General features: G+C 44.0%; 52 protein-coding genes, 16 tRNA genes and 2 rRNA genes. 47 read left to right on the top strand and 23 right to left on the bottom strand.

Translation table 11 applies throughout. The features are described from left to right. The 19 genes from MHZ95_RS20105 to MHZ95_RS20015 form a co-directional block, all read left to right on the top strand. Nucleotides 1-111 (top strand): 23S ribosomal RNA (locus MHZ95_RS20105); the annotation flags it as partial. A 168-nt stretch (nucleotides 112-279) separates the two neighbouring features. Then, a 5S ribosomal RNA gene (gene rrf / locus MHZ95_RS20100) occupies nucleotides 280-394 on the top strand. 40 nt (nucleotides 395-434) lie between these two features. After that, nucleotides 435-509 (top strand) — tRNA-Asn (locus MHZ95_RS20095). A 3-nt stretch (nucleotides 510-512) separates the two neighbouring features. Then, nucleotides 513-604 (top strand) — tRNA-Ser (locus MHZ95_RS20090). A 17-nt stretch (nucleotides 605-621) separates the two neighbouring features. Next, a tRNA-Glu gene (locus tag MHZ95_RS20085) sits at nucleotides 622-696 on the top strand. A gap of 140 nt (nucleotides 697-836) precedes the next feature. Further along, nucleotides 837-912: transfer RNA gene (locus tag MHZ95_RS20080), tRNA-Val, on the top strand. 30 nt (nucleotides 913-942) lie between these two features. Continuing rightward, nucleotides 943-1,017: transfer RNA gene (locus tag MHZ95_RS20075), tRNA-Met, on the top strand. A gap of 3 nt (nucleotides 1,018-1,020) precedes the next feature. After that, nucleotides 1,021-1,096: transfer RNA gene (locus tag MHZ95_RS20070), tRNA-Asp, on the top strand. A 21-nt stretch (nucleotides 1,097-1,117) separates the two neighbouring features. Then, nucleotides 1,118-1,193, top strand: a tRNA-Phe gene (locus tag MHZ95_RS20065). A gap of 13 nt (nucleotides 1,194-1,206) precedes the next feature. Beyond that, nucleotides 1,207-1,282, top strand: a tRNA-Thr gene (locus tag MHZ95_RS20060). Nucleotides 1,283-1,290: 8 nt separating this feature from the next. Further along, nucleotides 1,291-1,375, top strand: a tRNA-Tyr gene (locus tag MHZ95_RS20055). A 7-nt stretch (nucleotides 1,376-1,382) separates the two neighbouring features. Next, nucleotides 1,383-1,456: transfer RNA gene (locus MHZ95_RS20050), tRNA-Trp, on the top strand. 24 nt (nucleotides 1,457-1,480) lie between these two features. Then, a tRNA-His gene (locus MHZ95_RS20045) sits at nucleotides 1,481-1,556 on the top strand. Between the two features lie 37 nt (nucleotides 1,557-1,593). Then, nucleotides 1,594-1,669 (top strand) — tRNA-His (locus MHZ95_RS20040). A 10-nt stretch (nucleotides 1,670-1,679) separates the two neighbouring features. Beyond that, nucleotides 1,680-1,751 (top strand) — tRNA-Gln (locus tag MHZ95_RS20035). A gap of 4 nt (nucleotides 1,752-1,755) precedes the next feature. Continuing rightward, nucleotides 1,756-1,830 (top strand) — tRNA-Gly (locus MHZ95_RS20030). Nucleotides 1,831-1,840: 10 nt separating this feature from the next. After that, a tRNA-Cys gene (locus tag MHZ95_RS20025) sits at nucleotides 1,841-1,914 on the top strand. A gap of 40 nt (nucleotides 1,915-1,954) precedes the next feature. Then, nucleotides 1,955-2,035: transfer RNA gene (locus MHZ95_RS20020), tRNA-Leu, on the top strand. 286 nt (nucleotides 2,036-2,321) lie between these two features. Next, the gene (locus MHZ95_RS20015) at nucleotides 2,322-2,789 is read left to right on the top strand and encodes an SRPBCC family protein (protein WP_239392574.1); all 468 of its coding nucleotides are present in this window, start codon (nucleotides 2,322-2,324) and stop codon (nucleotides 2,787-2,789) included. Between the two features lie 348 nt (nucleotides 2,790-3,137). Here the strand turns inward: MHZ95_RS20015 and MHZ95_RS20010 are convergent, their stop codons facing one another. Further along, on the bottom strand, nucleotides 3,138-3,653 hold the full coding sequence (locus tag MHZ95_RS20010; protein ID WP_239392573.1) for a DIP1984 family protein: 516 nt from the start codon (nucleotides 3,651-3,653) through the stop codon (nucleotides 3,138-3,140). Nucleotides 3,654-3,682: 29 nt separating this feature from the next. Next, complete coding sequence (locus MHZ95_RS20005; protein ID WP_370643127.1) at nucleotides 3,683-4,375, bottom strand: B3/B4 domain-containing protein; 693 nt, start codon at nucleotides 4,373-4,375, stop codon at nucleotides 3,683-3,685. A gap of 61 nt (nucleotides 4,376-4,436) precedes the next feature. On the opposite strand from MHZ95_RS20005, the gene queG reads away from it, so the two are divergent. The 3 genes from queG (at nucleotide 4,437) to MHZ95_RS19990 (ending at nucleotide 6,703) form a co-directional block, all read left to right on the top strand. Further along, a complete protein-coding gene (gene queG, locus MHZ95_RS20000; RefSeq protein ID WP_239392572.1) occupies nucleotides 4,437-5,576 on the top strand; it encodes a tRNA epoxyqueuosine(34) reductase QueG in 1,140 nt (379 codons plus the stop codon). A gap of 16 nt (nucleotides 5,577-5,592) precedes the next feature. Beyond that, nucleotides 5,593-6,066, top strand: coding sequence for a tRNA (uridine(34)/cytosine(34)/5-carboxymethylaminomethyluridine(34)-2'-O)-methyltransferase TrmL (gene trmL / locus MHZ95_RS19995; protein WP_239392571.1), 474 nt, complete (start codon nucleotides 5,593-5,595; stop codon nucleotides 6,064-6,066). Between the two features lie 331 nt (nucleotides 6,067-6,397). Next, entirely contained in the window at nucleotides 6,398-6,703 is a 306-nt protein-coding gene (locus tag MHZ95_RS19990; RefSeq protein ID WP_239392570.1) for a hypothetical protein, read from the top strand. A 41-nt stretch (nucleotides 6,704-6,744) separates the two neighbouring features. Here MHZ95_RS19990 and MHZ95_RS19985 read toward each other — a convergent pair whose 3' ends face one another. Then, on the bottom strand, nucleotides 6,745-8,046 hold the full coding sequence (locus MHZ95_RS19985; protein WP_239392569.1) for an NCS2 family permease: 1,302 nt from the start codon (nucleotides 8,044-8,046) through the stop codon (nucleotides 6,745-6,747). A 186-nt stretch (nucleotides 8,047-8,232) separates the two neighbouring features. On the opposite strand from MHZ95_RS19985, the gene MHZ95_RS19980 reads away from it, so the two are divergent. After that, nucleotides 8,233-9,165 carry a methyl-accepting chemotaxis protein gene (locus MHZ95_RS19980; RefSeq protein ID WP_239392568.1) on the top strand — a complete coding sequence of 311 codons (933 nt, stop codon included), beginning with the start codon at nucleotides 8,233-8,235 and terminating at the stop codon, nucleotides 9,163-9,165. A gap of 43 nt (nucleotides 9,166-9,208) precedes the next feature. On the opposite strand, the gene MHZ95_RS19975 is transcribed toward MHZ95_RS19980, so the two are convergent. From MHZ95_RS19975 to MHZ95_RS19965, 3 genes are read right to left on the bottom strand one after another with little or no spacing between them, the layout of a single operon-like run. Further along, nucleotides 9,209-10,051 carry an RluA family pseudouridine synthase gene (locus MHZ95_RS19975; protein WP_239392567.1) on the bottom strand — a complete coding sequence of 281 codons (843 nt, stop codon included), beginning with the start codon at nucleotides 10,049-10,051 and terminating at the stop codon, nucleotides 9,209-9,211. Between the two features lie 29 nt (nucleotides 10,052-10,080). Beyond that, nucleotides 10,081-10,554, bottom strand: coding sequence for a thioredoxin family protein (locus tag MHZ95_RS19970; protein WP_239392566.1), 474 nt, complete (start codon nucleotides 10,552-10,554; stop codon nucleotides 10,081-10,083). 1 nt (nucleotide 10,555) lies between these two features. Then, entirely contained in the window at nucleotides 10,556-10,981 is a 426-nt protein-coding gene (locus MHZ95_RS19965) for a disulfide oxidoreductase (protein WP_239392565.1), read from the bottom strand. A gap of 128 nt (nucleotides 10,982-11,109) precedes the next feature. Here MHZ95_RS19965 and MHZ95_RS19960 point away from each other — a divergent pair, with 128 nt between their 5' ends. Continuing rightward, nucleotides 11,110-12,654, top strand: a complete 1,545-nt coding sequence (locus MHZ95_RS19960; protein WP_239392564.1) for a carbon-nitrogen hydrolase family protein — start codon at nucleotides 11,110-11,112, stop codon at nucleotides 12,652-12,654. Between the two features lie 174 nt (nucleotides 12,655-12,828). On the opposite strand, the gene MHZ95_RS19955 is transcribed toward MHZ95_RS19960, so the two are convergent. The 3 genes from MHZ95_RS19955 to MHZ95_RS19945 form a co-directional block, all read right to left on the bottom strand. Continuing rightward, nucleotides 12,829-13,056, bottom strand: coding sequence for a hypothetical protein (locus MHZ95_RS19955; RefSeq protein WP_239392563.1), 228 nt, complete (start codon nucleotides 13,054-13,056; stop codon nucleotides 12,829-12,831). A 111-nt stretch (nucleotides 13,057-13,167) separates the two neighbouring features. Further along, nucleotides 13,168-14,247, bottom strand: coding sequence for a ribosome small subunit-dependent GTPase A (gene rsgA, locus MHZ95_RS19950; RefSeq protein WP_370643129.1), 1,080 nt, complete (start codon nucleotides 14,245-14,247; stop codon nucleotides 13,168-13,170). A gap of 364 nt (nucleotides 14,248-14,611) precedes the next feature. Further along, complete coding sequence (locus tag MHZ95_RS19945) at nucleotides 14,612-15,952, bottom strand: hemolysin family protein (RefSeq protein ID WP_239392562.1); 1,341 nt, start codon at nucleotides 15,950-15,952, stop codon at nucleotides 14,612-14,614. 227 nt (nucleotides 15,953-16,179) lie between these two features. Here MHZ95_RS19945 and MHZ95_RS19940 point away from each other — a divergent pair, with 227 nt between their 5' ends. Continuing rightward, nucleotides 16,180-16,398, top strand: coding sequence for a hypothetical protein (locus tag MHZ95_RS19940; protein ID WP_239392561.1), 219 nt, complete (start codon nucleotides 16,180-16,182; stop codon nucleotides 16,396-16,398). 35 nt (nucleotides 16,399-16,433) lie between these two features. Here MHZ95_RS19940 and MHZ95_RS19935 read toward each other — a convergent pair whose 3' ends face one another. Further along, nucleotides 16,434-16,586 carry a hypothetical protein gene (locus tag MHZ95_RS19935; protein WP_239392560.1) on the bottom strand — a complete coding sequence of 51 codons (153 nt, stop codon included), beginning with the start codon at nucleotides 16,584-16,586 and terminating at the stop codon, nucleotides 16,434-16,436. Between the two features lie 51 nt (nucleotides 16,587-16,637). Next, the gene (locus MHZ95_RS19930; RefSeq protein WP_239392559.1) at nucleotides 16,638-16,841 is read right to left on the bottom strand and encodes a YheE family protein; all 204 of its coding nucleotides are present in this window, start codon (nucleotides 16,839-16,841) and stop codon (nucleotides 16,638-16,640) included. Between the two features lie 72 nt (nucleotides 16,842-16,913). Here MHZ95_RS19930 and MHZ95_RS19925 point away from each other — a divergent pair, with 72 nt between their 5' ends. The 5 genes from MHZ95_RS19925 to MHZ95_RS19905 all read left to right on the top strand — a co-directional run bounded on the left by MHZ95_RS19925 (nucleotide 16,914) and on the right by MHZ95_RS19905 (nucleotide 21,575). Continuing rightward, nucleotides 16,914-17,303, top strand: coding sequence for a ferritin family protein (locus MHZ95_RS19925; RefSeq protein ID WP_239392558.1), 390 nt, complete (start codon nucleotides 16,914-16,916; stop codon nucleotides 17,301-17,303). Nucleotides 17,304-17,370: 67 nt separating this feature from the next. Continuing rightward, nucleotides 17,371-18,528 carry a DUF445 domain-containing protein gene (locus MHZ95_RS19920; RefSeq protein ID WP_370643125.1) on the top strand — a complete coding sequence of 386 codons (1,158 nt, stop codon included), beginning with the start codon at nucleotides 17,371-17,373 and terminating at the stop codon, nucleotides 18,526-18,528. A 14-nt stretch (nucleotides 18,529-18,542) separates the two neighbouring features. Continuing rightward, on the top strand, nucleotides 18,543-18,890 hold the full coding sequence (locus tag MHZ95_RS19915; protein WP_239392556.1) for a YlbF/YmcA family competence regulator: 348 nt from the start codon (nucleotides 18,543-18,545) through the stop codon (nucleotides 18,888-18,890). 615 nt (nucleotides 18,891-19,505) lie between these two features. Then, entirely contained in the window at nucleotides 19,506-21,014 is a 1,509-nt protein-coding gene (locus tag MHZ95_RS19910; RefSeq protein WP_239392555.1) for a coproporphyrinogen III oxidase, read from the top strand. Between the two features lie 156 nt (nucleotides 21,015-21,170). After that, nucleotides 21,171-21,575 carry a hypothetical protein gene (locus MHZ95_RS19905; protein WP_239392554.1) on the top strand — a complete coding sequence of 135 codons (405 nt, stop codon included), beginning with the start codon at nucleotides 21,171-21,173 and terminating at the stop codon, nucleotides 21,573-21,575. A gap of 108 nt (nucleotides 21,576-21,683) precedes the next feature. Here the strand turns inward: MHZ95_RS19905 and mgsA are convergent, their stop codons facing one another. Together mgsA and MHZ95_RS19895 are read right to left on the bottom strand one after the other, a co-directional pair. Continuing rightward, nucleotides 21,684-22,118, bottom strand: a complete 435-nt coding sequence (gene mgsA / locus MHZ95_RS19900; RefSeq protein WP_239392553.1) for a methylglyoxal synthase — start codon at nucleotides 22,116-22,118, stop codon at nucleotides 21,684-21,686. Between the two features lie 124 nt (nucleotides 22,119-22,242). Continuing rightward, the gene (locus tag MHZ95_RS19895; protein WP_239392552.1) at nucleotides 22,243-22,428 is read right to left on the bottom strand and encodes a YhzD family protein; all 186 of its coding nucleotides are present in this window, start codon (nucleotides 22,426-22,428) and stop codon (nucleotides 22,243-22,245) included. A 223-nt stretch (nucleotides 22,429-22,651) separates the two neighbouring features. Here MHZ95_RS19895 and MHZ95_RS19890 point away from each other — a divergent pair, with 223 nt between their 5' ends. The 5 genes from MHZ95_RS19890 (at nucleotide 22,652) to MHZ95_RS19870 (ending at nucleotide 26,176) form a co-directional block, all read left to right on the top strand. Beyond that, entirely contained in the window at nucleotides 22,652-22,849 is a 198-nt protein-coding gene (locus tag MHZ95_RS19890) for a helix-turn-helix transcriptional regulator (protein WP_304649543.1), read from the top strand. Nucleotides 22,850-22,851: 2 nt separating this feature from the next. Further along, nucleotides 22,852-23,163, top strand: coding sequence for a DUF2178 domain-containing protein (locus MHZ95_RS19885; protein ID WP_239392550.1), 312 nt, complete (start codon nucleotides 22,852-22,854; stop codon nucleotides 23,161-23,163). 67 nt (nucleotides 23,164-23,230) lie between these two features. Beyond that, complete coding sequence (locus tag MHZ95_RS19880; protein WP_239392549.1) at nucleotides 23,231-24,130, top strand: ABC transporter ATP-binding protein; 900 nt, start codon at nucleotides 23,231-23,233, stop codon at nucleotides 24,128-24,130. Beyond that, nucleotides 24,123-25,391: an ABC transporter permease gene (locus MHZ95_RS19875; RefSeq protein WP_239392548.1), complete on the top strand. Its 1,269-nt coding sequence runs from the start codon at nucleotides 24,123-24,125 to the stop codon at nucleotides 25,389-25,391. The genes MHZ95_RS19880 and MHZ95_RS19875 overlap by 8 nt, the downstream gene beginning before the upstream one ends. Before the next feature lie 152 nt (nucleotides 25,392-25,543). Continuing rightward, the gene (locus MHZ95_RS19870) at nucleotides 25,544-26,176 is read left to right on the top strand and encodes an FMN-dependent NADH-azoreductase (RefSeq protein WP_239392547.1); all 633 of its coding nucleotides are present in this window, start codon (nucleotides 25,544-25,546) and stop codon (nucleotides 26,174-26,176) included. A 51-nt stretch (nucleotides 26,177-26,227) separates the two neighbouring features. On the opposite strand, the gene MHZ95_RS19865 is transcribed toward MHZ95_RS19870, so the two are convergent. Continuing rightward, nucleotides 26,228-26,467, bottom strand: a complete 240-nt coding sequence (locus tag MHZ95_RS19865; RefSeq protein WP_239392546.1) for a hypothetical protein — start codon at nucleotides 26,465-26,467, stop codon at nucleotides 26,228-26,230. 221 nt (nucleotides 26,468-26,688) lie between these two features. Here MHZ95_RS19865 and MHZ95_RS19860 point away from each other — a divergent pair, with 221 nt between their 5' ends. From MHZ95_RS19860 to yhaM, 5 genes are all read left to right on the top strand, one after another. Beyond that, the gene (locus tag MHZ95_RS19860) at nucleotides 26,689-27,279 is read left to right on the top strand and encodes a hypothetical protein (protein ID WP_239392545.1); all 591 of its coding nucleotides are present in this window, start codon (nucleotides 26,689-26,691) and stop codon (nucleotides 27,277-27,279) included. 402 nt (nucleotides 27,280-27,681) lie between these two features. Beyond that, nucleotides 27,682-28,137, top strand: coding sequence for a hypothetical protein (locus tag MHZ95_RS19855; protein WP_239392544.1), 456 nt, complete (start codon nucleotides 27,682-27,684; stop codon nucleotides 28,135-28,137). Nucleotides 28,138-28,323: 186 nt separating this feature from the next. Then, a complete protein-coding gene (locus MHZ95_RS19850; protein ID WP_239392543.1) occupies nucleotides 28,324-29,544 on the top strand; it encodes a metallophosphoesterase family protein in 1,221 nt (406 codons plus the stop codon). Between the two features lie 9 nt (nucleotides 29,545-29,553). After that, the gene (locus MHZ95_RS19845; RefSeq protein WP_239392542.1) at nucleotides 29,554-32,451 is read left to right on the top strand and encodes an ATP-binding protein; all 2,898 of its coding nucleotides are present in this window, start codon (nucleotides 29,554-29,556) and stop codon (nucleotides 32,449-32,451) included. Beyond that, nucleotides 32,448-33,386 carry a 3'-5' exoribonuclease YhaM gene (gene yhaM, locus MHZ95_RS19840; RefSeq protein WP_239392541.1) on the top strand — a complete coding sequence of 313 codons (939 nt, stop codon included), beginning with the start codon at nucleotides 32,448-32,450 and terminating at the stop codon, nucleotides 33,384-33,386. Before MHZ95_RS19845 ends, yhaM begins: the two co-directional genes overlap by 4 nt. Before the next feature lie 43 nt (nucleotides 33,387-33,429). Here the strand turns inward: yhaM and MHZ95_RS19835 are convergent, their stop codons facing one another. Beyond that, a complete protein-coding gene (locus tag MHZ95_RS19835) occupies nucleotides 33,430-34,308 on the bottom strand; it encodes a peptidylprolyl isomerase (protein ID WP_239392540.1) in 879 nt (292 codons plus the stop codon). Between the two features lie 223 nt (nucleotides 34,309-34,531). Here MHZ95_RS19835 and MHZ95_RS19830 point away from each other — a divergent pair, with 223 nt between their 5' ends. Continuing rightward, nucleotides 34,532-34,624 carry a YjcZ family sporulation protein gene (locus tag MHZ95_RS19830; protein WP_192598653.1) on the top strand — a complete coding sequence of 31 codons (93 nt, stop codon included), beginning with the start codon at nucleotides 34,532-34,534 and terminating at the stop codon, nucleotides 34,622-34,624. A 71-nt stretch (nucleotides 34,625-34,695) separates the two neighbouring features. Here MHZ95_RS19830 and MHZ95_RS19825 read toward each other — a convergent pair whose 3' ends face one another. From MHZ95_RS19825 to MHZ95_RS19805, 5 genes are all read right to left on the bottom strand, one after another. Beyond that, the gene (locus MHZ95_RS19825) at nucleotides 34,696-34,881 is read right to left on the bottom strand and encodes a hypothetical protein (protein ID WP_239392539.1); all 186 of its coding nucleotides are present in this window, start codon (nucleotides 34,879-34,881) and stop codon (nucleotides 34,696-34,698) included. A gap of 83 nt (nucleotides 34,882-34,964) precedes the next feature. After that, a complete protein-coding gene (locus MHZ95_RS19820) occupies nucleotides 34,965-35,549 on the bottom strand; it encodes an HTH-type transcriptional regulator Hpr (RefSeq protein WP_239392538.1) in 585 nt (194 codons plus the stop codon). Nucleotides 35,550-35,732: 183 nt separating this feature from the next. Continuing rightward, nucleotides 35,733-36,098: a YtxH domain-containing protein gene (locus tag MHZ95_RS19815; protein ID WP_239392537.1), complete on the bottom strand. Its 366-nt coding sequence runs from the start codon at nucleotides 36,096-36,098 to the stop codon at nucleotides 35,733-35,735. Between the two features lie 438 nt (nucleotides 36,099-36,536). Further along, the gene (locus MHZ95_RS19810; protein ID WP_239392536.1) at nucleotides 36,537-37,085 is read right to left on the bottom strand and encodes a tryptophan transporter; all 549 of its coding nucleotides are present in this window, start codon (nucleotides 37,083-37,085) and stop codon (nucleotides 36,537-36,539) included. A gap of 104 nt (nucleotides 37,086-37,189) precedes the next feature. Continuing rightward, nucleotides 37,190-37,615, bottom strand: coding sequence for an HIT family protein (locus MHZ95_RS19805; RefSeq protein ID WP_239392535.1), 426 nt, complete (start codon nucleotides 37,613-37,615; stop codon nucleotides 37,190-37,192). Between the two features lie 186 nt (nucleotides 37,616-37,801). Between MHZ95_RS19805 and MHZ95_RS19800 the strand changes: the two genes are divergently transcribed. The 6 genes from MHZ95_RS19800 to MHZ95_RS19775 all read left to right on the top strand — a co-directional run bounded on the left by MHZ95_RS19800 (nucleotide 37,802) and on the right by MHZ95_RS19775 (nucleotide 46,383). Continuing rightward, complete coding sequence (locus MHZ95_RS19800) at nucleotides 37,802-38,551, top strand: ABC transporter ATP-binding protein (protein WP_239392534.1); 750 nt, start codon at nucleotides 37,802-37,804, stop codon at nucleotides 38,549-38,551. Beyond that, the gene (locus MHZ95_RS19795; RefSeq protein ID WP_239392533.1) at nucleotides 38,535-39,746 is read left to right on the top strand and encodes an ABC transporter permease; all 1,212 of its coding nucleotides are present in this window, start codon (nucleotides 38,535-38,537) and stop codon (nucleotides 39,744-39,746) included. The genes MHZ95_RS19800 and MHZ95_RS19795 overlap by 17 nt, the downstream gene beginning before the upstream one ends. A 113-nt stretch (nucleotides 39,747-39,859) precedes the next feature. Then, nucleotides 39,860-40,096 (top strand): IDEAL domain-containing protein, encoded by a 237-nt coding sequence (locus MHZ95_RS19790; protein WP_239392532.1) that lies wholly within the window; start codon nucleotides 39,860-39,862, stop codon nucleotides 40,094-40,096. A gap of 154 nt (nucleotides 40,097-40,250) precedes the next feature. Continuing rightward, nucleotides 40,251-42,233, top strand: coding sequence for an excinuclease ABC subunit UvrB (gene uvrB / locus MHZ95_RS19785; protein ID WP_239392531.1), 1,983 nt, complete (start codon nucleotides 40,251-40,253; stop codon nucleotides 42,231-42,233). Between the two features lie 6 nt (nucleotides 42,234-42,239). Beyond that, on the top strand, nucleotides 42,240-45,113 hold the full coding sequence (gene uvrA, locus MHZ95_RS19780; RefSeq protein WP_239392530.1) for an excinuclease ABC subunit UvrA: 2,874 nt from the start codon (nucleotides 42,240-42,242) through the stop codon (nucleotides 45,111-45,113). A gap of 79 nt (nucleotides 45,114-45,192) precedes the next feature. Then, complete coding sequence (locus MHZ95_RS19775) at nucleotides 45,193-46,383, top strand: DUF4097 family beta strand repeat-containing protein (RefSeq protein ID WP_239392529.1); 1,191 nt, start codon at nucleotides 45,193-45,195, stop codon at nucleotides 46,381-46,383. A gap of 114 nt (nucleotides 46,384-46,497) precedes the next feature. Here MHZ95_RS19775 and MHZ95_RS19770 read toward each other — a convergent pair whose 3' ends face one another. The 3 genes from MHZ95_RS19770 to MHZ95_RS19760 all read right to left on the bottom strand — a co-directional run bounded on the left by MHZ95_RS19770 (nucleotide 46,498) and on the right by MHZ95_RS19760 (nucleotide 51,503). Beyond that, a complete protein-coding gene (locus MHZ95_RS19770) occupies nucleotides 46,498-49,515 on the bottom strand; it encodes an ATP-binding response regulator (protein WP_239392528.1) in 3,018 nt (1,005 codons plus the stop codon). Nucleotides 49,516-49,681: 166 nt separating this feature from the next. Further along, entirely contained in the window at nucleotides 49,682-50,995 is a 1,314-nt protein-coding gene (locus MHZ95_RS19765) for a DUF4179 domain-containing protein (protein ID WP_239392527.1), read from the bottom strand. After that, nucleotides 50,985-51,503 (bottom strand): sigma-70 family RNA polymerase sigma factor, encoded by a 519-nt coding sequence (locus MHZ95_RS19760; RefSeq protein ID WP_370643128.1) that lies wholly within the window; start codon nucleotides 51,501-51,503, stop codon nucleotides 50,985-50,987. Before MHZ95_RS19760 ends, MHZ95_RS19765 begins: the two co-directional genes overlap by 11 nt. Between the last annotated feature and the right edge of the window lie 520 nt (nucleotides 51,504-52,023).

Here is a 52,023-nt window from a genome sequence, read left to right as displayed (position 1 = left end):
CATTACGCAAGTAAGTAAGATCCCTCAAAGAAGATGAGGTTGATAGGTCTGGGGTGGAAGCGCGGCGACGTGTGGAGCTGACAGATACTAATCGATCGAGGACTTAACCTTGATTAAAAAGGGCATGGTTGTCCCTGATTTTGTACAAACCAATGTTGATTTTATCCGGTTTTGAGCGAATAAAAAATACTTCTTAAAAAATATTTAAGAAAAATATTTAAAAGACGCTTGCAAATATCCAGTAAGTTTGATATAATAATTATTGTCTTGTTGGAAAGGTCCAGTGATGATGGCGAAGAGGTCACACCCGTTCCCATACCGAACACGGAAGTTAAGCTCTTCAGCGCCGATGGTAGTCGGGGGTTTCCCCTGCGAGAGTAGGACATCGCTGGGCTGTCATTCCAAAAGAATGTGAGTAACTTATTCATTATTATTCCGCAGTAGCTCAGTGGTAGAGCAATCGGCTGTTAACCGATCGGTCGTAGGTTCGAATCCTACCTGCGGAGCCAATTGGAGAGCTGTCCGAGTGGCCGAAGGAGCACGATTGGAAATCGTGTAGGCGGCTAACGCTGTCTCAAGGGTTCAAATCCCTTGCTCTCCGCCAGTTAACTACATAAAAATGGCCCCTTGGTCAAGCGGTTAAGACACCGCCCTTTCACGGCGGTAACACGGGTTCGAATCCCGTAGGGGTCACCATTTTATTTAAAAGCATCAAATGTAGTAATATAAAAATCATCGCGACTCCCGTTAAAATTGGGAGAAGCAAGCAGAACAAGGAAGAGACTGAACGATTGAAGCTGATGCAGTAATGCGCCGCTTATCGCAATTTTAACCCAGGAGGATTAGCTCAGCTGGGAGAGCACCTGCCTTACAAGCAGGGGGTCGGCGGTTCGAGCCCGTCATCCTCCACCATTATAACTTAAATGTATTAAATAGTATTATCGCGGGGTGGAGCAGTGGTAGCTCGTCGGGCTCATAACCCGAAGGTCGCAGGTTCAAATCCTGCCCCCGCAACCAAATGGTCCCGTGGTGTAGCGGTTAACATGCCTGCCTGTCACGCAGGAGATCGCCGGTTCGATCCCGGTCGGGACCGCCATTTTTTTAAAAAATATCTTGTGGCTCAGTAGCTCAGTCGGTAGAGCAAAGGACTGAAAATCCTTGTGTCGGCGGTTCGATTCCGTCCTGAGCCACCATTTAATTCACCATGCCGGTGTAGCTCAATTGGTAGAGCAACTGACTTGTAATCAGTAGGTTGAGGGTTCAAGTCCTTTCGCCGGCACCATGGATTTTGGTGGGGTAGCGAAGTGGCTAAACGCGGCGGACTGTAAATCCGCTCCCTCCGGGTTCGGCGGTTCGAATCCGTCCCCCACCACCATCTTTACAGGGGCATAGTTTAACGGTAGAATAGAGGTCTCCAAAACCTTTGGTGTGGGTTCGATTCCTACTGCCCCTGCCATTACTATTGCGATTCAATATGATGGCGGTTGTGGCGAAGTGGTTAACGCATCGGATTGTGGTTCCGACATTCGAGGGTTCGATTCCCTTCAGCCGCCCCATGTGTTTACATCATAATTAAAACAAATAGATATCATGGCGATTGTGGCGAAGTGGTTAACGCATCGGATTGTGGTTCCGACACTCGAGGGTTCGATTCCCTTCAGTCGCCCCATTTATCTTTTTGGGGTATAGCCAAGCGGTAAGGCAACGGACTTTGACTCCGTCATTCGTTGGTTCGAATCCAGCTACCCCAGTTTCGCGGAAGTAGTTCAGTGGTAGAATACGACCTTGCCAAGGTCGGGGTCGCGGGTTCGAATCCCGTCTTCCGCTCCACTTTATCTAAGGCGGCATAGCCAAGCGGTAAGGCACGGGTCTGCAACACCCTTATCACCGGTTCGATTCCGGTTGCCGCCTCCAATTAGCTTAAGATTTACGCTGTGGAAAATTATTTTAATATGCCCGAGTGGTGGAATGGCAGACACGTCGCACTCAAAATGCGATGCCGCGAGGCGTGCCGGTTCAAGTCCGGCCTCGGGTATCACCTAAAAAAGACACAACTTCGGTTGTGTCTTTTTTATTGCTTAGGAATTCGGTATTTTTTTCACGACATTCAATATCCCCAACAATGAGTGATATCCCTGAATAGTTTGGTACCCTCGCATATTTCTTGCCGGGCGCTTTTGTTCTGTCCATTTTCATTTTATACCAGAATTTCTCCGGTGTCGTACATCCCATACAATTTAACCTCCATTGCGATTATCATTTTAAACTCCGGCAATTGTATGATACATTTACCTGTAAGCACAATGAATGGAGGAATTCGTATGCCTTTAATCATTCATTCGGAATTCATACATGCGCCTATTGAACGTTGTTTCGATCTTGCACGGGATGTGGATATTCATATTCGTACAACAACGAATACGAGAGAGCGGGCTGTCGGCGGTGTTACGACAGGTCTATTGAGTGTTGGGGATACTGTTACATGGGAAGCTGTCCATTTCGGCATTAGACAGCGGCTGACTGCAAAAGTGACGACAATGGATAGACCCTATAAGTTTGAAGATGTAATGGCGAAAGGTGCTTTCCATTCCTTTACACATATCCACGAATTTGTTGAGAAGGATAATGGAACCCTGATGGTTGACCGTTTTCAATATAAATCACCTTTTGGTCTAATTGGTAGGATTGCAGATAAGTTATTTTTAAAAATCTATATGAGAAAATTTATTATACATCGTGCCAATGCTCTCAAGCAGATTGCAGAAAACGAGCTGCACGTTTCGGATTAAAGGCTCTTGTTGTGAAGGCTAAGGAGTTTTTTCTTTTTCACTATTCTCTGAAGAAAAAGAGCCATTGTGACTGTCTGTAATATTCTCCATGATGACACGTTAATGAATCATCCAATGGAAGAAAACTAGAAGATAAACAAAACCGCTCCTAGCCACCGAGGTGACAGGAGCGGTTTTCATAGTGGGGGAGCCGATGACACACGATTAAGGATTGTCCATTGGCATTGCCTTAGTTGGTCATGGGTGATAGGTCACAAAGTAAATGGGAACAGGTCATTGGTTTGCCTTCATTTAAATTGGAGTGGTCCCCGCACTATGCCTTGGAAAGGAGTCTCACCTTTCCAAGGGTCAGAAATATTTCGAGTCATCAAACGCTAACGTGATGGAGTAGTTTTTTGCATTAATGAGATTGGATAACTTATGGGCATCCTTTTCAGTTTGCAATGCTTTAAGACGGTAATCTTCCGGTTCGAATAAGGCAACCCGATAGACAGTTGTGCTTTCAGAGAAACCGTATTGGAGTTCTTCTTTTTCAGCAGAGGCAAGTTCTTTGTAAAAACGAGATTTGGCACGTAATTGCGTAGCGAGTTCAATCGCTTCGACAATTGCGAGCTGTTGGCCTTGAAATTCGATTTCATTGTCAATATTCGCGCGGTACATGAGACGATCGAGTGTCCGGCTGTCCAAGCGCACTTCATCCATTTCATTTTCAACGTCCTGAAGGGTGCGTGGACCTTTTTCAGGCGTGTTGCCTTTTTCGACAGTCGTGAAAGCGACGCGTCTTATTTCATTCTCCAACTCGTGGATTCGCTTTACCAAAATGCTTTTCAATTTCACTGCTTCAGCAAGTGTAATAGTGGCCATCTGTGCATTCCTCCGATTCTTGTACAAGATTACTTCATTGTAGTGGAAGTTTGTCCGGCATGTAAAACAGATGACTGTACGTCACCGCCGCTTATGCTTGAGAACATGTTACCACATGCTGTTGTCAGTTCCAATGCTTCTTCGGCATCTAAGGAAGGACGCAGGTAGAAGAAGTGTAAAGCCTCTGTCGTCTCTTCCGTTACGGCGGTGCGGATCGAGTCGACAAACGGACTTCCGAAAGAGCTATAATCATCCTTTAATAAAAGCATATTGGCGAGTGAATTAAAGCGGCCGTTTAATCCGTCATAGCCGTCCTCTTCGTTACCGCATGTAACTGTGACATCGCCGACGATCTTTTCACAGTCGTAGATACCTGCAGGGATTTCGTGTTGTAGGGAAAAGAAGTTATTGAGATCGACGGCGGTGTGGAAGGGTTGGATATAGTTCTGTTTTTTGATCCGTCTCATCAGGGCTTCCGTGGAATGCCGGTAACGGTTAGGATCTGCACCAAAAGATTTCCATACGGCTCGCCATTCCTGTATACCGGGGAAATCGGTCAACTTTTTTTCTGCAAGTTCAAAGAAAAGTTGTTCTTGAAATAATTGCAAGCGACCTTTTAGCATTTGAGGCGATTCTGATACTGTAATTTTGGTATAATGGTTAATGCCCAATTTTAGACCGGGAATGGTTTCGAATAGTTTTGCATCCATTTCAATTTTCAATGACAACACCCTTTTTTTATAAAATGATAAATCAAGTTTAACATAGAGGAGATGATACAGTGTGAATGCTGTTCGATTGCAGCAGGCGGTCAGGGAATATGCACAGTCCATCGGCATCGATAAGATCGGTTTTACAACAGCTGCCCCTTTCAGGGAACTGAAAAATCGCTTGAAGCGACAGCAGGAGCTTGGATACCAATCCGGTTTCGAGGAAAAAGACTTGGATAAGCGGACTCAACCAGCATTATTGCTAGATCAAGCGGAGAGCATCATTGCGATTGCGGTTGCTTATCCGTCTAAAATGTCCAATTCACCTAAAGGGAAGAAAGGCGAACGTCGCGGGATTTTTTGCCGGGCTTCATGGGGGATCGATTATCATGTCGTCCTTCGTGAAAAGCTTGCCCTGCTTGAGGAATTTATTTTGAAACAGGTGCCGGATGCTAAAGTCCGCTCCATGGTCGATACAGGGGAACTGGTCGATCGGGCTGTTGCGGAACGGGCGGGCATCGGCTGGTCGGCTAAAAACTGTGCGATCATCACACCGGAATTCGGTTCATACGTCTATCTCGGGGAAATGATTACGAACATCCCCTTTGCGCCGGACGTCCCGATGGAGGATGAATGCGGGGATTGTACGCTTTGTCTCGACGCGTGTCCGACAGGTGCTTTGGTACAAGGAGGGCAATTGAATGCCCAGCGTTGCATCGCCTTTTTGACACAGACGAAAAAGCCGATCCCAGAAGAATTCCGGGCGAAAATCGGCAATCGATTATACGGATGCGATACATGCCAGACCATTTGTCCGAAAAATAAAGGAAAGCATAATTTACATCAGCAGGCGTTCCAGCCTGATCCTGAACTTGCAAAGCCGTTACTTCAACCGATGCTCCGATTATCGAATCGTGAATTCAAAGAGCGATTCGGAGAAGTGTCGGGGTCATGGCGGGGGAAAAATCCGATACAACGGAATGCAATTATTGCGTTGGCTCATTTTAAAGATGAAACAGCGGTACCGGAATTGATTGCCATGTTAGGAACAGACCCACGCCCCGTTATTCGGGGAACGATTGCATGGGCGTTGGGGGAAATCGGCACAGAGGAAGGCTATCAAGCGTTAGAGGCAGCCTTATTGAAAGAGGAAAATCCTGAAGTGCGTGCGGAGTTACAACAGGCAATGAAGACATATAAAGAGAAAATTTGATGGGAGAAATAGTAAAATGGCTATACATGTTGCATTATTTGAACCGCTCATCCCTGCAAATACGGGGAATATTGCGCGGACATGCGCGGGAACCGGAACAAAATTGCATCTGATCAAACCGCTTGGATTTTCAACGGATGATAAGATGTTAAAGCGGGCGGGGCTCGATTATTGGGAGCATGTCGATATTACGTATCATGACGGGATTCATGAGCTGTTTTCGGCTTTTCCGGAAGCGGACTTCTATTTTTTGACGAAGCATGGGAACAAGCCCCATACGGCATATGATTATTCCGATTCGGCGAAGGATCTATTCTTTGTATTCGGTAAAGAGACGACAGGGCTGCCTGCTGATGTCTTGCAAGCACATCAAGAGCGCTGTCTTCGAATTCCGATGAATGACCATATCCGATCGTTGAATCTGTCGAATACAGCTGCCATCTTGATATACGAAGCATTAAGGCAACAAGCCTATCCAGGACTGGAATAAATAAAAGTCTAGACGAAAAAAACGGGACAGCCGAAAGCTTGTCCCGTTTACTCGTATGTAGTGCTTATTTTTTCACTTTACCCGGCTTATCTTCATAACCGCCCGTGAAAATTGCAGATAGGAATGCGAAGCAAACGCCCATAATAAGAAGAACTGTCATGGTCTATACCTCCCGTAAAATCAATCGTCTCTATTTTAAAGTATACCCTATATTGCAAAGAATTGAAATGTCTGTTGCAAAGTATTGTGACAAAGCCGGGAAAGTTGAAACTTTTCGTTCGCCTATCCGTAAAGAAGATATAAGATTAGATGTATATGGAGGAAAAGATAGATGAACAACTATTCAACAGGTATGAAATGGATTACCGGAATTGCAGAGGGATTTCTTGCTATCCCAATCATCGGAGGAGCATTTGTCGTAGGGACAGGTTATTCCGCATTAGGTGTGATGTTCTTGCTCCATGCGATTACATTGATCCTTTCCATCCGCGAGGGGCAGGGCAAAGGCGCCTCCATTTTAGGTCTTATTACAAGTGTGGTAAGCATTATTCCAGTCATCGGTTGGATTATGCATCTCCTGACAGCCGCGGCCCTTTTATTGTCAGCCCTTACGTCGAATCGAACAAGAAATTGGTAAACAAAAACCCTTCCGTTTTAATTTCGGAAGGGTTTTTGCGCTTAGTGCGGTAAAAAGAGCAGTTGATACGTGAACAACACCGCAAAGACGTATAAAAGGACCGGAACTTGTTTCGCCTTTCCTTTAACGATTTTTAAGAGCGGATATGTGATAAAGCCAAGTGCAATCCCCGTCGCAATGCTGGAAGTGAGAGGCATTGTCAAAATGACGAGAAATGCGGGAAAGGCTTCATCGAATGAATCCCAATCGATCTGTTTGACGGAGCCGATCATCAGGCTTCCGACAATGATGAGTGCGGGCGCGGTAATGGCCGCTACACCTGACAAAGCGCTGACAAACGGACCGAAAAAGGCAGCGACGATGAATAGGATGGCAACGGTCAACGTCGTTAAACCGGTACGTCCGCCGACAGCGACACCTGAAGAGGATTCAACATAAGCGGAGGTAGGGCTCGTCCCGAACATGGCACCGGCTGTAGCAGCGACAGAGTCGGCCAGCAAAGCATGCCGTGCACGAGGTAACGTATTCCCTTTCATCAGCCCCGCTTGCTTGGCAACACCAATCATCGTCCCGGTCGTATCGAACAGGGTCACGATAAGAAATGCCAAGACGACACCGTACAAGCCATGCGAAATGACATCGCCAGCCGCTTGGATCGGATTCCATACGAGAATACCTTCCGGCAAATGGGGTAGCTGCCATAGCGCTCCTTCAAATTTAAGTTGGCCAGTCAATAATGCGACAATCCCGGTCAGGATCATGCCGATGAAAATCGATCCATAGACATTCAATGTCATGAGGATAATGGTCACGAGCAAGCCGAATAGCGTAAGCAGGACCGGCGCGGAAGTAAGGTCCCCAAGTTTCACAAGATTCGTTTCATGAGGTGCGACAAGGCCGGATAACCGTAACCCGATAAAAGCGATAAACAAACCGATTCCCGCTGTAATCCCGAGCTTCAAACTTTCCGGAATTGATTGGATCAATTTTTCACGGAATGGTGTCAAAGACAATAGGATGAATAAGAGTCCGGCGATAAACACCGCAGAAAAAGCGGCCATATAATCCAGTTGTCCATCCGATGCCAACACAGTGGATGTGAAGTAGGCGTTCAATCCCATTCCGGGAGCGATGGCAATTGGATAATTGGCGAAAAGAGCCATCCATAACGTCCCGATAACAGCTGCAACAATGGTGGCAAGAAATACTTGCTCGAAAGGTACACCTGCATCTGCCAAGATGATCGGATTGACGATAACGATATAGGCCATTGTTAAAAAGGTCGTAAAACCAGCAATGATTTCAGTTTTAACAGTTGTATTCTGTTCTTTTAGATGAAACACAAGGATTCCCCTTTCAAAATACGAACGAAATGAATTACATTTACAATAATATTCGTTTTCAGGATAAAATTCAACTTAAAAGGCTAATTTTCTTTATTGAATACACTGTGACTTTTGACACAATTTTTACAATTTCCGTGTGACTTTTTATGGTATGATGAACAAAAGAACACGGGGGGAATCAGTTTGTTCAAGAGGAAAAAAGAGACACAGGATCAAAATCTACAAGTGGAATTAGAACAGTTAAAAGCTTCCTATACAGAAAAAGAACAACAGGATCGCAATCGGCTGAGCGATTTGAAAAATGAACTGGACGCGGCAGTCGATCAGCATGAAAAAGTGAACGCACAACATCATATTTTGAGAGAAGCGGTCAGCCAAATTGAAACGAGATTTGAAAACGTCGGGGAATTGAGTGAAAGAACGTCGGAGAAATCACAGGAGCTGTATGAAAAAGGACTGTCGCTTGAACAGCAATCCGACAGCATGGTAGTGGAAGCATCGGAAGGGACAACCGAAGTCCATGCGACCGCTGAGGTGATCAAAGATCTCGGTATACAAATTCAAGCGTCCGAACAGAATATGACGAACTTAAGTGCCCGTTCTGTCGAAATTCAATCGATTGTCGGTGTCATTGAAGATATTGCGGCGCAGACGAACCTTTTGGCGCTCAATGCATCTATTGAAGCGGCGCGAGCCGGAGAATATGGGAAAGGTTTCGCGGTCGTTGCACAAGAAGTACGGAAACTTGCAGAGAGTACGTCGGATAGTACGGCGAATATCCAAACATTGACCTCTTCACTGCGGGAAGAAATTGAAGAAGCGCTTGAATCGACAAGGAAAAGTGCCGAGCTTGTGGAGAAGGGTGTGGCGGTCAGTTTAGACACAGCCTCCAAGATTGAAAGCATCCTGAAGACGGTTGAACAAAGTCAAGGGGATATTGGTGCCATTCAAGCGATGATTGAAGAGCAGAAAAAGTTATCTGAAGAAGTGAAGCATGAACTGCTTGGAGCGAAGGCACTTTTCGCACAGGCACAGGATTTGTTCATCGAACATATCGAAGATGCGAAAGAAGTGGATGAGCGTCTTGAAAACGGCATTCGTCAGTTGACGTATTGAAAACAGCCATGGAGCATTGGACTCCATGGCTGTTTCATGTCGTTTACCATTCAATTGTTGTCTGTTTTTCCGTAAACGGATGGATAAAAGAGACTGTCGTGGCGGTTAGGCGGTACTGACCGTCTTCTGTTTCACTCCCGCCGTATAACGTATCCCCTTTGACGGGATGGCCGATATGGGACAGGTGGACACGGATCTGATGGGTGCGCCCCGTTTCGAGTCGGGCTTCGACCAATGTCGTGTCTTCTTTGCGTTCGATGACTTTGAAGTGTGTCACCGCATGCTGTCCCGACGCGGAAACGATTCTTTTTGCCGGATGATGTCGGTCACGCCCGATCGGGAATTTGATGGTGCCGCGTGGCCGTTTCACATAACCGTCCACTTCCGCCATATAGTTCCTTGTGAGTTCATTCTGCTCAATCATCCGGTCGAATAGGGATTTGGCAATCGGATGTTTGGCGATAAGAACGACGCCGGACGTCCCTTTATCGAGCCGGTGAATATGCTCTGCATATTTGCCATCATGCTGTTGGATATAAGCGATGACGCGGTTCATCAGCGTCCCGGTTTCGTCGGGGCCATCTGGGTGGACCGCAATGCCTGCCGGTTTGGCGACCGCCAAAATATGATCGTCTTCATAAAGAACGGTCAATTCACCTTGTGCTTCTGGAACGTATGTGGAGATCGCCTCCGGAAAGGTGAAAATCAATTCCGTCCCCTCGGCAAGGGGAGCGCGCCAGTCCTCGATCGGCGTGCGATTTGCATCGAGCACACTTTTCGCCATACGCATCAAATGGACGGTCTTTTTACCGCCTTGCCATTGTTCCTTTAGTAATTGCTCCACCGTCTGTTCCGGACGTTGAGTTTGATAATGAAAGTACGTCATTCCATTCAATCCTTCCAACACGTATTTCATCATTTACTTTCAAATTCATTGAAAAAGGCGCGGATGTTTTCTTCTGGCTGCTGGCCACTCATACGTCCGACTTCTTTACCATCTTTATAATGGACTAGTGTCGGCCAAGACTGGATATTATACTTCTCAAGTGCCAGTTGTCCAAATTCAAGCATATTGTACTGCAGTACGTCGACATTCATCTCTTTGGCGATCGGCATCATGACCGGTGTCATCGCCATACAGAATTGACAATCTGGAGAGAAATAGTAAACTGTCACGGATTCACCGGATTCGATTTTTTCAAAAAGTGCATCCGGCAGGACAATGTTGTTGTAGTTTTTATTGCCGATCAAATCGATTGTGGATTTTGCGAGATTATTTGTGCCGTATGGATTATCCTTCAGCTTAGCTTCGTCCGATTTATTGGACAAGAAAACGATAAGTGCGAAGAAAGCGATGATGACAACTCCGATAATAAGTAGTTTTTTCAAGTTAGTTCGACTCCTTTTGCCATTTCAACATGAAAAGGCTTGTGATGAAAATGAGTAAAAATGCGACCAATGCCATGAATGGAATGGTGATGAATCCTAGATAATTGACATATTGGCCCGTACAGGAAACATTTCCGCAAGACGGCGCACTATCACGCAGGAAACTGAGTTTCTGAATCCCATAATGATAGAGTGAAATACTGCCGCCGACTACGGAGAAAACAGCCGTTGTTAAGGCGATTTTTGCGTTTTTTTGGAATAAAGCAATTCCGGAAATAAGTACGATCGGATACATGAGAATCCGCTGATACCAACAAAGCGTACAAGGTTCAAATTCCCGCACTTCGGAAAAGTATAAGGAACCCATCGTTGCAATGAATGCGGTTGTCCAAATAAAAATTAGAACATTTTCCAGCCGCTTTTGCATACTCACCAACTCCTACGTAATTGACTACATACTGATTATAGGGTGTACGAAGTGGCATGTAAAATATTATTAACTATCCGGAAGGTAAGATATAATAGAGAATAAAGGAATTGAAAGGGGTGCGTCCGATGAGTAAAGAAGTGGATTTATCATCGTTTGAAGTCAGTATGGTCATCCGGCAGATGGAAGAGCAAGATATTAAGCGTATTTTGAATATGCAAGAGCTTTGTTTTCCGGGCATGGAGCCATGGAAGGAAAGCCATCTGAAAAGCCATTTGGCGATTTTCCCGGAAGGACAGCTTATAGCGGAACTGGACGGCGAAATCATCGGTTCCTGCTCCAGTCTTATCATCAATTTCGATGAATACGATGACCGTCATTCGTGGGATGACGTGACGGATGAGGGGTATATTACCAATCATAATCCGGACGGCTACAATCTATACGGCATCGAAGTGATGGTGCATCCCGATTATCGACGCATGAAAGTTGGACAGCGCCTGTATGAAGCGCGAAAAGAGCTTGCACGGCAGCTCAATCTGAAGTCGATTATCATTGGCGGTCGCATTCCGAACTATCATAAGCATGCGGCGGAATTGTCTCCGCGGGAATATGTCGATTCGGTATCACGCCATAAAATCTATGATCCCGTACTGACTTTCCAGCTCATGAATGACTTTACTTTGATGCGCGTCAATCCGAACTATTTGCCGGATGATAAAGCATCGAAAAAATATGCTACATTGATGGAATGGAATAACGTCGATTATAAGCCACTGACAAAGCGCCATTTCAAAACGAGTTATCCCGTACGGATTTGTGTCGTCCAATATTTGATGCGTAAAATTTCATCGTTTGAAGAGATGGCCCATCAATGTGAGTACTTTGTGGACGTCGCAGCGGATGCGAATTCGGATTTTGTTGTCTTCCCGGAAATATTCACAACACAGCTTATGTCTTTTCTGGACGAACCGTCCCCAAGCCAAGCAGTGCGGAAAATGACGGAATACACACCGCAATACATTGAGCTGTTCACCAACTTGGCGGTGCGTTACAACATCAACATCATTGGCGGCTCGCATTTTGTGCAGGAAGAAGATGAAGAGATCTACAATATCGCGTATTTATTCAGACGTGATGGGTCAATCGAGAAACAATATAAGATTCACATTACACCGAACGAACGGAAATGGTGGGGCATCAGTGCAGGAGATGCCGTACGAGTCTTTGACACGGACTGCGGGAAGATTGCTATCCAAATTTGCTATGACATCGAGTTTCCAGAATTGGCGCGGATTGCGACGGATATGGGAGCGAATATCATCTTTACGCCATTTTGTACAGAAGACCGCCAAGGGTATTTACGCGTCCGTTATTGCGCCCAAGCCCGTGCGGTGGAAAATCAAATTTACACTGTCATATCCGGGACAGTCGGCAATTTGCCGCAAACGGAAAATATGGATATCCAATACGCCCAATCAGCGATATTCGCCCCATCCGATTTTGAGTTTGCCCGTGACGGCATCGTCGGTGAAACGAACGCCAACTTGGAAATGGTTTTGATCGGTGACGTCGACCTTGAGATTTTGCGCCGTCAGCGCCAGGATGGAACGGTGAAACAATTGAAAGACCGTCGTCATGATGTGTATCATATCGAATATAAAAAAGGCTAAAGAAAGCTGCCCCGTATACCGGAAAACCGGTCGTATGGGGCAGCTTTTTATCTTCATTCAGCAAAGCCTGCTGAATGAAGATAAAGCCTCCGGCGGATGTCACAGATTTTGAAAGGAGAGAATCGAGCAAGCTCGATTCAAAATCTGGACGCAATTACGCCAAGGCGTAATTGATTACTTATCATCCAGCTCTTTCAAATATCGATCAAACTCTTCTTGGACAGATTCCTTTTTGGGCTTTTCAATGGAAAAATGTTTATGCAACTCATTTAACATGTGAATGATTTTGAACAAACAACCGGCAATAATTGCAAAGCCGACAATCCCTGCGAGAAGTGGGTCTACCGATACCAATGTAAATCCTAAAAGAGAAAACAAAATGATGACGAATAAAAGATACATGATCTCCCTCCCATTTCATTCAGGTTATATTGACTGTACCATATTTTGGATGGTATTTGGAGGGGAGATATCTTCTACGTTCGTATGTCACGCAAACCAAGAGACTCCGTTTTATTTCTTTTTCGAAGGGTGCTTGCGCATGCTTTTTGTAATCTGTTTCCATTTATTGCGCTCTTCCGCTTGGGCGGCGCGATCCATTTTTCGATCGAGATAGGCTAGTTCTTTTTGCAATTTCAAATAGCTGGCGTAGCGATCGGCAGGTAGTTCGCCTGTGATAAGTGCTTCTTGTACTGCACAGCCCGGTTCATTGTTATGCTGGCAGTCATTGAACTTGCAGGCTTCCGCATATGCCTCTATATCTTTGAATCCGGAGTCGAGACTTTCATGGGTATCCCACAGTTGGAATTCCCGCATTCCAGGCGTATCAATGAGAATGCCGCCGCTCGGAATTTGAACAAGTTCCCGATGCGTCGTCGTATGCCGACCTTTATCATCATCTTCCCGGATACCTTGGACTGCCATCGTCTCACCGCCACAAATCGCATTGGTGAGGGAGGATTTCCCAACGCCTGATGAACCTAACAGCGCTGCCGTCTTTCCATCTTTCAGCAAGGCAGTCAGCTCCGCAATCCCTTCGCCCGTTACGTTGCTCACTGCAACTACTTGGGCACCCAGTGCAATATTTTGTGCTTCTTTGATATAGAAAGTAGGGTCATCACATACATCTTTTTTCGTCAGAACGACGACAGGGTTTGCACCCGAGTCGTAGGCCGCAACAAGATATCGTTCAAGTCGTCTTGCATTGAAATCCTTGTTCATGGACATGACGAGGAAAACGATATCGATATTGGTGGCGATGATCTGTTCCACAATAGTCGAGCCTGCCGCTTTCCGTGAGAAGAGGGAATGACGTGGCAAAATGGCGTGGATGATGCCGCGTTCTTCCCCCGGCATCTTTTCCACCGCAACCCAATCGCCGACAGCGGGAAAATCCCGCCGTTCTAACGCATCATGCTGCATCGCGCCGGAACAGACGGATAACCACTCACCTTCTGCAGTGATGACGCGGTACATCCGCTTATGTTCAAGCGTGACACGCCCAGGGATGCATTTCTTTATTTTAGGATCTTCGTTCATTTCATTCCAATTTGTTTCATATGTTCTATTCCAACCGTAATCGCTTAGTTTTATCAATTTGAAATCCTCCTGTTAATTGCATATAAAAAAGCCGTGGGCCCCTGATCGGACTCCACGGCTTTCACGCGCATAACAGAATAAGCATACCTCTTTACAGAAGTATGGCAGGTGAAAGTATGGGTCCGATCGATTGGTCAATAGGTAATATAAAAATAGCCATAACACTTCACCTGCTTTCTGATAAGTTAGGTTAACAATAACAAAATACCTTAATTCTGTCAATGATGAATTTGGTGGACAGACATGAGCGAGAGGTGAGAAGAAGGCAACGTAATTGAAAAAATAAACAATACTTCTAGGTAAGTTCTACATACAAAGAAAAAAGCACGACTCTCATTAGATAGAGAGTCGCGCTTTGTTAAGATTCAATAGATAGGTCCGTGATGGCATTTGTTTCCGCTTCTTCGTATTTCATCACTTCCAAGTATAGGATGTGATGGCCTTCGACGTCCTTGACCATGAATTCATAGCCTTGTTCGATGATTTTTTCACCTTGGATCGCTTCGAAGCGCTGGGTCATGAACCATCCACCGATCGTATCGATATCTTCTTCATCGATGGAAATGCCAAGAATGTCATTGACGTTTTCAATTAACATTTTAGCATCCAAAATATAATGGTCTTCACCGATTTTTTGAACTTCTGGTACTTCGTCCATGTCGAATTCGTCTTGAATATCACCGACGATTTCTTCCAAAATGTCTTCAATGGTCACTAGCCCAGATGTGCCGCCATATTCGTCCATCAGAACGGCCATATGAATCCGTTCGCGCTGGATTTTAAGCAGCAATTCACCGATTGGAATCGTCTCGATGACGCGGATGATCGGCTGCATATATTCGATAACGGGCTGATCTCCCGTTGAAGGGTCTTTGATGAACGCGGTCAATAGATTCTTCATATTGACGAGCCCGATGACGTGGTCTTTATCTCCGTCGGTCACGGGGTAACGGGTATATTGTTCGACACCCATTACTTCGAATACTTCGCGTAATGTCATTTCTTTATCGATGCTCATCATCTCAGTCCGGGGAGCCATGATTTCCTTGGCGATCCGATCGTCGAATTCGAAAATTTTATTGACATATTTATATTCTGCTTGGTTAATTTCGCCGCCTTTTAAACTATCAGATAAAATCATCCGAAGTTCTTCCTCCGAATGGGCCACTTCCGATTCGGAAATCGAGTGGAAGCCAAACGGTTTGATGATAAGGCGAGCGGATCCATTCATCCCTTTGATGAGGGGATAAGTGAGGCGATAAAATAAGGTGAGCGGTCCTGCGAAACTCAATGTAATTTCTTCCGCTCTTTGAATGGCGATCGTTTTAGGAGCCAGTTCCCCTACAACAACATGTAAAAATGTCACGACTGTGAACGCGATGATGAATGAAAGGATAGTTGAAACATTTGGCGCCAAATCCAAATGGGCAAATATCGGTTGTAACATCAATTTGACGGTAGGTTCCCCGAGCATCCCGAGTCCGAGTGCGGTGATGGTGATTCCGAGTTGGCAAGCGGATAAGTATTCATCCAAGTTGCCAATCACCTTTCTTGCCCTGATGGCACGGCGGTTCCCTTCTGCGACAAGTTGATCAATCCGTGTTGTTCTTACTTTCACTATTGCAAATTCACTCGCAACAAAAAATGCGGTGAGGGCGATCAAGACAGCAAATGCTGTCAATCGTATGGCAATTTCCAAATAGTTACTTTGTTCATAACCCAAATGAGGGGGAGAACAAAGTGTACACCTCCTGTGATGGTAAAATAGTTAGTTAAGATAATAATAATTTATTTACGAGAAAAAAACAAATGGTTTTGCTTGGAGGACAGTAAATTTTGTCAAGTGAATGTAACATGATCCAGCACTCACACAAGAGTTATCAAAACACTCTGGAAATGATATACTAGTTGAAAAGGGGTGTTTCCGTGGGTACTTCCATTGTAGCAATCGGTTTGGGATCGGGCGGATTGCTATTAATTGGCTATGCTTTTTACAAGTCACTTGTGAAAAAGAAGAAGTTTGCGAATATGTATACGCCTTACGATGACATGACGAGAGGAACAAACGACACGAATCACCATATGCAGTTGGAAGAAGATACACGACATCAGATCCCCATAGAGGAAAGTAAAACGGTGGATTAACGAAATACCCTGCACACGAATATGCAGGGCATTTGTCATTCACCATATTTGAATTGTGTTTCTTTCCAAGCATTCTGTTCGTTAGGCACCCGACTTTTGTCTTCGAAAACGTTTTCGGTTTTCTGATTTTCCATTTTCAGCTTTTCTTTTTCAATACGGAGCTCTTCAGGTGATTTTTCTTGGCTCATATTATGCCTCCTTCATCATCATGAAGCATAGTATCCCCAAATTGCATTCACTCATTCATAAACGTGGAACGTCATTAGTTCGTGGACCATTTTTTTTACATTTTCTTCTTCTGGCGGTTCGGCACCGGTCCAAACAATGGTCCCATCTGGCAAGTATTCACCGGTATATCTGGCGTTGCGAAAGAAAAAAGAAAAAGTCCAACCAGGCAATTGTGTATGGGCATACATCGGTTTGTAGCTAAAATGTTGCAGCATAGATCCTTGCTCCTTTCATAAGATGAGACCCGTCCGCATAAAATTGGGAAAAGAGTGCGAAAGGGTGCTATCTTGTTTGCAAATAAATTAAAGCAGGCTATCGAAGATGAGTACAGAGATTATTATTTTTATAAATCGATGTACGAATTAACGGATAATCCGCTTTGGAAAGATTTTCTCAGCCATATGTATGAAGACGAGAAAAGTCATTACGAAATGTTCCAACAACTCTATTATATGATGACGGGGACATTTGTACAAAACCCGAAGAAGCCGTTGCCTTGCTATAATTTGAAAGAGTGTGTGCAACGGGCATTGGTGGATGAGTTAGAGTCTGTTGAAATGTATAAGGAAATGCTGTTGACGATTCCGTTTCAAGAGGCTTATAATCCACTGTTCATCGCCATGCATGATGAAATGGAGCATGCGATTCGAATGTCGACGATGTTCAATGGGCTTTGAAAAGTCTTCCCATTTTTCCGTTCAGTTTCGTTCTGCTATAATGGGGCGAAACGAATAGGGAAAAAAGGTGAAGCGATTGGATTTTATATGGACTTTGTTATTCATGGCTTTCATCGGCGCGCTGATCGGGGGATTGACCAATCATCTTGCGATCAAAATGTTGTTCAGGCCGCATGAAGCGAAATATATTGGAAAATGGCGTTTACCCTTTACGCCGGGATTGATTCCGAGACGTAGAGATGAATTGGCTGTACAGCTTGGTAAAACGGTGACGAACTATTTATTGACACCAGAAACGTTCCGTAAGAAATTATTAACTCCCTCGATGGAAAAGAAAGCGGAACAGTTCATCCAGAAAAAGTTGGAAGAACAGATTTTACATTCAGAGAAAACGTTGAACGATTGGCTGAAGACTGCAGGTGCCTCAAATGTTGCCGGGAAGGCAGAGCAGAAAGTATTGGAATTGCTTGATGCTCAGCTGAGCGCTGTACGCATGAAACTGACGTCGGGATCGGTGGAAGAGGTGCTACCGGAAAAATGGCGCAGTGAAGCGGAAAGGCGACTTCCATCTATTACAACATATATCCTTGGGAAGTCGGAAGCCTATTTTGCATCTGATGAAGGAAAAGCGATGTTTCGAAAAATGATTGATGAATTTCTAGCATCCAAAGGGACATTGGGCAGTATGGTGAACATGTTGTTTGGAGAATCGGAATCGCTCGTCGGCAAAGTACAAAAGGAAGCTTTGAAATTTGTAGGAGCACCCGGCACGTATGATTTACTGAACGCCATCATTCAAAAGGAATGGGAGAAACTTCAACAACGCCCTGTTGGTGAATTATTAAACGGCTTTGACTGGGATGGGCTATTCAATTCGATCCGGGCGTATGCCGAGAAAGAAATGGACTTGGAAAGCAGATTGAACAAAACAATTCGGGATTATTGGCCGGATGGAGCGGAGTGGACAGCTGTTCACATCACACCGCAATTGGTTCAATTTGCATTTGAACAAGCTGAAAAACAAATGGAACAATCACTTGGAAAATTGAAATTAGATGATATGGTTAAGGAGCAAGTGGATGCATTTCCAGTTTCGGTATTGGAAGATCTGATGCTTGGCATTTCAAGACGTGAGTTTAAAATGATTACCGTACTGGGGGCATTTCTCGGCGGTCTCATCGGAATTGTTCAAGGCTTGATCGTCTATGTAACAAATTTATCCTAGGGGGAAAACGACTGATGACAGTGAATATTTATGATGATTTGAACAGATTGGAAGCAACATTCCGGAAAACGGCGGAATTCGCGGAGGTGGAACAAGCAGTAGCTGCAGTGAAAGCGGATAGCGAATCACTCACATTGTTCAAGAACTTCCGTAAGATCCAGCTTACCTTGCAAGAAAAACAGGCGAGAGGTGAAGAGTTAGTCGCTGAAGAGCTGGAGTACGCTCAAAAAACAGCACAACTTGCCCAACAAAACCCGAAAATTATGCAAATGCTCGAAGCGGAAATGAAGTTGAGCGGAGTCATTGAAGAAGTGAACCGCGTTCTCATGAAACCCGTACAAGATTTATACGAAAGCATTTAACTTGAATAAAATAGCCCCTTATTCAGTAAAATAACTGCTGAATAAGGGGTTTTTCATGTTTTCTTTAGCGCTTATAGGGGGACTTCGTGGGCTCAAAGTTCTTCACTCGCGCTCAAAGCAGTGCATCGTGAGCTCAAAGTTCCTCGCCAGCGCTCAAAACAGTAATTGAGAGCTCAAAGTCTTTCGCCAGCGCTCAAAGCAGTGCATCATGAGCTCAAAGTCCATCGCCAGCGCTCAAAGCAGTCATTGAGAGCTCAAAGTCCATCGCCAGCGCTCAAAGCAGTCATTGAGAGCTCAAAGTCCATCGCCAGCGCTCAAAGCAGTCGTTGAGAGCTCAAAGTTCCTCGCCAGCGCTCAAAGCAGTCATTGAGTGATCAAAGTCTTTCGCAGGCGCTCAAAGCGGCCATCAAGAGCTCAAAGTTTCTCCCTCCGCGCACAAAGTCTTCCTCTCACGCTCAAAACTCCCACTCACCAATTTTCCCTTAAAAATTATTTTCCAAAATCCATTTCCACCAACTTTTATTAATCATGTTTAGCGTAAGTTTGGTACAATGAATTTTATATTCAAATGTCGTAGCAATCATGGGATTCATAAATAGAAAGTTGGGTATCACGATGCAAAAAATTATATTAAAAGAACAATTTGAACAAGATTGGATCCGGATGTTCACGCATCTTGCGAATTTGTTTTTTGAGCAGTCCGAGATTTGTACACATACAGAAGAAGATGCAATCACCGTTGATTTTTCATTAAAAAAAGATGCGGAAGGATTGTTGATTGGCGAGGCATTCCTTACTTGGAATGGGAAAGAGTATGCCGCGACGTTTACGGAGCAGGAAGAAACGGGCGATGCGAAAATGATCAACCGCCAGTTGAAACGGGTATATTCCCATATCTTCCTCGAGGTATTGGAACAAGCGATGGAAATGCAACAATCATGGGGGATATTGACAGGGATCCGCCCGACGAAGTTATACCATAAGTATCGTCAACAAGGATATACGAGTGAAGAAGCGCAACGTTTATTGATAGAGCGCCATCGAATTTCGAGTGAGAAAAGCGAACTGCTTGCTAAAATCGCAGATGTGCAATTGCGCGCGATACCGGATTTATATGATTTGAAAAAAGAAGTGAGCATTTATATCGGCATTCCGTTCTGCCCGACGAAATGTGCGTATTGCACGTTTCCGGCATATGCAATTCATCGGAAAAACGGGCGTGTGGAGTCATTCCTTGATGGTTTGCATGAAGAAATCCGCGAGATGGGGAAATGGCTGAAGGAACGCGATATGACGATTACGACGATTTATTTTGGTGGCGGAACGCCGACGTCCATCGAAGCGGAAGAAATGGATGCATTATACGAAACGATGTATGCTTCATTCCCGAACATGGAAAAAGTCCGGGAAGTGACCGTAGAAGCCGGACGTCCCGATACCATTACGCCTGCCAAAATCGATGTGTTGAAGAAATGGGGCATCGATCGGATCAGCGTCAATCCACAAACCTATACGGATGAAACGTTAAAAGCGATCGGACGCCATCATACAGTGCAGGAAACGATTGATAAATTTTGGCTTTCGCGCAATATGGGCATGAAAAATATCAATATGGATCTGATTATCGGCTTGCCGAATGAAGGCATTGAGGAATTCCAACATTCGCTCGATGAAACGGAAAAAATGCAACCGGAATCGTTGACAGTTCATACTTTGTCGTTTAAACGTGCGTCCGAAATGACACGTAATAAGGATAAATACAAAGTGGCGGACCGCGGTACAGTCGAGCAAATGATGAAGCTTGGAGAGCAGTGGAATGCCGCAAATGGTTATGAGCCATATTATTTGTATCGTCAGAAAAATATTTTGGGCAATTTGGAAAACGTCGGGTATGCAAAACCGGGTGAAGAGAGCATTTACAATATCGTCATTATGGAAGAAGTGCAGACCATTATCGGTATCGGATGCGGGGCATCGAGTAAGTTCATCGAACCTGAAACTGGGAAGATCACGCAATATTACAATCCGAAAGATCCAGCTGCTTACATTTTGACGTACGAAGATTCCATTGAGAAAAAACTTGCGCATTTGGATACGGTTTTCCCGAAAACTGTGAACAAGTAAAGAACGGATAAAAAGGGACTGACGAAGGTACCGGGTGCTAATCTGATTGGGATGTGCCCGTTGCTTTTTTGTCAACATTGGTTTCATCTTGTATAATAAAAGGACAAGTAATCAGTAGATGAGTCCAATGAACATTAGGGTATAAAATATAGCGTGATGAGAGTATGTATTGCATTATTCGGAGAGTGGGGTGGGGAAGTGGAAGTATTATTCAAACAGTTTATGGAACAGATGGATCAGCGATTTCAGCAAATCGAAAAACGATTTGATCAAATGGACGAACGTTTCGAACAAATCGAAACACGATTTGAAAAAATGGACAATCGTTTCGACAAAGTTGAAAACGATATTAGGAGTTTGACAGAAGAAGTACGTAATAGCCAAATTGAAAATAGAAGCCACTTTAAGCATCTGGAATCCCGAATGGAACAGCACCACCAAACGTTTCAAGTTGTAGCCGAAGAAATCAAAGGTGTTAAGATTGATATTGATTATTTGAATCAAAAAGTAGGCAAACATGATATGGAAATTAATAATTTAAATCAACGCTTCCAGCTTTGAATGGGGTTGGAATTTGAAAACGCGTCACTTGTTCAATTTGAGATTGGACGAGTGACGCGTATTTTTTGTGTGATTGATGGGCGTTGAGAATTCCGCTACCAACGTTTCTTATTTATATTTATCGACCATGTCGCGCCATGTGAAATAGCCTTTTTCGACGGCACGGATTAAAAGTTCCGCTGTTGCAATATTGGTGGCGAGCGGGATGCCGTAAACATCGCACAAGCGCAATAATGCACTGACATCAGGTTCATGTGGTTGAGCTGTTAGTGGGTCACGGAAAAAAATGACCAAATCCAATTTACCTGTTGCAATCATTGCACCGATTTGTTGGTCACCGCCTAAAGGACCTGACATGAGTCGTTCGATGGAAAGGTTTGTTTCCTCCATGATTCTTGATCCGGTTGTGCCCGTTGCGTATAGCGTCTGTTGGGAGAAAATTTTTTCATAAGCGATCGTGAAATTCACCATCTCGTTTTTCTTCTGATCATGGGCAATTAATGCGATTTTCAAATTGAACACCCCTTCTATTTCACAGTCCATCTATACATAAGTTTAACACAATACTGAGCAGCTAGTATTTATAAATAAGGGTGATCACGATGGGAATCTTACCTTTGTGGCGCCAGTTATTCAATAGTTGGATAACTGGCGACCTGCAAATTTCTTATGAATGGAACAACAATAATTTACCAGCTGGCGATGCGAGGCGATGCGTGCGCTCAAGAAGATTCTTTTCTACGAGCAAGGCATGTCCTTTTTCTTTTGCTGCATCATCTGTTTCTGCTGTGAACGTTTCTTCTACGATCAGTTTTCCTGTTGGTTCGTATGCTGTCAATTTGTAAGTTTTCATAATATTCACCCTTCCCATTCCCTTTGATTTATTCTACTACAAAAAAAATCACGGTGCCAGCGCCTGTCAAAATTCGAGCGTATCGTTAATCAAATTGTTTTTTGTCAAGTTTGCTTGACATCGCACATATGGTAAAGTAACCTTTACGTAAAGCAAACTTTACTATTAGTGGTGTCTGGTCTCCTGATACCTTGTGTTGTTAGAAGAAAGGGGGAGCATGAGACTGAAAAACTTGATTAAGGAAAAGCGAACGGAGATGGGATTGACGCAAGATGATCTTTCGGAATTGTTGGAAGTATCGAGGCAGACGATCATCTCACTTGAAAAAGGGAGATATAATCCATCACTTGTTTTGGCTTTCAAACTTGCGAAGCTTTTCAAATGCTGCATTGAAGATATTTTTATACCGGAGGAGGAGTAAGTATGTACGAAGGATTTGATATTTGGATATTTTTAGCCGGATTGCCACTTGGTCTTGCCATTGCTTCGATTATCCTCTTCATCAGTTGGAGGAAAGGGAAGAAAGTGCGCCGGTTCGACGAGCGATACACGCGAATTCATCAGCATGCAAGATCGATTTCGTGGGGAGTGACGACAGCTGCCCTTTTAATTGCATGGACAATTGTCATTTTAATGGAAGGACCCCGACTTGCTTTTTTCATCCTCTCAGGGATTTGGGTGGTGCATATGTTGTCGTACGCGATAGGAGCGGCAATCGCTAGTAGTAAAAACTAGCTTTCTTGAAACTTCTAGGCGCTCGCTACGTATAGTTAACAAGTTGATAGACGAAAGGAGTCACATAATGACTTTACTACTTGAAAATGTAACGAAGCGGTTCGGTGATTTTACTGCTGTCGATGATTTGTCACTGTCCGTCGGGGAAGGCACGATGTACGGCTTTCTTGGCGCGAACGGAGCGGGAAAAACGACGACGTTTCGTATGATACTCGGTCTTTTGAATGCCAACGAGGGGCATATTTCATGGAAAGGGAAAAGGATTTCGTATGCGACCAGCTCTAAAATCGGCTATTTGCCGGAGGAGCGTGGACTGTATCCGAAGATGAAAGTGGAAGACCAGCTCATTTTCCTCGCCCAACTGCGGGGGATGAACAAAGCGGACGCGAAAAAAGAGCTCAAACATTGGCTGGAGCGTTTTGAAGTGCCGCATTACATTCATAAAAGAGTCGAGGAATTATCAAAAGGGAATCAGCAAAAAATCCAAGTGATTGCGTCCCTTCTGCATAAGCCGCAACTGCTCATTCTTGACGAGCCGTTTTCCGGACTTGACCCGGTGAATGTGGAAATGTTGAAATCGGCAATTTTGGATTTCCGCAATGAAGGGGCAACGATCATTTTCTCCAGTCATCGGATGGATCATGTTGAGGAGCTTTGTGAGCAATTGAGCATTGTCCATAAAGGTAAGCAGGTTGTGCAAGGTTCATTGCGTGATGTCAAACGGTCGTCGAGCAAACAGTATGTCCGTATCCATTCTGACCATGATTTGACGCAACTGGCATCTATTCAAGGTGTTGCTTCCATCCATCAAACGGTCGAAGGAGCTGTTTACCAAATTGAAGCGGAACAGGTTGCCCATGAGTTGCTGACAGTTGCATTAAAATCCGGTCCGATCCGTCACTTTGAAATCGAAGAGCCTTCATTGCAAGACATATTCATTGAAAAGGTGGGAAAGGAACATGCGTGAATTCATGATTATCTTCAAGCAGGCCTTTATGACAAAAGCGAAAACAAAATCCTTTATCATTACAACGGCATTGATGATGGTGGCGATTTTCTTGTTCGCGAATATGGGAAAAATTATCGACAGCGTACAAGACATGACGGGTGGTGATGATGCGTCGGAAACTGTGCTGTTTGTTCGTGATGAAAGCGGCGCTCTAATTGAAAGACTGAAAACGCAATTCGAGGCCAATGAATCCGGCACGACTGTGGAATCATCCGATCAATCGGAACAAAAGTTGACGGAGCAAGTCAAAGAAGGGGAAATTGATTCTTTCCTGACGCTTTCGCTGGATGATACGAACACAATCCATGCGAAATATACGACAATGAGTGCAATGGAATTTACGCTGCCGATGATGTTGCAGGATGCCCTGCAATCCATTCAAACGGAAATGCAGGCAGACCAACTATCTTTGTCAGCTGAACAAGTGGAAACATTGTTCGCACCGATTACATTTGAACAACAATCCGTTTCCCCATCCTCGAAAACGGAAGAAGAGCTTAGCCAGGCGCGAGGGCTCGTCTATGTACTGATGTTCCTAATCTATTTTGCGGTGATCATCTATTCGAGTATGATTGCAACCGAAGTGGCGACGGAAAAATCATCACGTGTGATGGAAATTCTCATTTCCAGCGTTTCCCCGGTTAAACATATGTTCGCCAAAGTTTTAGGGATCGGATCTCTTGGGCTCGTTCAAATGGTGCTTTTGGGAGGGGCGGGCTACATCGCTTTGAAGTCGACTTCATCTGCGGAATCGGCAGATGGATTCTTCTCCGTCTTCGGCTTTTCCAATCTGAATGTCGGCACGATCGTTTACGCTATCCTGTTCTTTTTGCTTGGCTATTTTCTTTATGCCACGCTGGCGGCGCTTCTCGGTTCGCTCGTAAGCCGGACGGAAGATGTCCAGCAAATGATCCTGCCGATGTCATTGCTCATTGTTGCTGCATTTATCATTGCGGTCACAGGATTAAGCAATCCGGAAATGGCTTATCTTCAATATGCATCATTCTTCCCGTTCTTCACGCCGCTCGTCATGTTTCTACGCGTCGGGATGCTCGATTTGCCGTTCTGGGAGCCGGTGCTCTCCATCGTCATTATGCTTGTGACAATATTCGTCCTTGGATGGTTTGGTGCTCGTGTTTATCGTGGAGGCGTTCTGATGTACGGCCCTTCTCGTTCATTAAAAGACATTAAAAAAGCGATTCAATTAGGAAAAGAATGATCCTTGGATAGTAAGGAACTCCAAATTGAAATATTGACTTATTTGAATAAAACAACAAATATAATTATAAGCGAACCAGTTGACGTTTAGCTGAAACTCATATAGTATGAATTCAAGATAAAAATTATATGGAAAAAGAGGAGATCTACGAAATGAACGTATTAGTAGTAAAAGCGAATAACCGTCCAGCTTCAGAAGCTGTTTCTAGTAAAATGTATGAAACTTTCATGGAAAATGTTGAAGGTGTAAATGTCACAACATACGATGTGTTTGAAGAGGATATGCCTTACTTCGGTCAGGAATTATTCAACGCATTTGGTAAAGTGCAATCAGGCGAAGAAATGACGGATATCGAACAACGTCTTCTTGCTGCAAAACAAAAAGCGATGGATGCGCTAACAGCGGCTGACGTTGTCGTATTTGCATTCCCACTCTGGAACTTGACAATTCCAGCTAAATTACAAACATTCATCGATTATACGTACCAAGCTGGTTACACATTCAAATACGATGAAAACGGGCAAATGGTCCAACTGATGACTGATAAAAAATTCGTTGTCCTCAATGCACGTGGCGGCATTTATTCAACACCAGAAGCGGCACCGATGGAAATGTCTGCAAACTACATTAAAAACGTTGTAGGTGGCGTATATGGTATGCAACTGATCAACGAAGTTATCATCGAAGGCCACGCAGCAGCTCCTGACCAAGCTGAAGCAATCATCGCTGAAGGTTTGGAAAAAGTAAAAGCTGTAGCAAAAGGATTATCTGCAGTAACGGCTTAACTTGAATATCAAAAATAAAAGAACGCAATCCTAATGAGGGATTGCGTTCTTTTATTTTTCTTCCTGAAAATCAACTGTACTACATGCGTTTTCCTCTTCTATCACTATACTGCAAGAAATATTAAGTTTATCCCACACCCAAGCTTCAAAAAATTTTTCCATTGCTATTTCCAATGCTTTATCATCATTCATATCTTCGTCAATACCTAATTGTTCCAAAGAGAAGGACTCTGTCGCTTCTGTACCATCATAATTTGAACTACTAAAGGAAAAAGTAACAGTTTTACCCATTGGTTTAACCTCCCATTACTTATAATATTATCACATTCAATTTCCCTCGACTTGTTAAAATAACCTGTCTATGAAAGACGATAGTTTGGAGGAAATGTTATACTTGTTGTACAATTTCGACTGATTTTCAACAAGATCCGTCTTCCACAAACTAGCCATTTTTGAGGGATAAAATTTTCTTTTTATCGTAAATCGTGTCATAGCGAAAGGTTGTTTTATTTATGTTTTCCAATGAACAGTTACAAGACTTGATTAGGGGGAGAATCGTAGGGAATAGGTTCCCCTATGTAGCAAATAACGAACAAGAAATTGAAGCACATATCCAACGATTGTTTTATCGAATAAACCGTATTCCTAATTTAGTATGTGAAGCAGAGTGGAATCATTTTGGAAGCGGATATGCATCTTTTGTCGAGTTTTTCTGTTACCGAAAAGAAGATGCCAAAGTTATTGAAGAAAAGTACGGTCACCAAGAGATAAAGACAGAAGGGGTGATCATTGATGTTAGTCGTTTAGCACCTGTTGCTATCATGGGCGAAGATAATAGATGTAAAACAATTCGAATTGAAACAAATGAAGTTGTAAAAGGTGGATATTGTTCTTTACCAGGCCATTCAAAACTGTTGGCTTTAAGTGAAAAAAACCACCCAATTGAATATCAATTACAGCAAGCTATAAAAGAATTTGGTTATGAACGATTACCAGCGGAGCAAATGAATCAACCTCTGCCTTTTAAAGCGAAGATCCCAACAATTTACCGTGAACCAAAAGAGTACTTAATTATGGATGCTATTTTTTATTGGGAGGATTAGTTGAAGGATTTTAAAACCGGTTGAGTTGGACATATATAAGTTTTACTAACAGGAGATATCCGTTATTTATTTTTGAAAAAAGAAGCAATTTTTTTATACGTATTCAACAATGAACGCGATAATTTAATATAGCTACGCCAGAATTGGACTAATTTGTTAAATGGAAAATCAATTACGCCTCGGCGTAATTGCGTCCAGATTTTGAATTGAGCAAAGCTCAATTAACTCCTTTCAAAATCTGTGACATCCGCCGGAGGCTTAACTTGAATCAGCAGGGAGTTTGGACTCCCTCTGATTAAAATACATTCTGGCATTCATCCCGCCACTTATGGAACTGGGGGACTTCTGCTGAATCAAGTTAAAATATACTGTAATAAAATATTTTGGTAGAGGAGGGTAATTTTGAAAGATAATTTCTTCAAAACGAGTTCATTGATATTGTGCATTTTACTGTTAAGCGCATGCGTTAATGTGGAAAAAGTTCAGCATATCGAAGCATTTGTAACTGAAGTATTGGAGGAAAACGATGAGGGTTTTTTTGTGAGAACCGGCTATCAGAAAGTAAATGCAATTACCAGTATAGAAGAAAGTAAAAATCATATAAAAACTGATGTTAAATCTATCAATGACTTTTATGATACAGAATGGAATTATATAAGAACAGAAATCATACATTCCAATTTTAAAAAATCTCATATTACGCAAGCCGGGGGTGGTGAAAAACGTAAGGAGGAAATTAATGAACCTTCAACGATTCTAATTCCTGATGGAGATGTAGAATATCATAATTCGATTAATATGACAGAGGAAGAGCGGGAAAGAGTGAAAGAACATGTACTATCTTTTATGGATGTTTGAAGGAAAACAATTCCGCTCCTAAAGCTGATGTGATTTTCAGTTTGGACAGTCTTAGGCTTTAACAAAAAGAAAGAACGCGAATCCATCATACGAATCGCATTCTTTTTTTTGTATAGGATTATTTCGTAGAACCCCCTGCTTATGGTAAAATTAGAACAAATATTCGTTGATGAAGGGGGAGGTTCTATGTCGACGATCAAATTCATTCACACGGCAGATTTGCATTTGGATAGTCCTTTTAAAGGGATGTCGGGAATGCCCGTTGAACAGCTTAATCGTTTGCGTGAGAGTACGTTTGCCGCGTTCGCTAATCTGATTGATTATGCGCTTGAGGCGAAGCCGGATTTCGTTTTGATCGTGGGGGATATTTACGATGGAGAGAATCGGAGCTTGCGGGCGCAGATGAAGTTTAAGGAAGGGATGGATCGATTGGATTCGGCGGACATTCCGGTCTTCATTTCGCATGGGAATCACGATCATCTTAGCGGAACATGGACGCGTTTTGAGCTGCCTGCGAATGTCCACGTCTTTAAAGATGAGGTGGAAACGGTACAATTCCAAGTGGGGGGACAGCCGGTTTCCATTTATGGTTTCAGTTATAAAGAACGGCATATCCGCGAAAAGATGATTGACGGTTATCCGCCAGCGCACAATCTGGATGCATACCATATCGGCATGTTGCATGGCAGTTTAGCAGGAGATGACACGCATGCGGTCTATGCACCTTTCACCAAAAGTGAATTGTTGGCCAAGCAGTATGACTATTGGGCGCTGGGGCATATCCATCTGCGTCAGCATATCCACGAAGAACCGCCGATCGTCTATCCGGGAAATATCCAAGGACGGCATCGCAACGAACGGGGAGAAAAAGGGTTTTACGATGTGGAATTATCGAAAACGGGCGCCACATTTCAGTTCATCTCGACATCGACCATCCTGTTTGACAAGGTGGACGTCTCTTGTAAAGGGATCAGCCATGCCAATGAATGGCTCGCCGCTTGTATGGAAGAACTGGAAACCTTCCGCTCACGGAACGGTGCGGGCATTGTAGAACTGACGATGGTCGATGTCGATCAGGAGGCAGCTGAGTTGTTTAGTCAATCGCCGGAGGAAGAATGGTTGGATGTCCTAAGAGATGCGAGTAGTGATAGCGAACCATTCATCTGGATACAGCGCATCCTTTTTTCCGAAGAGACAGCCCCTTCCGTATTAGCTGGCACGCTTCCAAGATCGGTGTTAGGTCTGATGGATAGTTGGACAGCTGATGATTGGAAAGACGTCGTGAAAGATGTGTATCAGCATACGCGGGGCGTAAAGTATTTGGATGTTTTGACGGATGATGATCTTACAGACATCCAAGCGGGAGCCGCTGCATTATTGGCGGCAGAAATGGCGAAAACGGAATGAGGTGGCATCGTGAGAATTGAAAAATTGGTCATTTACGGATTTGGGAAGCACGAAAATGTCACCATCGATATAGGACCGAGTATCAATGTATTGTATGGACAGAACGAAGCGGGAAAGACGACGATCCAGCAGTTCATCCTCCATATCCTCTTCGGATTCCCGCAGAAAAATAGCGCATTGCTGCGCTATGAACCGAAATCTGGTGGCAAGTATGGCGGACAAGTGCATCTCCACGATGAGGAATTCGGAAAATGTATCGTCGAACGGGTGCGTGGTAAGTCGGCGGGAGATGTGATCGTTCATTTCGAAGATGGAAAGCAGGGCGGCGAGGCGGATTTGAAACGTTTACTACGCCAGTATGACCGTGCCTCCTTCGAATCAATCTTTTCATTTTCCCTCTTGCAACTACAAGGGTTTGAAAAAATGGATGAGGAAGAGCTGAGCCGCACCTTGCTCGCTTCCGGAACGACCGGTGTCGATACACTATTACAATTGGAAAAAAAGCTGGAGAAAGAACTCGGTGACCTCTTCAAAAAGTCCGGTAAAAATCCGCAGATGAACGTCAAAATGGCAGAACTTCGTGAATTGGAACTGGGATTGAAAAAGGAGCAGGAAAAAATCGCTGACTATGCACCTGCTGTAAAGCGAATCCGTCAAATCGATGAACGGCTTCACCAATTGCGGGAACAGCAAAAAGAGATGGAACAACAAGCGCAGCAATTCCAGCTGATGCGTCAGCTTCTACCTCTACATGAAAAGCGCCACGCTATCAAGTCACGCCTAACGGAAATTTCCGTAGACACCTTTCCGACAGACGGCATCCGCAGATACGAGACACTTGTGGGAAGGAAAATCGAGGCGGAAACAGCGCTACATCGAACAGAAGAAGAGTTGTCGAGATTGCTTGCGGACCTGCCTGAACAGCCAGTGGATGATCGGCTTACGGAAATCGATCTGTTATTAGCGAAAGAGTCGGAGTGGCATCGATGGCAAACGGCAGCCATTTCGGCAGAAGAGGATGTGCGCAAGCAGACGGATTTGAAAAGGCGGTTATCAGAAGGGCTTGGCATGCAGGAGGATGAAGAAAATGTCCTGTTGCAGGCAGATGTCTCCCTACAGAAAGAAGAACAATTGTATGAGCTGATGAATCGACTCGCGGGAAGCGATGCGCAACTCGGCTATGTGAACCGGCAACTTGTACAACTGGAAAACGAAAAAGCGGATCAGGAACAAGGATGTCTTGTACTTGAGCGATCTGCTCCTTCCCAGGAAGAGGTGCAACGTACGCGGCAGTGGCCGGCACGTCGCCAACAATTGGCGGAAGCGAAAGCATATGTAGCCATCGGAACTGGGAGGCAGGAGACATCTTCCCGTACATTTTTGTTGATAGGGGTATTGCTTGGTATCTTGTTCGGCACGCTCGGTTTCGTTTTGAAAGAGTGGCTATTTGTAGTCGCGGCCGTCTTGTTTGCTGGCATGGCTTTCTTCATGCGACAAAAAAATGGGCGACCATCGGCAGATGAAACGAAGCTACGGGAGATGGAGAAGATCATTGCTGCGTACGATGGCCATGAAGAACAAATGGAGGAACTGGCTGAACGAGTGGCACATTATGATCGAGAAATGGAAGTTTTACAACAGGGATTGCTCGCGTTGGAACGGAAGCAACACCGATTGGAAGCGGAACGGGATCATGCCTATTTCGACCGCCAACAAATCGAAAGCGAATTGTCGGCGTTTCTTCGACAATATGGATTTAAAGAATTGCCATCGACCGGCATCATCCCTGAATTATTCCGGATGATCCGGGAAGTGCAAGGCGTCGAAAGGGATCGGAAGACCGCTATTGAGCAATTGGCAACGATGAGAAAAAATATGGCAGGGCGGGTGAAAGACGTCGAAAACGTCTTGCACAAGTCAATTCCGGAAGAGGCATTGTATGAGCTATTGCGAAGGGAATTCATCGACCTGAAAGAGCAAGTGGAAGCTGTCAGGACAATCAACCGTACCATTACCAACAAGAAAGCGTCGCTGAACGAGTTGACAGGGCTTGTAGCGGGCTTGACGGATAAAATGCAGACATTATTCAAAGAGGTTGGCGCAGAGACAGAAGAGGCCTTTTATAGCGCTCACGCCGAGTACCAGGAAAGCGTACGATTGAACGATCAACTACGGGATCTGGAAGCCCAGTTGGCTGCACATCTTCCCCTTGAATTGCCGGTCGGCGTGACGGATGCCTCCTTGCAAATGCAAGTGGAGGCGATTGGAGAAACGCTCACGTCAATCGATGCGGAACAGCATACGCTAATTCAAGAGAAGGCGACGCTCGTCAGCAGAACCGAACAATTACTGTCGGACGAATCCTATGCCAGCAAGTTGCAACTGTTTGAGATGAAAAAAACAGAACTAGCGGGACTTGCTAAAAAATGGGCTGAACGCAAGGCATTGAATGAAGCGATCAGACAAACCATGCGTGAGTTGAAAGAGAAAAAGTTGCCGGCAGTGCTGGCGGAGGCTGAAAAACTGTTCAATGAGTTGACGGGTGGCCGCTACACATCACTCATCGTGACGGAACAAGGACGTTTCGAAGTGCACTCGACAAATGGGGTGCGTTACCCCATTATGGAGTTAAGCCAAGCGACGAAAGAACAAGCCTATATTTCATTGCGATTGGCGCTTGCGGCATCCGTTCACAACTCAGCGCCGTTCCCGATTTTGATGGATGACCCATTTGTCCACTTTGACGGAGCGCGACTTTCGCGTATGATTGAATTACTGGAACGATATCAAAGCAAGCATCAGTTCATGTACTTCACCTGCCATGAAGAGATGACAGAGAAGTGGCAGCAAGCAACAATACTTCAAGTTTCCGAACTCGGAAGCAGACAGGGGGCTAACGTAGTATGAAAAGAATTGCAGACCATAAAGTGGGCGAGCCGGTCGATCTTTATCTACTGATCAAACAATCGACCAAAGGCGTGACGACGCAAGGCAGCCCGTTTATGACACTTATTTTGCAAGATAAGAGCGGGGATATTGAAGCGAAACTATGGGATACGAAAGACGAGCATGAAAAGACCTATGCAGCGGCTACCATTGTAAAAGTGGGTGGAGAAGTCCATGACTACCGCGGGAAAAACCAGCTTCGCATCAAAAGTATACGGCCGATCAAGGCGGATGAAGGGGTGACCATTGCAGATTTGGTCCCATCTTCCGCGAAAAGTAAGGAAGTCTTATACGAGGAATTAATGCAATATTTCTTTGAAATGCAAAATCCGCATATTCAGCGCATTACCCGTCATCTTTTGAAAAAACATCAGACGGCTTTCATGACGTATCCAGCCGCCACAAAAAACCATCATGATTATGTGTCCGGATTAATCGATCATGTCGTCTCGATGTTGAAATTGGGCAAAGCGTTGGCGGAACTGTACCCATCTTTGAACAAGGATCTGTTATATGCGGGAATCATCTTGCATGACATTGGAAAAGTGGTGGAACTGTCCGGTCCGATCGGCACACAATACACGGTGGAAGGCAATTTGCTCGGTCATATCACCATCATGGTGAATGAAATTTCAAAAGCCGCAGACGAACTTGAAATTACGGGCGAAGAAGTTATGTTGCTAAAACATATGGTTTTATCCCACCACGGGAAAGAGGAATGGGGAAGCCCGAAACGTCCGATGGTGAAAGAAGCTGAAATCCTTCATTACATCGACAATATCGACGCGAAGATGAATATGTTGGATCGGGCTCTCGGCAAAACCGCACCTGGCGAGTTCACAGAACGGATCTTCCCACTCGACAACCGCTCATTTTACAAACCGACATTTGAATAAGTAAAAGCTGTCCCACGAAAAAAGGGACAGCTTTTTTTATAGCTTATTCTTTATCAGCTTTTTTATCGGCTTTTGGTAAATAGTCTTCAAGAGCGCTTTTGAATTCATCCGCTTTGATGTCGATATTGGAATCTTTCAGTAAGCTGATTAGTTTCTCTTCGAATTTTGCACGTTTCAAGTTATCTTCCACTGTTGCTTTCAATTCTTCATCTGTCGCTTCCACTTCTGCTTCACGCGTGTCGAGCAATTCGATTACATGGTAGCCGAAGCTTGACTTGACAGGTTCACTGATTTCGCCTTTTTTCAGTGCGAAAGCGGCCTTTTCAAATTCAGGTACCATTCTGCCTGTACCGAACCAACCGAGGTCTCCGCCTGTATCTTGTGCAGCAGGTTCAGTGGAGTATTCTTTCGCTAATTTCTCAAAATCGCCGCCTTCTTCCAATTTCTTGCGGACTTCTTTTGCAGTTTTTTCATCTTCGACTAAGATATGGCGCGCATGGATCTCTTTTTTAGCATTGGCAAGTCCAGCTTTGATTTCCTCATCCGTGACTTCCAAAGAATCGAGCATTTTAGTCTGGATCATTTGTGATTTCACGTTTTTCTCGAAAAATTTCTCTGTCATGCCGCTTTGTGCAAGATACATCTCAAAGCTATCGCCATATTGTTCTTTTTGTTTTTTAATCTCTTCTTCGACTTCTTTATCGGAGACACTGAACTCGCTTTCGATTGCTTGTTGAAGGATGAGATTTTCTACGACTTGTAAACCGATCGCATCTTTCATCTCATCATACAAATCCGCTTTTGTAATGTCACCTGCTTTGGAAGTTACAAGGACCTCATCATCAGCGCTATTTTTATCGCTACATGCTGAAAGTGCAAGGACAGATGCTGCCATCGTCAGTGCTAAAACCGTTTTTTTCATATTGAATTCTCCCCTAATTTAAAATTGACTTAGCAAATATTTTTGTACTGAAAGTGAAGCGTCACAAACAGAAGTCATCTCACTTTTCTAAACAGTGGGATGAATTGTGCGACAGTAGACACTATAACATAAAAACGCTTCTAAAACAAAAAGGTTCCCCGGAAGTTAGCCTATAATCCGTCAAAACGCTTGCATAGGATACAGATAGAGAGGGGGTGCTCCTATGAGCGGATATAACCAAGGTTCTTCGGGATTCGCGTTGATTGTTGTATTGTTCATCTTATTGATCATTGTTGGTGCAGCCTTTTTATACTAATGAATGAAAAAGGCTTGATGCCTTCAATCGAAACAAAAAGTCCATTCCCTGAATAAGGGGATGGACTTTTCTTATACTTGGAGAAAAACTTCCACGTAAAAAGATAAAATCAAGATCGTGACAAGTATGTTAACCGTTTTATATATTTTCGGCTGCTTTTCTTCCGGAATTTCCCGGGATTCGCAAAGCGCATATGTCATTTTATTGATTTGATACAAATAAAATAATGAGAACAGAATTGTAATAAGTAAAATCAAATCTATTCCTCCTCTTCAGCTTAGCAATGTAATCATAGCAGAATTTAGCGTGAAATGGAATGGTTAAACTTCTGCTAACAGGTTCAGCGTGCAGGTTCCTCTTCCTTCTGAATCATTGCCGTCTCTTTTTTGTCGCCGGTGGAATCCCCGAAACCGTCCTTGAGATTTTCAAATCCACGCTCAAAGATTTCCATAAAATCTTGACCGTAAATATTGCGGAGGACGGACATGACTTCAAGGAATTCCGGAAATTTCCCATATAAATCTTTAATCGGCAGAGAGCCTTCAAGGATGCCGTGATGCGTATTATGATAGTTATCATTCATGAGGAGTAGAAGGTCATTCCCTTTTTCTGTTACAGCTACATATGTATTTCGGCGATCATCTTCTTTTTTATAAAATTCGAGATAGCCTCGTTCCTCAAGTTTTTTTGAAAAGTTGAAAGCGGTCGATACATGCATCACACCGAATTTGGCGATGTCAGAAATTGTGGCACCCCCAAGATGGAAAGCAATCCATAAAATATGATGCTCATTAATATTCAGATCATAAGGTTTGATCCATTGTTGCCAATCTTTTTCCACTGCTTTCCAGAGCGCTTTGGACATCTGTGCAACACGCTGACTGAAAATCATCGCCTCAAGCGGGGAAAACCTTTGTTCCGACATAGGGAACACCTTCTTTCTTTTATAGTTCATACTTTTTATTATAGCAGGAAAGCAAAGAAGTGAAAAGTAAGAATTGCAGAAAAACTTTTCTAATAATAATAATTAAGAAAAGCGTAAGGCGCCTGAAGCTAGATAATGAGAAAAGCGGATGCATATTGATTTCTTTGCATCCGCTTCGAACCGTCATGATTTTTGTTGTGCAGCAATGGTTTGTTCCAATTCTTCGAGAGCCTTCTGAATGGCGGCGATTTCACTTTCCAACCGATCCTTATTGGGCTCGGTGGACTGTTGCCATTTCTCGACCGAATGTTTGATGCCTTCAATTGCGGAAGGGACTGTTTCTTTTGCTTCTTTCGTCAAATGCGAAACCGATTCTTTCAAACTGTCGATTTTCACTTTTACATCTTTAAATTTCTCTTTCATATCAACCGATGCATTTTTGACAGACGAACGTAGCTCATTCCCCGATTGAGGAGTCGAAAATAAGACAGTTACGGCTGCCGCAATCGAACCGGTGGCAAGTCCGAGTAAAAATGTGGATGTTTTCATGATTGGTTGAGCTCCTTTCTATACTGACTAGTATTCCTGTTCTCACTCAATTAAAACATGGCGTGACAAGTTGAGCAAACAATAATCAATTACGACTTGGCGTAATTGCGTCCAGATTTTGAATTGAGCAAAGCTCAATTAACTCCTTCCAAAATCTGTGACATCCGCGGGCCTACAGGATGTAGGTCATGCAGTCGTTGCGAATCGAACAGCGGAGGGTTCGATTTGCCGTATTTCTGCGATCTTTGCAGAAATTAAGGCATTTTCCTTTTAGGACGTCGCGCACTTAGACTGCCTTCCATTATTCCTTCAGTGGACGTTTGGTCCCCGCTAAATAGGAAAACAAAACTGTAACGTGACTTATATAGGTAAGAGTTTTCTACTGAACGAAGATAAAAAAGCTTTCCGCACATAGGACGGAAAGCTTTTATAGATCAGTTAATTAGATAATACAGATTTAAACGATGAGCGTTTCATCAAATTGGTCACAATCGGGTAGATGATGAAAAACGCGATACAGTTCATCAAAATGGCAGGAAGAACAACTAGCACGAATAGAGTTGTAAATGCTACTGCAGGCGAATCAAAACCTGGAATCGTTACGCCAAGTAGAAATAGTGCGACTGATAAGAAAATACTTCCTGACAAAACCGTTCCGATACCTGTAACAACAGTTGTAGCAATTAAATTACGTGATAATTTCTTTAGTAGAATAATAATACCGTAAACAACAAAAGCCGTTACGAACTTATCGATAATATTCGGGATGAATCCCCCCGGGAAACTGGAGAAAATACCAGAAATAACACCGGTCGTTAAAGCCAATAAAAATACGTTTCTTGTTGTCGGAAACAAAATGATCCCGATGAACATCATCGTTAGCATGAAATCAGGTTTCATACCTTCACCATAACCCGGTATGATCAAATACAGTGCAGCACCGACAGCGACTAACAACGCCATTAATACAAGTTCTTTCGTTTTCAATTCTCATCTCTCCTCGACTCGTCTATGGTTTTCCTGCCGTATCCTCGTGATCGACAGCGAAAAACTTATAATGATTTTACACTTTTTTCAAACTATCTGCAAGCTTATTTTTCAAGCCTTGCCCGCAAACCCGCAGCGATTTCTTGGATACGCTCAGGTGTAAATTCTGCGGATTTCGGTTGGAATGTTGGTTGGAAGCCATCCGTCTCATCATAGCGCGGGATGAAATGCAGATGGAAATGGAAGACCGCTTGACCTGCATGTGCACCGTTGTTTTGCAATAAATTCATCCCGGCCGGTTCGAATTCCGCTTTTAGCGCATTGGCGATTTTCGGCACAACGGCAAATAGATTCGAAGCCTCTTCTTCGGTTAACTCATAGACGTTTTCCCGATGTTGTTTAGGGATCAGCAGGGCATGTCCTTTCGTTACCGGACCGATGTCCATGAAGGCAAGCACATGCTCGTCTTCATAAATTTTGGCGCTTGGAATGGAACCTTCAATAATTTTACAAAAAATACAATTCGTCATTACAGCACACCCTTTCATGAATAGGACAAGTTTAGCATATTTTTATACGAAGGGGTGGAGCTGAAGCCAAGCGATGCCAGTTGCTGCTACAATTCCAAGGGCGTAAATTGTATGAGTAACCGGCATCGGTGTACAAGCTTTTTAGCCTGTTTTTTGATAATATAAAACGAAGAATGGAGGATGGATATGGCAATTCTCGAAATGAAAGACGTAACAGGTGGCTATACACGTAAGCCGGTTCTACATGATTTATCATTCAACATCGGTGAAGGAGAACTCGTCGGTTTGATCGGCCTGAACGGGGCGGGGAAAAGTACGACGATTAAACATATTATCGGCCTGATGAATCCCCATAGCGGAGAAATCCGCGTCAATGGAGTGACGTTCAGTGAGGATCCTGAAATGTACAGAAAGGCGTTCACATATATTCCAGAAACGCCGATTTTGTATGAGGAATTGACATTGCAAGAGCATCTGGAATTGACGGCGATGGCTTACGGGCTGGAGAAGGAGTTATTTGAAGCGCGTTCAGCCGAGTTGTTGAAGGAGTTCCGCATGGAAAAACGGTTGAAATGGTTTCCGGCGCATTTTTCAAAAGGGATGCGGCAAAAAGTGATGATCATGTGCGCGTTCCTCGTCAATCCTTCGTTGTACATTATCGATGAACCTTTCGTCGGATTGGATCCACTCGGGATTCGGTCGCTTTTGGAACAGATGACGGAGCGGAAAGAAAACGGGGCATCCGTTCTCATGTCTACCCACGTTTTGTCGACGGCCGAAAAATATTGTGACCGGATCATTTTGCTGCACGAAGGACGGGTGCGGGCAGAAGGAACGATGGAAGATTTGAGGAAGGCTTTCGACCGTCCGAAGGCATCCTTGGATGACTTATATATCGCGATGACAGAGGAAGCGGATTATGAACAATTTGCGTGATATCTGGGGGAACCGGTTCGTCCATTATATAACCGAACTCCAAAAATATATGAAGTATGTCTTTACCGGCCATTTGGCCATCGTGCTTGTCTTTACAATCGGTGCGGGAGGTTACGCTTATAGTGAGTGGTTAAAGGAAGTGCCGACGGATTTTTCGGCTGCCTTGCTGACGGCTTTGATCATTGCGGCGGCGCTGGCGATTTCACCACCTGCCACACTGTTAAAGCCGGCCGATACGGTTTATTTCCTGCCTCTTGAACATCGGCTGGATCACTATTTGGGACGGGCTTTAAGTTGGACGACCTTTTCCCAATTGCCCTTGCCATTATTGTTGTATATCGTTGCGTTACCGCTTTTGTCTGCAACGGAGACGGGTTCAAAATTGCTCTATATATGGCTTGCTATTTTCATCGTCGTGTTGAAGTGGCTATTTGTTGAAACGGAATATGCTGTTCGGCAAGCAACGGGTGGGGCTGGCGTTTGGCGGGATCGAATCCTCCGTTTTCTATTGGCGGCCTGTATCATTTTGGCTTGGCTTAGCCCCTATCCGTATTTGACGGTAGTTTTTTTCATCATCGCAGGTTTTTACAGTGTGTATTGGCGGAAAAAGAAATCGGAAAAACCATTCCCGTATGATCATTTTATCGCTTTGGAGCAAAATCGGATGATGCGCTTTTATCGGTTTGCCAATTATTTCACAGACGTTCCGCATCTGAAAGGATCCATCAGTCGAAGAGGATGGCTCGGCTCGCTATTTGGCACAGCGAAGTTTGGAAAGACAGTTCCACAAGATTATTTGATCAGACGGACATTTCTCCGGACGGATGATAACTTCTGGCTGTGGGTAAGACTGACGGCCTTATCTATACTCGGGGCCATCTTTATACCGTTCCCGATTGTTGTGATCATTTTCGCAGGTGCACTTGCATTTGCAACTTCGGTACAACTGATTTATGCATTGCGTGCTTCGGACGAATTCAGGATGGATATGCTCTTTCCCGAGCGGATGGAAACACGACCTGGCGCCATTCGGAAAAACGTCAGAACGGTTCAATGGATCCAAGCGATTCTCGTTTTCATTAGCGCTTTGTTCCTTTACGGCATTTCTTCCACGCCCTTGCTATTGGCCGGCGTCATCTTGCTAATTTCAGAAGTGACCATCCGTTTCACAGATGCGAGAAATAAAGAACATTAACAGCAATCTTTTATCTCAAATAGTAGATTTGAAAATAGAATATTCTAAAAAATCGCTTGCAATTGACCCCTATTCTTCGGTATAATAAATAAAAGCCATCAGGGGTGAGCGAGATGGAAAAAAACTATTCATATGCTGAATTTTTGAAAGCCGTCGGGAAAAACGGTTCATCGCTTCAAGCAGAGAAATTGCTGAATGAAATTTATATGGACCTATTTTTGAATCACATTCACCGGGAACAAACGAAAGCCAGATTGATGGATTTAATTGATAATGCACTGGATTGTCGAGATGAAGAGGCATTCCAAACCTACACGGAAAGATTATTGAAACTAGAAATTAGCGATTAAAAATTGAAAAGACGTTGCGTGTGTCACCGTACATGCAACGTCTTTTTTTGCGTGTTTTAACCATTAGAATATACGTTCGTTTTTTACTCGTCAAAAGATGGGTAAAGTGATAAGATAGAATTAACTTGCTTCAACACAATAGGAGGGGACTCCAATGGTCCAAAAATTCAACTTACAAGCACCCTATACACCAAAGGGTGACCAACCGTCAGCTATCGCCAAACTGGTGGAAGGGTTGGAAAAAAAGCAAAAGCATCAAACATTGCTTGGAGCGACCGGGACAGGCAAAACGTTCACCATTTCGAATGTCGTAACCGAAGTGAACAAGCCGACGCTTGTCATTGCGCACAATAAAACATTAGCCGGCCAATTATATAGTGAGTTTAAAGAATTTTTCCCGGATAATGCCGTCGAATATTTCGTCAGTTATTACGATTATTACCAACCAGAAGCATATGTCCCGCATACGGATACCTATATTGAGAAAGACGCCAGTATCAATGATGAAATCGATAAATTGCGCCACTCCGCGACCTCCGCGTTGTTTGAACGGAATGATGTGCTCATCGTGGCGTCGGTGTCTTGTATTTACGGTCTCGGGAATCCGGAGGAATATCGGGAACTCGTTGTCTCACTCCGCACCGGCATGGAAATCGGACGCAACGAATTGCTCCGGAAATTGGTCGATATCCAATATGAGCGGAACGATATCAATTTCGTCCGCGGAACGTTCCGGGTCAGGGGCGATGTCGTCGAAATATTCCCGGCCTCGCGCGACGAGCGCTGTATGCGGGTCGAGTTTTTCGGGGATGAAATCGATCGGATACGGGAAGTGGATGCGCTGACGGGAGAAATACTGGGTGAGCGTGAACATATCGCTATTTTCCCGGCTTCCCACTTCGTAACACGTGAGGAGAAGATGGTCAAGGCGATTGAGAATATCGAAGCCGAACTGGAGGAACAGTTGAAGGTTCTGCGCAGTCAAGATAAGCTCCTTGAAGCGCAACGCCTTGAACAACGGACACGCTATGATTTAGAAATGATGCGTGAAATGGGCTTCTGTTCGGGTATAGAAAACTATTCACGGCATTTGACGCTCAGACCTGCAGGCGCCACACCTTATACGCTACTCGATTATTTTCCGGATGATTTCCTGATCGTCATCGATGAAAGTCATGTCTCATTGCCGCAAATCCGGGGCATGTTCAATGGGGACCAGGCGAGGAAAAGTGTCCTTGTGGAACATGGATTTCGTTTGCCGTCCGCACTCGATAATCGACCGCTCACGTTTCAGGAGTTCGAAGGCCATGTGAAAGAAGCGATTTACGTATCGGCTACGCCAGGCCCTTACGAAATCGAACATACGCCTGAAATGATTGAACAGATCATCCGTCCGACCGGATTATTGGATCCGACGATTGATGTGCGGCCGATCGAAGGGCAGATCGATGATTTGATCGATGAAATCAACACCCGGATTCAACAGAACGAACGTGTCCTCATTACGACATTGACAAAGAAAATGTCAGAGGATTTGACGGATTACTTAAAAGACATTGGCATCAAAGTGCAATACTTACATTCGGAAATCAAAACGTTGGAACGCATTGAAATCATACGGGAACTGCGGCTTGGCACATACGATGTCCTCGTCGGCATCAACCTTCTAAGAGAAGGGCTCGATATTCCGGAAGTTTCATTGGTAGCCATTCTCGATGCGGACAAGGAAGGTTTCCTCCGCTCGGAGCGGTCGCTCATTCAAACGATTGGCCGTGCTGCACGGAATTCCAATGGGCATGTTGTCATGTACGCGGACCGGATGACAGATTCCATGGCGAAAGCGATTGACGAGACGAAGCGACGTCGGGAAATCCAAATGGCGTACAACGAAAAACACGGCATTACGCCGACGACGATCAATAAAGAAATCCGTGATGTCATTCGTGCAACGCAAGTCGCTGAAGAAACGGAAACGTATGTCGAGAAGTTGACCAAAGGCAAGAAATTGACAAAAGATGAAAAAGTGACGCTGCTTGAAAAACTCGAGAAAGAGATGAAAGAAGCAGCGAAGGCGCTTGATTTCGAACGGGCTGCAGAACTGAGAGATACGATTTTGGAACTGAAAGCAGAAAGGTAGGTTTGCATGAAAAACAAAGAAATCGTCATACAAGGAGCACGTACACATAACTTAAAAAATATTAATGTCAGCATTCCACGGGACAAACTGGTCGTCATGACTGGTTTGTCGGGATCAGGAAAATCTTCCCTTGCTTTTGATACGGTGTACGCGGAAGGGCAACGACGTTATGTAGAATCGCTGTCCGCATATGCCCGTCAGTTTCTTGGACAGATGGATAAGCCGGATGTGGATGTCATCGAAGGGCTATCTCCAGCCATTTCCATCGACCAGAAGACGACGAGCCGAAATCCACGCTCCACTGTCGGAACGGTGACGGAAATCTATGATTATTTGCGCTTGCTCTATGCAAGGGTCGGAAAACCGGTCTGTCCGATTCATGGAACGGAAATTTCATCTCAAACGGTCGAACAGATGGTGGACCGTCTCCTGCAATTGCCGGAACGTTCACGTATCCAAGTGCTCGCTCCGATCGTTTCCGGCCGTAAAGGGACGCATGTGAAGTTGATTGAAGACATTAAGAAACAAGGGTATGTCCGTATCCGTGTGAACGGGGAAACGATGGACCTGGACGATAATATCGAGCTCAATAAAAACAAAAAACATAATATTGAAGTTGTGATCGACCGGATTATTATTAAAGAAGACGTTGCCGCCCGGTTAAGTGACTCGTTGGAATCGGCACTTCGTCTCGCGAATGGCACTGTTTTGGTCGATGTCATTGATGGAGAGGAAATGCTGTTCAGTGAACATCACGCATGCCCGCTTTGTGGATTTTCAATCGGTGAATTGGAACCGCGGATGTTTTCTTTCAACAGTCCGTTCGGTGCCTGCCCGGATTGTGATGGGTTAGGCAACAAGTTGGAAGTGGATCCCGAGCTGGTCATTCCAGATCCTTCGCTTTCCTTGAAAGACCATGCAATCGCTCCGTGGGAACCTACAAGCTCTCAATATTATCCGGAATTATTGAAAACGGTGGCGAATCATTTCGGCATTTCCATGGATGTACCTGTTAGCGAACTATCGAAGGAAGAGCTGGAAAAGCTTCTGCATGGAGATAAAAATGAGAAAATCCGCTTCCGCTATACGAACGAATTCGGAAGTACACGGGATAACAATATTTATTTTGAAGGCATATTGTCGAATGTCGAACGCAGATTCAAAGAAACATCATCCGATTACATACGGGAACAGATGGAGAAATACATGGCGCAAAGGCCTTGTCCGACTTGTAACGGTTATCGGTTGAAAGAGGAAACACTAGCAGTAAAAGTGGACGGGGCGCATATCGGTCAAGTGACGGAATTATCCATTATGGAAGCGGATCGCTTTTTCAAAGACCTTGAACTCTCTGAAAAAGATGCGCAAATTGCCAAATTGATTTTACGGGAAATTGCGGAACGGCTCGGCTTTCTCGTCAATGTCGGACTAGAATATTTAACGTTATCGAGAGCGGCAGGAACGCTTTCAGGTGGAGAAGCACAGCGTATTCGATTAGCCACTCAAATCGGTTCGAGATTGTCGGGCGTGCTCTATATTTTGGACGAGCCATCGATCGGTCTTCACCAACGGGATAACGACCGCCTGATCGGGACTTTGCAAAGCATGCGTGATATCGGCAATACGCTCATCGTCGTAGAGCATGATGAAGATACGATGATGGCGGCTGACCATTTGATCGATATCGGCCCGGGAGCGGGTGTCGCAGGGGGAGAAATCGTCTCTGCAGGTACGCCGGAAGAAGTGATGAACGATCCGAATTCGTTGACGGGGCAATATTTGAGCGGGAAGAAATTCATCCCATTGCCGCTTGAAAGGCGAAAATCGGATGGACGGAAAATCACGATCAAAGGCGCTTCAGAGAACAATTTAAAAAATGTCAACGTACAAATTCCGCTCGGTCAATTCATAGCGGTGACGGGCGTTTCAGGCTCGGGGAAAAGTACATTGGTCAATGAAGTGCTCTATAAAGTGCTTGCTCAGAAATTGAACCGTTCGAAACAGAAACCCGGTCAATTTAAATCGGTGACTGGACTTGAAGAACTGGAGAAAGTCATCGAAATCGACCAGTCGCCGATCGGCCGTACACCAAGATCGAATCCGGCCACTTATACCGGCATGTTTGATGATGTGCGGGATGTGTATGCATCGACAAACGAAGCGAAAGTTCGGGGATATAAAAAAGGCCGGTTCAGCTTCAACGTAAAAGGTGGACGCTGTGAAGCCTGTCGCGGAGACGGCATCATTAAGATTGAAATGCATTTTTTACCGGATGTCTATGTGCCTTGTGAAGTCTGCCATGGCAAACGGTACAATCGGGAAACATTGGAAGTGCGTTACAAAGGGAAAAATATTGCCGATGTCTTGGAGATGACGGTCGAAGATGCACTGGTGTTTTTCGAAAATATCCCGAAAATCAGCCGGAAATTACAAACAATCATGGACGTCGGGCTAGGCTATATTAAACTGGGACAGCCTGCAACGACATTATCCGGTGGGGAAGCACAACGGGTGAAATTGGCTTCCGAGCTGCATAAGCGATCGAATGGAAAGTCGTTTTATATTCTCGACGAACCGACGACCGGCTTGCATGTCCATGATATTGCCAAACTACTTCACGTCTTACAGCGGCTTGTCGATACGGGGAATACTGTTCTCGTCATCGAACATAATCTCGATGTCATTAAAACTGTCGATCATATTATCGATTTAGGTCCTGAAGGCGGTGACAAAGGCGGACAAATCATTGCCACAGGTACACCTGAACAAGTGGCTGCGGAAAAAGCCTCCTACACGGGCGCTTATTTACAACCGATTCTGGCGCGAGATCGGGAACGGATGGAACAAAAAATTAGAGAAGCCGAAAATGTAGCCAAGTGAAACCTTTTGGATAATGAGTCGTATATATAAATATCAAATCGGAGCAATCCGGATGACGACAATACTAGGAGGCACAACAATGCAAAATGAACGGAAACGGATTTTAGCCATGCTGGAAAACGGGACGATCACAACAGACGAGGCACTGACACTTCTAGAGGCATTGAGTCAAACAAAAGGTTCGGAAAAAAAGGTTGAAACAGAGCAAACGAGCCCAACGGCTATTGTAAAACAGGAAGAGCCGGCCAGCGAACAGCGCTCCGGAGAACAGACGGACGAGAAGAATACCCGTGACGAACAAAAGAACCCTTCTATCGATGAATTTCTGGAAGATTTACGCAAAGACTTTACAAATGTAGGCGATCGTTTTATGCATTTTATGCAAACGGCTGTGCAAAAAGTGAAATCGTTCGACTTTGATTCGCCTTTCGGAAATGCAGTGACATTCCAGCAGATAATGACAAAACCTGCCAGTGGAATCGAGGAAGTCATCATCGATATCGACAATGGAAAAGTGACCTTGCATCACGAAGAAACGGAAGAGGTTCGCGCGGAATTCGCAGTAAAAACATTCAATAGCGACTCGGAAGAAAAGGCGAAAAAAGACTTTTTGGATAAGTTGTTGTTTGCCAAAGATGAAGAGAAACTGCTAATTTCCAGCGATTTGAAAATGGTTCAAGTGAATGTGGATTTGTATTTACCGAAAAAGGATTATGCGAAAATTTCTGCCCGCTTATTGAACGGTGCATTTAAAATGAAAGATGCTACCGCAGAAACGATTCGCGTCAAGACTGCTAACGGAAAAATCGATGTGACGGGCCTTACCTTCAAAAATGGGGAATTTGAAACGGCGAACGGCGCCATCTCTTTAAATGGCATAACGGGCACTACGCTTGAGGCGGAAACGCTGAATGGCCGTGTGTACATCGATGGGGTTGTCAAAGATGTCGAAGCCCAATCGCTGAACGGCCATGTCGTCGTAACGACGAAAGACCCGGAAGCGGAAAAAATCGATGCGAAGACGATGAGCGGATCCGTTGAAATCTATATCCCATCTGACGTGGTGGCACTCTCTGGTGAAATTTCGTCCAATATGGGGCGGCTCGACTTACAGCTTGACGATGTTAATCGTACAGCCGAACAAGAGCAATTTCTCCAAAAATCCATCCGTTTTAAAAAGGATATTGAAGGGAACGTCTCGCCGCTTCATATTTTCGGCGAAACCAAAACGGGTTCTGTCCTCGTTTGCTATAACGCCAAGCATGATTGATGCACAGGGGATCTTGGACGGATGGCATCCTTCGCTAAGACCCCTAATAAAAAAAGACTCCCGCGATACCGGAGATATACACGGTATTACGGGAGTCTTTTATTCATTCTGATCCTATGAAGACGTGCCCTCGTGGGGAATTCTAAATTCTATAGTGGTCCCCATACTTGGTGAGCTTTGAATTTTCAATCCTTTGCCATATATCCTTTTCAATCGTTTATTCGTATTGAGCAGACCGATTCCTGTTCCTGCCTGATTTTCGTCGGCCAGTATACGACGGATTTGTTCATGATCCATTCCTACACCGTCGTCAATGATGGCTATTTTTGTGAAATCCTTATGATTCGTAATTTGGATACAGACAGTGCCGGTAGACCCTTTTTTCAAGACGCCGTGAAGTACTGCATTTTCTACCAATGTTTGTAAAGATAGCGGTGGGATGTCCACAGTGATATTTTCATCAATTTCCCATTTCACTTGTAATCGATCCCCGAATCTTTCGCTTTCAATGTACAGATAAGATCTTACAAGTTCCAGCTCTTTTTCAAGGGGGATCACCCGTTTTAAATTGTCTTCCTTGAAGCTGCTGTGTAAATAGTTGCCAAATTCGCTTAGTAAATTCACCATTCGATCGGTGTCCAACGCACTCAAACTGGCAATCGTATTTAATGTGTTAAACAAAAAATGGGGGCGAATCTGTGCTTGTAGCCATGCCGATTCCATATATTGCTTTTCACGAATCGACTTTTTTAAATCGATAAGTGCAATACTACGCGATTTCAATTCAAGCCAATTGATGGGTTTTGCAACATAATCATTTGCACCTGAAGTCAATCCAATATTCACATCTGCTGTATCATTTCTGGACGTCAATAAAAGAATCGGGAGTTCCGTAAGTGAATAACGCTCTCTTATCAATTTCGTTAATTCATAGCCTGACATATAAGGCATCATGACATCGATAATGATTAAATCCCATTCAACAACATGTAATAATTTTAATGCCTCTGTCCCGCTCGTCTCAGTGACAACTTGATATTGTTCGGGCGGGAAAATCTCAGCAATCACTTTCAAGTTGCTTGGATCATCGTCAACGACTAAAATATGATGCTTATTGTTTGAGCATTGCTGTTCTTCATCCGCAGCCTTTTTCTCAACACGAATGTCGTCGTGCTGTCTATTGATTTCGCCGTCAATTTCATGTTGTCCGGTCGCTAGCGGAATTGTAAAGCAAAACTTTGTTCCTTTCCTCACTTCTGACTGGATCTGTAAGCTGCCTCCATGCAATTCAATTAGGTTTTTAGAAACATTCAGCCCTAATCCGAGGCCTTCATCATCTTCGATCCCTTTTCCATAAGCCGACATGATATTCTTCTGCGTTTTCTCATCCATTCCTATGCCGGTATCTTCGATGCAAATAATCGCGAGGTCATTCAAAACCTGCGCATGTACACGAACATTTCCGGACTCCGTATATTTAATGGCATTTTCCAAAAGGTTGAAGAAAATCTGAATCAGTCTACTTTCATCCGCGAATACATGAGGGAAATCAGTTGGAACGGTAGACGTTAGTTTAATTTGTTTTCCATCAGCTAGATAATGCAACAAATCGAATACTCCAAAGATCACCGCATGGATGTTGATGCTTTTCGGGTGGACTTGTATCATATTCTCTTTTAAACGTGTAAAATCAAGCAAATCATTGAGGGTGAAGGACATGCTTCGCCCAATATTAATCAGGTATTCTAAATTGTTTTTTTCCTTTGGCGTGAGAGAATCTTGATTTTGTAAAGTTTGTGCGATCGTCGTCATCTTATTCAATGGATTCCAAAGCTTTTTTGCACTGCTCGTTAAAAACTCGTCTTTTAATAAATCGGCTTGCTTCAGCTCATCGACCAGTTCGACAACCCGCTTATTTTGTCGGGAAAAGCGTCTGAACCAAAAAAATGCAAACCCGAGAAAAGCAAATACGTAATCGAATGGATAGAAAGGGATTTCCATCCCAGAAACGGCTTTGATCAGCCCCCATACAATACCCGAAGTCGTACTCGTCACGACAATCGCAATGAAAAACGATTCATCTTTATACTGGAAGTATTCTTTTAAAGCTAAAGAGACGACGGACAGGAAAGAGACGATGTAGAGAATAAAAAAGGCAACATTAACTTGGATTAAAGTATTCAATGGAAGCACGATGATGGCGATTGCACATAGTCCATAAAAAAGATTGAACCACTGAAAACGTTTGTATTGCTGGAAATTCGCCAATAAAACCTTCATAATTTGCACGAGAAATAAAGCGGCCCCAAGATAGACCAATTCTTTAAATTTAAAGGACCACTCATAGTTCAGTGGAAGCCATCCCATTGAGGCACTATTATAAGTGATTAACTCGTCAATGCCAGGAAGCAGAAAACCGAATGCGAAAAACAGGATGATCTTTGAGCGATGAATGAAAAGATAAATCAGCAAACTATAGATGCTATAAAGCAAGAGAGTGATGACGATCCCCGCCATTAGGATATCGGTGAAGTGTTGCTCTTTGGCGATTGCATCATGGGTACCGAATTTGATCGATTTATTGATCGCGATGCCTTGAGAAGTATCGAAATTCGAAACCTGTAGGACGACATCAATTTTATTTTTTTCCGCAAAGAATGAAACGACATAAGGGTTGCCTTTCCCTTGATGACGATCGATATCCGCTGCGACTTCACCCGACTTCCCTTTTAAACGTCCGTTGACAAATAGTGCGGATGCTGTATTTGTAGAGGGAATACGGATCGAATATACTTCGTCAGCAGCTGAATTTTCATCGACGTGAATGGTTACATGATAGGTTCCAAATCGATGCGAAGCGTCTTTAGCAGTCTCGGATAAATTGCCGTTCGTTTTATCTATTTCCCCGGGATCTACGAGTTTATCTGGATAGAATGACCACTCCCCATCCAATACAATCGTTTGATCTTCCGCTAAGCCATAACCACGAAGATCCAACAGGGCGTTTCGGGCAAATGGCTGTTCAGCTGGGGCATGGTAAATCGCCCATAGCAAACGAAGGCCGGTTAAAACGACAAAAATGACGACCAATATCAAAATATATTTTGTTTGATTGATTTTTGATTGTGACATTTCGACCCTCCTCGAAGTTCAAACTCATTATGAATGAAAAATCTATAAAATCAAATAGCTTTTTGCGGAAGCGAAACGGGGGATCGATAGGGACATGAAAAAACCGCCTAGCGATCGTCATTAGAAACGATAACCAGGCGGTCTAATTAGCTGACATAAACATGCTTCATTGCGAAAGATCGATAATAAATTCTTCGTACGTAATCGGTTTTGGAAATTCATACGTTTTAATTTGCAAGCCTTTTTTCGAGCCAGCCGCAAATTCCTGCTTAAATGTATTTCCTTCAATCCGTTCAGCAAATGGTTGATCCGCTAGAAACAGGTCATTGCCATTGGCATCCTCTAGACGGAATGAATATCTTGAAAGTTTATCATCTACAATCACATCGCTTTGCAGATCGAAATAGACGATGATTTTATCCGGTTGGTAGTCTATATCGGTTACGAGCATATTGCCAAACTCTCCTTGATCCACAATGAAAGGTAAACGCTGCCCATCTACAGGTACGGTCACCTCTTTCCATCCTTCAGTGGAAACAGGAATGATGTAAGGGATGACTCGGAGTTCTTTGCTCCCTTCTTTTACAGGGGAATACAGGAAATTTAGCTGAGCGATTTCTTTTCCGTCCACTGTTTCACCATTGCCGCTCCCAGTTAAGGTGTCTAACAGATTACCATGATCATCTATTACATCAAATTGTAATGAATAGGGGTCAAGCTCGGCATTTCCTTCATCTTTCAACACTTTAACTTGAAGATCGGTTCCGGCTGGCCCAAGCTTCAACGTACTGATTTCAACTTGTGCCCCTTCTATCAATTTCGTTTCTTGTGGTTCAATGATCGTCACTTCATTGGACTGCTTCACAGGGAAATTGAACTCCCACTTTCCAGGGATAAAACCAACAGCATCAATGGTCATGGTCATGTCAAATGCTTCTGGAAGTTCCTCAGTCGGAGTGATATCGATTACACCTTTATATTTTTGAGGTGTCACAAAGTCTCCTGAATAACCGGAACTGAAATTGATTTCTTTACCGTTCACTTTGATTGTTGGACGTTCAAGCTCCCCGATTGCGAAAAGGGATTCTTGTGTATAACCGAATGTCAGTCGTGTCCCATCGTAAAAGAATTCATTCATCGTTAACGTGATCCCATTATCTTTTGTGGATTGGTCGACGACTTGTGTTAAGCCTTCTTGTCCGGCAATTCTTAATCCTTCATCCAAAGAATCATTGAAAAACGTGCCGATCAGCGGAATGTTCGAAGCGATTTTCGCCATTGCGGGAGATATACTCGCCGACCCTATGAATAAGCCCAAGCCTAAAACCGCTGCACTCACTGAATAGAAAAGAACTTTCTTTTTTGAACGTCTCGGTGGTTCCTGCCGGATGGTATTCGCAATAATAGCATCGAGTTTTTCCGTTGGGACAGGGATCTTTTCCATTTCCTTTTTTAAATCAGGCCATTGATTAGTACTCATTCACACAATCCTCCTTCAATTTTTCTTTTAATTGATGAATGCCACGGTGGATGTTCGTTTTCACTGTTCCCTCAGGACAATCCAATGCATCTGCAATTTGTTTAACCGTGTAATCCTTGTAAAACCGAAGCATTAAGACCGTTTTATATTTTTCATCCAATTCCATAACGGCTTGCAGTAAATCGAAATCTTCTACATTGGATTCGTATGGGGGCAACTTTTCTTCTAAAACTTCTTTCTCCATCGGAATGATTTTTTTCTTTTTATTTAACAGGTCGATTGCGGTGTTGATCAGAATGCGGGATAGCCATGTCGAAAAGTACCGTTCATCTTTCAGGTTTTTAATCGAGCGCAAGGCTTTATAGGTCGTTTCCTGGAAAACCTCCAGCGCATCCTCTTCGTTTTTCATATAGACAAAAGCGATTTTATAAAGTTTGACTTTTTCCCCCTCCAGTAACTCTTGAAAGGCTTTCTTATTTCCTTTTTTGGCACGTTGAATCTTTTTAATATCTAGCAAATCCCTGTCCCTCCTTCCCTCTACATGTTAGACAAACGGGAGATGCAAAACGTTTCAACTGGAATGAAAAAACTGCCCCTTACAGAGAATCCTGGAAACGGAGCAGTCTTTCATATACGTTAAACATTTCAAACACGGGTTACCCGCCGCGCCCATAAATCTATTCAAGTGATCAAAGGCACACGCTTGCGCTCAAAGCGAGTTTCAAGTGATCAAAAGGATTCCCGCGCGCTCAAAGCGAGCTGCAAGTGATCAAAGTCATCCCTGCGCGCTCAAAGCGAGTTCCAAGTGATCAAAGTCATTCACACGCGCTCAAAGCGAGTTTCAAGTGATCAAAGTCATTTGCGCGCGCTCAAAGCGAGTTTCAAGTGATCAAAGTCATTTGCACGCGCTCAAAGCGAGTTTCAAGTGATCAAAGTCATTTGCGCGCGCTCAAAGCGAGTTTCAAGTGATCAAAGTCATTTGCGCGCGCTCAAAGCGAGTTTCAAGTGATCAAAGTCATTTGCGCGCG

The sequence above is a fragment of the Sporosarcina sp. ACRSM genome, from assembly GCF_022346545.1.
Lineage (GTDB): Bacteria > Bacillota > Bacilli > Bacillales_A > Planococcaceae > Sporosarcina.
Note: the sequence above shows the minus strand (reverse complement) of the source record. Positions and strands in the feature narration are given on the sequence as shown.

Bases quoted from the DNA above. Each gene is read 5' to 3' on its own strand.
- MHZ95_RS19815 (WP_239392537.1), bottom strand. From the start codon at position 36,098: ATGAAAACATCCACATTTTTACTCGGACTTGCCACCGGTTCGATTGCG.
- uvrB (WP_239392531.1), top strand. From the start codon at position 40,251: ATGGTCCAAAAATTCAACTTACAAGCACCCTATACACCAAAGGGTGAC.
- mgsA (WP_239392553.1), bottom strand. From the start codon at position 22,118: ATGGACTGTGAAATAGAAGGGGTGTTCAATTTGAAAATCGCATTAATT.
- MHZ95_RS20010 (WP_239392573.1), bottom strand. From the start codon at position 3,653: ATGGCCACTATTACACTTGCTGAAGCAGTGAAATTGAAAAGCATTTTG.
- MHZ95_RS19830 (WP_192598653.1), top strand. From the start codon at position 34,532: ATGAGCGGATATAACCAAGGTTCTTCGGGATTCGCGTTGATTGTTGTA.
- trmL (WP_239392571.1), top strand. From the start codon at position 5,593: ATGGCTATACATGTTGCATTATTTGAACCGCTCATCCCTGCAAATACG.
- uvrA (WP_239392530.1), top strand. From the start codon at position 42,240: ATGAAAAACAAAGAAATCGTCATACAAGGAGCACGTACACATAACTTA.
- MHZ95_RS20015 (WP_239392574.1), top strand. From the start codon at position 2,322: ATGCCTTTAATCATTCATTCGGAATTCATACATGCGCCTATTGAACGT.
- MHZ95_RS19905 (WP_239392554.1), top strand. From the start codon at position 21,171: ATGAGAGTATGTATTGCATTATTCGGAGAGTGGGGTGGGGAAGTGGAA.
- MHZ95_RS19860 (WP_239392545.1), top strand. From the start codon at position 26,689: ATGTTTTCCAATGAACAGTTACAAGACTTGATTAGGGGGAGAATCGTA.
- MHZ95_RS19965 (WP_239392565.1), bottom strand. From the start codon at position 10,981: ATGCAAAAGCGGCTGGAAAATGTTCTAATTTTTATTTGGACAACCGCA.
- MHZ95_RS19870 (WP_239392547.1), top strand. From the start codon at position 25,544: ATGAACGTATTAGTAGTAAAAGCGAATAACCGTCCAGCTTCAGAAGCT.
- MHZ95_RS19910 (WP_239392555.1), top strand. From the start codon at position 19,506: ATGCAAAAAATTATATTAAAAGAACAATTTGAACAAGATTGGATCCGG.
- MHZ95_RS19915 (WP_239392556.1), top strand. From the start codon at position 18,543: ATGACAGTGAATATTTATGATGATTTGAACAGATTGGAAGCAACATTC.
- MHZ95_RS19865 (WP_239392546.1), bottom strand. From the start codon at position 26,467: ATGGGTAAAACTGTTACTTTTTCCTTTAGTAGTTCAAATTATGATGGT.
- MHZ95_RS19775 (WP_239392529.1), top strand. From the start codon at position 45,193: ATGCAAAATGAACGGAAACGGATTTTAGCCATGCTGGAAAACGGGACG.
- MHZ95_RS19885 (WP_239392550.1), top strand. From the start codon at position 22,852: ATGTACGAAGGATTTGATATTTGGATATTTTTAGCCGGATTGCCACTT.
- MHZ95_RS19955 (WP_239392563.1), bottom strand. From the start codon at position 13,056: ATGTATCTTTTATTCGTCATCATTTTGTTTTCTCTTTTAGGATTTACA.
- MHZ95_RS19800 (WP_239392534.1), top strand. From the start codon at position 37,802: ATGGCAATTCTCGAAATGAAAGACGTAACAGGTGGCTATACACGTAAG.
- MHZ95_RS19960 (WP_239392564.1), top strand. From the start codon at position 11,110: ATGAGTAAAGAAGTGGATTTATCATCGTTTGAAGTCAGTATGGTCATC.
- MHZ95_RS19770 (WP_239392528.1), bottom strand. From the start codon at position 49,515: ATGTCACAATCAAAAATCAATCAAACAAAATATATTTTGATATTGGTC.
- MHZ95_RS19795 (WP_239392533.1), top strand. From the start codon at position 38,535: ATGAACAATTTGCGTGATATCTGGGGGAACCGGTTCGTCCATTATATA.
- MHZ95_RS19990 (WP_239392570.1), top strand. From the start codon at position 6,398: ATGAACAACTATTCAACAGGTATGAAATGGATTACCGGAATTGCAGAG.
- MHZ95_RS19880 (WP_239392549.1), top strand. From the start codon at position 23,231: ATGACTTTACTACTTGAAAATGTAACGAAGCGGTTCGGTGATTTTACT.
- MHZ95_RS19820 (WP_239392538.1), bottom strand. From the start codon at position 35,549: ATGTCGGAACAAAGGTTTTCCCCGCTTGAGGCGATGATTTTCAGTCAG.
- MHZ95_RS19975 (WP_239392567.1), bottom strand. From the start codon at position 10,051: ATGACGTACTTTCATTATCAAACTCAACGTCCGGAACAGACGGTGGAG.
- MHZ95_RS19790 (WP_239392532.1), top strand. From the start codon at position 39,860: ATGGAAAAAAACTATTCATATGCTGAATTTTTGAAAGCCGTCGGGAAA.
- MHZ95_RS19765 (WP_239392527.1), bottom strand. From the start codon at position 50,995: ATGAGTACTAATCAATGGCCTGATTTAAAAAAGGAAATGGAAAAGATC.
- MHZ95_RS19895 (WP_239392552.1), bottom strand. From the start codon at position 22,428: ATGAAAACTTACAAATTGACAGCATACGAACCAACAGGAAAACTGATC.
- MHZ95_RS19935 (WP_239392560.1), bottom strand. From the start codon at position 16,586: ATGAGCCAAGAAAAATCACCTGAAGAGCTCCGTATTGAAAAAGAAAAG.
- MHZ95_RS19875 (WP_239392548.1), top strand. From the start codon at position 24,123: ATGCGTGAATTCATGATTATCTTCAAGCAGGCCTTTATGACAAAAGCG.
- MHZ95_RS19805 (WP_239392535.1), bottom strand. From the start codon at position 37,615: ATGACGAATTGTATTTTTTGTAAAATTATTGAAGGTTCCATTCCAAGC.
- MHZ95_RS19835 (WP_239392540.1), bottom strand. From the start codon at position 34,308: ATGAAAAAAACGGTTTTAGCACTGACGATGGCAGCATCTGTCCTTGCA.
- MHZ95_RS19930 (WP_239392559.1), bottom strand. From the start codon at position 16,841: ATGCTGCAACATTTTAGCTACAAACCGATGTATGCCCATACACAATTG.
- MHZ95_RS19850 (WP_239392543.1), top strand. From the start codon at position 28,324: ATGTCGACGATCAAATTCATTCACACGGCAGATTTGCATTTGGATAGT.
- yhaM (WP_239392541.1), top strand. From the start codon at position 32,448: ATGAAAAGAATTGCAGACCATAAAGTGGGCGAGCCGGTCGATCTTTAT.